The 57,671-nt window shown below is 70.9% G+C and carries 44 protein-coding genes, 1 tRNA gene, 1 rRNA gene and 3 pseudogenes; 19 read left to right on the top strand and 30 right to left on the bottom strand.

Annotated elements, in window-relative coordinates:
- Positions 1–132: 132 nt before the first annotated feature.
- From ACIBTS_RS28635 to miaA, 5 genes are all read right to left on the bottom strand, one after another.
- The gene (locus tag ACIBTS_RS28635; RefSeq protein WP_399323144.1) at positions 133–1,746 is read right to left on the bottom strand and encodes a M1 family metallopeptidase; all 1,614 of its coding nucleotides are present in this window, start codon (positions 1,744–1,746) and stop codon (positions 133–135) included.
- Between the two features lie 136 nt (positions 1,747–1,882).
- Positions 1,883–4,081 (bottom strand): RelA/SpoT family protein, encoded by a 2,199-nt coding sequence (locus ACIBTS_RS28630; RefSeq protein ID WP_399323142.1) that lies wholly within the window; start codon positions 4,079–4,081, stop codon positions 1,883–1,885.
- Positions 4,082–4,381: 300 nt separating this feature from the next.
- Positions 4,382–5,251 (bottom strand): diaminopimelate epimerase, encoded by an 870-nt coding sequence (gene dapF / locus ACIBTS_RS28625; RefSeq protein ID WP_399323140.1) that lies wholly within the window; start codon positions 5,249–5,251, stop codon positions 4,382–4,384.
- A gap of 33 nt (positions 5,252–5,284) precedes the next feature.
- Entirely contained in the window at positions 5,285–5,794 is a 510-nt protein-coding gene (locus ACIBTS_RS28620; RefSeq protein ID WP_399323261.1) for a hypothetical protein, read from the bottom strand.
- Positions 5,795–5,901: 107 nt separating this feature from the next.
- Entirely contained in the window at positions 5,902–6,840 is a 939-nt protein-coding gene (miaA, locus tag ACIBTS_RS28615; RefSeq protein ID WP_399323138.1) for a tRNA (adenosine(37)-N6)-dimethylallyltransferase MiaA, read from the bottom strand.
- Between the two features lie 181 nt (positions 6,841–7,021).
- Between miaA and ACIBTS_RS28610 the strand changes: the two genes are divergently transcribed.
- Together ACIBTS_RS28610 and ACIBTS_RS28605 are read left to right on the top strand one after the other, a co-directional pair.
- On the top strand, positions 7,022–7,312 hold the full coding sequence (locus tag ACIBTS_RS28610; protein ID WP_399323136.1) for a hypothetical protein: 291 nt from the start codon (positions 7,022–7,024) through the stop codon (positions 7,310–7,312).
- 24 nt (positions 7,313–7,336) lie between these two features.
- On the top strand, positions 7,337–7,609 hold the full coding sequence (locus tag ACIBTS_RS28605; RefSeq protein WP_399323135.1) for an antitoxin: 273 nt from the start codon (positions 7,337–7,339) through the stop codon (positions 7,607–7,609).
- A gap of 78 nt (positions 7,610–7,687) precedes the next feature.
- Here ACIBTS_RS28605 and ACIBTS_RS28600 read toward each other — a convergent pair whose 3' ends face one another.
- The 3 genes and pseudogenes from ACIBTS_RS28600 to ACIBTS_RS28590 form a co-directional block, all read right to left on the bottom strand.
- Complete coding sequence (locus tag ACIBTS_RS28600; protein WP_399323133.1) at positions 7,688–8,404, bottom strand: class III extradiol dioxygenase subunit B-like domain-containing protein; 717 nt, start codon at positions 8,402–8,404, stop codon at positions 7,688–7,690.
- A gap of 61 nt (positions 8,405–8,465) precedes the next feature.
- Positions 8,466–9,995, bottom strand: coding sequence for a tRNA (N6-isopentenyl adenosine(37)-C2)-methylthiotransferase MiaB (miaB, locus tag ACIBTS_RS28595; RefSeq protein ID WP_319674092.1), 1,530 nt, complete (start codon positions 9,993–9,995; stop codon positions 8,466–8,468).
- A gap of 102 nt (positions 9,996–10,097) precedes the next feature.
- Positions 10,098–10,556 (bottom strand): annotated as a pseudogene (locus ACIBTS_RS28590) (LuxR C-terminal-related transcriptional regulator); the annotation flags it as partial.
- 64 nt (positions 10,557–10,620) lie between these two features.
- On the opposite strand from ACIBTS_RS28590, the gene ACIBTS_RS28585 reads away from it, so the two are divergent.
- Together ACIBTS_RS28585 and ACIBTS_RS28580 are read left to right on the top strand one after the other, a co-directional pair.
- Positions 10,621–11,106 (top strand): TrkA C-terminal domain-containing protein, encoded by a 486-nt coding sequence (locus tag ACIBTS_RS28585; RefSeq protein ID WP_319674091.1) that lies wholly within the window; start codon positions 10,621–10,623, stop codon positions 11,104–11,106.
- Between the two features lie 4 nt (positions 11,107–11,110).
- Positions 11,111–12,334: a cation:proton antiporter gene (locus ACIBTS_RS28580; RefSeq protein WP_399323132.1), complete on the top strand. Its 1,224-nt coding sequence runs from the start codon at positions 11,111–11,113 to the stop codon at positions 12,332–12,334.
- Between the two features lie 64 nt (positions 12,335–12,398).
- Here ACIBTS_RS28580 and ACIBTS_RS28575 read toward each other — a convergent pair whose 3' ends face one another.
- A complete protein-coding gene (locus ACIBTS_RS28575) occupies positions 12,399–12,809 on the bottom strand; it encodes a MazG nucleotide pyrophosphohydrolase domain-containing protein (protein WP_399323130.1) in 411 nt (136 codons plus the stop codon).
- 108 nt (positions 12,810–12,917) lie between these two features.
- Here ACIBTS_RS28575 and ACIBTS_RS28570 point away from each other — a divergent pair, with 108 nt between their 5' ends.
- Complete coding sequence (locus ACIBTS_RS28570) at positions 12,918–13,913, top strand: TAXI family TRAP transporter solute-binding subunit (RefSeq protein WP_399323129.1); 996 nt, start codon at positions 12,918–12,920, stop codon at positions 13,911–13,913.
- Between the two features lie 44 nt (positions 13,914–13,957).
- Here ACIBTS_RS28570 and ACIBTS_RS28565 read toward each other — a convergent pair whose 3' ends face one another.
- On the bottom strand, positions 13,958–15,367 hold the full coding sequence (locus ACIBTS_RS28565) for an ATP-binding protein (protein ID WP_399323127.1): 1,410 nt from the start codon (positions 15,365–15,367) through the stop codon (positions 13,958–13,960).
- A 12-nt stretch (positions 15,368–15,379) separates the two neighbouring features.
- A complete protein-coding gene (locus ACIBTS_RS28560; protein ID WP_399323125.1) occupies positions 15,380–16,066 on the bottom strand; it encodes a response regulator transcription factor in 687 nt (228 codons plus the stop codon).
- A 314-nt stretch (positions 16,067–16,380) separates the two neighbouring features.
- Between ACIBTS_RS28560 and ACIBTS_RS28555 the strand changes: the two genes are divergently transcribed.
- The 8 genes from ACIBTS_RS28555 (at position 16,381) to ACIBTS_RS28520 (ending at position 22,787) form a co-directional block, all read left to right on the top strand.
- The gene (locus ACIBTS_RS28555) at positions 16,381–17,157 is read left to right on the top strand and encodes an amino acid ABC transporter ATP-binding protein (RefSeq protein ID WP_399323122.1); all 777 of its coding nucleotides are present in this window, start codon (positions 16,381–16,383) and stop codon (positions 17,155–17,157) included.
- Between the two features lie 53 nt (positions 17,158–17,210).
- Complete coding sequence (locus ACIBTS_RS28550) at positions 17,211–18,062, top strand: glutamate ABC transporter substrate-binding protein (protein ID WP_399323120.1); 852 nt, start codon at positions 17,211–17,213, stop codon at positions 18,060–18,062.
- A 117-nt stretch (positions 18,063–18,179) separates the two neighbouring features.
- Positions 18,180–18,845 (top strand): amino acid ABC transporter permease, encoded by a 666-nt coding sequence (locus tag ACIBTS_RS28545; protein ID WP_399323118.1) that lies wholly within the window; start codon positions 18,180–18,182, stop codon positions 18,843–18,845.
- Positions 18,842–19,774 (top strand): amino acid ABC transporter permease, encoded by a 933-nt coding sequence (locus ACIBTS_RS28540; protein WP_399323116.1) that lies wholly within the window; start codon positions 18,842–18,844, stop codon positions 19,772–19,774. Before ACIBTS_RS28545 ends, ACIBTS_RS28540 begins: the two co-directional genes overlap by 4 nt.
- A 177-nt stretch (positions 19,775–19,951) precedes the next feature.
- The gene (locus ACIBTS_RS28535) at positions 19,952–21,574 is read left to right on the top strand and encodes an FAD-dependent monooxygenase (RefSeq protein WP_399323114.1); all 1,623 of its coding nucleotides are present in this window, start codon (positions 19,952–19,954) and stop codon (positions 21,572–21,574) included.
- Between the two features lie 77 nt (positions 21,575–21,651).
- Positions 21,652–21,738: a putative leader peptide gene (locus ACIBTS_RS28530; protein WP_311605579.1), complete on the top strand. Its 87-nt coding sequence runs from the start codon at positions 21,652–21,654 to the stop codon at positions 21,736–21,738.
- Positions 21,739–21,834: 96 nt separating this feature from the next.
- On the top strand, positions 21,835–22,362 hold the full coding sequence (locus ACIBTS_RS28525; protein ID WP_399323113.1) for a cysteine dioxygenase: 528 nt from the start codon (positions 21,835–21,837) through the stop codon (positions 22,360–22,362).
- Positions 22,359–22,787: a rhodanese-like domain-containing protein gene (locus tag ACIBTS_RS28520; RefSeq protein WP_399323111.1), complete on the top strand. Its 429-nt coding sequence runs from the start codon at positions 22,359–22,361 to the stop codon at positions 22,785–22,787. Before ACIBTS_RS28525 ends, ACIBTS_RS28520 begins: the two co-directional genes overlap by 4 nt.
- Before the next feature lie 6 nt (positions 22,788–22,793).
- On the opposite strand, the gene ACIBTS_RS28515 is transcribed toward ACIBTS_RS28520, so the two are convergent.
- From ACIBTS_RS28515 to recA, 4 genes are all read right to left on the bottom strand, one after another.
- The gene (locus tag ACIBTS_RS28515; RefSeq protein WP_399323109.1) at positions 22,794–25,331 is read right to left on the bottom strand and encodes an ABC transporter permease; all 2,538 of its coding nucleotides are present in this window, start codon (positions 25,329–25,331) and stop codon (positions 22,794–22,796) included.
- Positions 25,328–26,017, bottom strand: coding sequence for an ArsR/SmtB family transcription factor (locus ACIBTS_RS28510; protein WP_399323108.1), 690 nt, complete (start codon positions 26,015–26,017; stop codon positions 25,328–25,330). Before ACIBTS_RS28510 ends, ACIBTS_RS28515 begins: the two co-directional genes overlap by 4 nt.
- A 170-nt stretch (positions 26,018–26,187) precedes the next feature.
- Positions 26,188–26,994: a recombination regulator RecX gene (gene recX / locus ACIBTS_RS28505; protein ID WP_399323106.1), complete on the bottom strand. Its 807-nt coding sequence runs from the start codon at positions 26,992–26,994 to the stop codon at positions 26,188–26,190.
- A gap of 3 nt (positions 26,995–26,997) precedes the next feature.
- Positions 26,998–28,128: a recombinase RecA gene (gene recA, locus ACIBTS_RS28500; protein ID WP_399323104.1), complete on the bottom strand. Its 1,131-nt coding sequence runs from the start codon at positions 28,126–28,128 to the stop codon at positions 26,998–27,000.
- A gap of 325 nt (positions 28,129–28,453) precedes the next feature.
- On the opposite strand from recA, the gene ACIBTS_RS28495 reads away from it, so the two are divergent.
- Complete coding sequence (locus ACIBTS_RS28495) at positions 28,454–29,245, top strand: hypothetical protein (protein WP_399323102.1); 792 nt, start codon at positions 28,454–28,456, stop codon at positions 29,243–29,245.
- A gap of 15 nt (positions 29,246–29,260) precedes the next feature.
- Here the strand turns inward: ACIBTS_RS28495 and ACIBTS_RS28490 are convergent, their stop codons facing one another.
- Positions 29,261–30,523: an AI-2E family transporter gene (locus ACIBTS_RS28490; RefSeq protein WP_399323101.1), complete on the bottom strand. Its 1,263-nt coding sequence runs from the start codon at positions 30,521–30,523 to the stop codon at positions 29,261–29,263.
- 60 nt (positions 30,524–30,583) lie between these two features.
- Positions 30,584–30,778, bottom strand: coding sequence for a DUF3046 domain-containing protein (locus tag ACIBTS_RS28485; RefSeq protein ID WP_319677303.1), 195 nt, complete (start codon positions 30,776–30,778; stop codon positions 30,584–30,586).
- A 78-nt stretch (positions 30,779–30,856) separates the two neighbouring features.
- Here ACIBTS_RS28485 and ACIBTS_RS28480 point away from each other — a divergent pair, with 78 nt between their 5' ends.
- Positions 30,857–31,801, top strand: a complete 945-nt coding sequence (locus ACIBTS_RS28480; RefSeq protein WP_079659106.1) for a hypothetical protein — start codon at positions 30,857–30,859, stop codon at positions 31,799–31,801.
- Positions 31,802–31,890: 89 nt separating this feature from the next.
- Here the strand turns inward: ACIBTS_RS28480 and ACIBTS_RS28475 are convergent.
- A pseudogene (locus tag ACIBTS_RS28475) lies at positions 31,891–32,007 on the bottom strand (AraC family transcriptional regulator); the annotation flags it as partial.
- Between the two features lie 129 nt (positions 32,008–32,136).
- Here ACIBTS_RS28475 and ACIBTS_RS28470 point away from each other — a divergent pair.
- From ACIBTS_RS28470 to ACIBTS_RS28460, 3 genes are all read left to right on the top strand, one after another.
- On the top strand, positions 32,137–37,095 hold the full coding sequence (locus tag ACIBTS_RS28470; protein WP_399323099.1) for an ATP-dependent helicase: 4,959 nt from the start codon (positions 32,137–32,139) through the stop codon (positions 37,093–37,095).
- Between the two features lie 62 nt (positions 37,096–37,157).
- Positions 37,158–38,000 (top strand): Fpg/Nei family DNA glycosylase, encoded by an 843-nt coding sequence (locus ACIBTS_RS28465; protein ID WP_399323097.1) that lies wholly within the window; start codon positions 37,158–37,160, stop codon positions 37,998–38,000.
- A 47-nt stretch (positions 38,001–38,047) separates the two neighbouring features.
- Entirely contained in the window at positions 38,048–38,812 is a 765-nt protein-coding gene (locus ACIBTS_RS28460; protein ID WP_399323096.1) for an SDR family NAD(P)-dependent oxidoreductase, read from the top strand.
- Positions 38,813–39,276: 464 nt separating this feature from the next.
- Here ACIBTS_RS28460 and ACIBTS_RS28455 read toward each other — a convergent pair whose 3' ends face one another.
- The 9 genes from ACIBTS_RS28455 to ACIBTS_RS28415 all read right to left on the bottom strand — a co-directional run bounded on the left by ACIBTS_RS28455 (position 39,277) and on the right by ACIBTS_RS28415 (position 53,804).
- On the bottom strand, positions 39,277–39,747 hold the full coding sequence (locus ACIBTS_RS28455) for a DNA starvation/stationary phase protection protein (protein WP_319674962.1): 471 nt from the start codon (positions 39,745–39,747) through the stop codon (positions 39,277–39,279).
- A gap of 271 nt (positions 39,748–40,018) precedes the next feature.
- Positions 40,019–40,399, bottom strand: a complete 381-nt coding sequence (locus ACIBTS_RS28450; protein ID WP_015657463.1) for a helix-turn-helix domain-containing protein — start codon at positions 40,397–40,399, stop codon at positions 40,019–40,021.
- 109 nt (positions 40,400–40,508) lie between these two features.
- Positions 40,509–41,054 (bottom strand): CinA family protein, encoded by a 546-nt coding sequence (locus ACIBTS_RS28445; protein WP_399323095.1) that lies wholly within the window; start codon positions 41,052–41,054, stop codon positions 40,509–40,511.
- Positions 41,051–41,827 (bottom strand): CDP-diacylglycerol--glycerol-3-phosphate 3-phosphatidyltransferase, encoded by a 777-nt coding sequence (pgsA, locus tag ACIBTS_RS28440; RefSeq protein WP_399323094.1) that lies wholly within the window; start codon positions 41,825–41,827, stop codon positions 41,051–41,053. Before pgsA ends, ACIBTS_RS28445 begins: the two co-directional genes overlap by 4 nt.
- Complete coding sequence (gene rimO, locus ACIBTS_RS28435; RefSeq protein ID WP_399323092.1) at positions 41,824–43,293, bottom strand: 30S ribosomal protein S12 methylthiotransferase RimO; 1,470 nt, start codon at positions 43,291–43,293, stop codon at positions 41,824–41,826. The genes pgsA and rimO overlap by 4 nt, the downstream gene beginning before the upstream one ends.
- 89 nt (positions 43,294–43,382) lie before the next feature.
- The gene (locus ACIBTS_RS28430; protein ID WP_399323090.1) at positions 43,383–44,222 is read right to left on the bottom strand and encodes a helix-turn-helix domain-containing protein; all 840 of its coding nucleotides are present in this window, start codon (positions 44,220–44,222) and stop codon (positions 43,383–43,385) included.
- 254 nt (positions 44,223–44,476) lie between these two features.
- A complete protein-coding gene (locus ACIBTS_RS28425) occupies positions 44,477–47,200 on the bottom strand; it encodes a DNA translocase FtsK (RefSeq protein WP_399323088.1) in 2,724 nt (907 codons plus the stop codon).
- Positions 47,201–47,396: 196 nt separating this feature from the next.
- Positions 47,397–48,083: a two-component system response regulator gene (locus tag ACIBTS_RS28420; protein ID WP_079659117.1), complete on the bottom strand. Its 687-nt coding sequence runs from the start codon at positions 48,081–48,083 to the stop codon at positions 47,397–47,399.
- Positions 48,084–48,341: 258 nt separating this feature from the next.
- On the bottom strand, positions 48,342–53,804 hold the full coding sequence (locus ACIBTS_RS28415) for a HAMP domain-containing protein (RefSeq protein ID WP_399323086.1): 5,463 nt from the start codon (positions 53,802–53,804) through the stop codon (positions 48,342–48,344).
- Between the two features lie 376 nt (positions 53,805–54,180).
- Here ACIBTS_RS28415 and ACIBTS_RS28410 point away from each other — a divergent pair, with 376 nt between their 5' ends.
- Entirely contained in the window at positions 54,181–56,922 is a 2,742-nt protein-coding gene (locus ACIBTS_RS28410) for a SpoIIE family protein phosphatase (protein WP_399323084.1), read from the top strand.
- A gap of 59 nt (positions 56,923–56,981) precedes the next feature.
- Here ACIBTS_RS28410 and ACIBTS_RS28405 read toward each other — a convergent pair.
- The 3 genes and pseudogenes from ACIBTS_RS28405 to rrf all read right to left on the bottom strand — a co-directional run.
- Positions 56,982–57,054 (bottom strand) — tRNA-Thr (locus ACIBTS_RS28405).
- Between the two features lie 75 nt (positions 57,055–57,129).
- Positions 57,130–57,477: pseudogene (locus ACIBTS_RS28400) on the bottom strand (DegT/DnrJ/EryC1/StrS family aminotransferase); the annotation flags it as partial.
- 101 nt (positions 57,478–57,578) lie between these two features.
- A 5S ribosomal RNA gene (gene rrf, locus ACIBTS_RS28395) occupies positions 57,579–57,671 on the bottom strand; the annotation flags it as partial.

Below are 57,671 nucleotides of genomic sequence, written 5' to 3'. Positions count from 1 at the left end.
TCCTTACGTCGTTGGGGATGCCGGATCGGCGGCCTTCATGGATCTCAACGCACGAGTGCCCCGGGAGATTCCCGGGCCCGTGCCGCGCCGACCTCACGATGGTCGCACGGTACGGCCCGTCTCGTCACGGCCTTATTCCGCGGTACGCGGGGCTTTCGGGACCGCATGCGGCGCGGCTTCCAGGCCGGCTTTCGATACGGACTTCGGAACGGTCTTCGAGTCCGTCTTCGGGTCCGTCTTCGGGTCGGCCTTCGCGATCGGTGCCGCCGACTTCCAGTCCGGGTGGCCAGGCATCGGCGGGGTCTTCTCGCCGTACAGCCATTGCTTGAAGAAGCCGGCGAGATCGCGTCCGGAGATCTTTTCGGCGAGGCGCTCGAAGTCGGCCGTGGTCGCCGTGGAGTCCCGGTGGTCATGCACCCACGCCCGCTCCAGGTGCTCGAACGCGGGCCGGCCGATCTCCTGGCGCAGGGCATAGAGGACGAGGGCAGCACCGTCGTAGACGTTGGGTCGGAAGATGCTGATCTTCTGACCGGGCTCTGGCGCCTTGGGCAGCGCCGGCGGGCCGCCCGCGGCGCGCCAGCGGTCGGAGGCGCCGTACGCCGCCTTCATGCGCGCCTGGAGCGTGCGGCCCGCCTTCTCCTCCGCGTAGAGCGCCTCGTACCAGGTGGCGTGTCCTTCGTTGAGCCACAGGTCGGACCAGGTGCGCGGGCTGACGCTGTCGCCGAACCACTGGTGGGACAGCTCATGCACCATGATCGACTCGAGGTACCACTGGGGGTAGCCGGGCTGGGTGAAGAGGTCTCTCTCGAAGAGGGAGAGAGTCTGCGTCTCGAGTTCGAACCCGGTGGAGGCCTCGGCCAGGAGCACGCCGTACGCCTCGAAGGGGTAGGGGCCGACCTTGCTCTCCATCCAGGCGATCTGGTCGGGGGTCTTCTTCAGCCACGGTTCGAGGAGCGTGCGGTCCTTGGTGGGCACGACGTCCCGGACGGGCAGGGCGTGCGGCCCCGCGCGGTGCACGACGGTGGACCGGCCGATGGACACCTGGGCGAGCTCGGTGGCCATGGGGTGCTGCGTGCGGTACGTCCAGGTGGTCGCCCTGCCGACCCGGTCCATGCCGGTCGGCAGCCCGTTGGCAACCGCCGTGTAGCCGTTGGGCGCCGTGATCCGGACGGTGAACATCGCCTTGTCGGAGGGGTGGTCGTTGCACGGGAAGACCAGGTGGGCGGCGTCCGCCTGGTTGGCCATCGCGAGACCGTCCGTGGTCCTGATCCAGCCGCCGTCCCGGTCGGCGGGGCTCACGGGGTCGCTGGTGTGCCGCACGGTGATCCGCATCCAGCTGCCCGGGGGCAGCGCGTCCTTGGGGGTGACCACCAGATCGTCGCCTGCGGCGGCGAAGGCGGCGGGCTCGCCGTCGACCTCGACCGAGTCGACCTTGCCGTGGGCGAAGTCGAGGTTGATCCGGTCCAGGGCGGTCGTGGTCCAGGCGTCGATGGTGGTGACCGCCTGGAGTGGCTTGTCGTTGGCGCCGGAATAGGTGAAGGACAGGTCGTAGTACGCGACGTCGTACCCGGGGTTGCCCAGGTCCGGGAAGAGGCGGTCGCCGACGCCGAGCGGGGTCGGCGGAGCGCTCGCGGCGACCAGGCAGACGGAGACGGCCGAGGCGAGCAGCGCGGATTTCAGCCGGCGGGAGGGTCCGGGTCGGGCGGACGGGGCTCGCGGGGTCCGGGCGCGGGGGGTGAGCAGCATGCACCACCGCTACCAGCGCGCACGGGCGCCGCGTCGGCGACGCGCGCCCGCCCCACCCGAACGAGTTGCTCACGTGCGCGTGCGTGACGCCGGCGAGCGGATCCGGCGCGACGCATGCACGCGCGCGTGGGGACGCCTACATCGTCCCCGAGGAGGAGGACGAGGCGTGGTGCTGCGCGCGGTCCACGTCGTACACCCCGGGCACGTTGCGCATGGCGCGGATGAGGGTGGGCAGGTGTGCCGCGTCCGGGAGTTGGACGGTGTAGGTGTGGCGCACCCGCTGCTGGCTCGGGGGCTCGACGGTCGCGGAGACGATCTCGGCGCCTTCCGAGGCCATCGCCTCGGTGAGGTCCGCGAGCAGATGGGGGCGGCCGAAGGATTCGGCGACCAGGGTGACCCGGCATCCGGTGGTGTCGCCCCAGCTCACGTCGACCTCTTCGCGCCCCGCGTTCGCCATGCGCGCCACGGCGGCGCACTCGGCACGGTGGACGGTCACCACTCCCCCGCGCACGGCGAAGCCGGTGATCTCGTCGAGCGGCACGGGCGTACAGCATCCGGCGAGCCGGACGCTCGCGTCGGGCCGGTCCACGACGGTGATCGCGGCGCCGGGCCGCGCGACGGACGCGTCGGCCGCGGGAGCGTCGGCCGGGCCCCGCGGGGTCGGCTCGGCGGCCTTGGGAGGGCTCACCGCCCCGGAGCTCGCTGCGGGCTCGGGGTGCTCGTGTTCGGCCGGGGCCGGGTGCGTCGCCAGCCACCGTTGGATGGCGATCCGGGCGGCGGGGGTGTGGGCGTGCTCCAGCCACTCCCTGGAGGGCTCCGAGGCGGGGTCCTGGCCCATGAGGAGCTGGACGGTGTCGCCGTCCCGCAGGACCGTGCTGAGGGTCGCCAGGCGGCCGTTCACGCGGGCGCCGATGCAGGCGTGGGCGTCCTCGCCGTACTGCGCGTACGCGGCGTCGACACAGGTCGCCCCCTCGGGCAGGCCGAGCGTGCCGCCGTCGGGGCGGAAGACGGTGATCTCGCGGTCCTGGGCGAGGTCCTCGCGCAGGGTGGACCAGAAGGTGTCGGGATCGGGTGCGGCCTCCTGCCAGTCGAGGAGGCGGGAGAGCCAGCCGGGCCGGGTGGGGTCGACGCGTTCCCCGTCGGCGGGGGCTCCCTCCCGGGTCTGCTCCTCGGCGAGAGCCGTGTAGGGGTTGCCGAGCGCGACGACGCCGGCCTCGGCGACCTTGTGCATCTGGTGCGTACGGATGAGGACTTCGGCGACCTGGCCGTCCTCGCGGGCGACGGCGGTGTGCAGCGACTGGTACAGGTTGAACTTCGGGACGGCGATGAAGTCCTTGAACTCCGAGACGACCGGCGTCATACAGGTGTGCAGTTCGCCGAGGACGGCGTAACAGTCGGCGTCCTCGTTCACCAGTACCAGCAGGCGGCCGAAGTCGGCTCCCCTCATTCGGCCGCGCTTGCGGGCCGCGCGGTGCACGGAGACGAAGTGCCGTGGCCGGATGAGGACTTCGGCCTGGATACCGGCGTCGCGCAGGACCGTGCGCATAGCGTCGGCGAACTCGGCGAGGGGGTCGTCCGCGCGGGAGGCGTTGTCGACGATCAGCTCGCGGGTGTGCTCGTACTCCTCGGGGTGGAGGATCGCGAAGACCAGGTCCTCCAGTTCGGTCTTGAGCGCCTGGACGCCGAGGCGTTCGGCGAGCGGGATGAGGACGTCGCGGGTCACCTTGGCGATGCGCGCCTGCTTCTCGGGTCGCATCACCCCCAGGGTGCGCATGTTGTGCAGCCGGTCGGCGAGTTTGATCGACATCACGCGGACGTCGTTGCCGGTGGCGACGAGCATCTTGCGGAAGGTCTCGGGCTCGGCGGCGGCCCCGTAGTCGACCTTCTCCAGCTTCGTGACGCCGTCGACGAGATAGCGCACCTCAGCGCCGAACTGCTCACCGACCTGATCGAGCGTCACATCGGTGTCCTCGACGGTGTCGTGGAGCAGCGAGGCCGTCAGGGTCGTGGTCTCCGCGCCGAGTTCGGCGAGGATCAGGGTCACGGCGAGCGGGTGGGTGATGTAGGGCTCGCCGCTCTTGCGCATCTGGCCGCGGTGCGAGGACTCGGCGAGCACGTAGGCGCGGTGCAGCGGTTCCAGGTCGGCGTGCGGATGGTGGGCGCGGTGGACCTCGACCACGTGACCGATCGCGTCGGGCAGTCGGCCGCGGGAGGTGGGGCCGAGCAGCGCGGCCCCGACCAGGCGGCGCAGGTCGATCCGGGGACGGCTGCGCCTGCGGGGCGTGGCCGGTACCACCGGGCCTGGGGTCGCAGGGTTCGTGGCCTCCGCACTCATGGGCACCTCCGGCTGCGTGGACCGGCGGACGGGGTGTCCCAGGGCGGACACGGCTCAGGGGACTGGCGTACGGTCCCCCGTCCGGGCCGGTGCTTGATGCTACCGAGCCCATCACGCGCGACTGACCGCCTCTCGCCGAGCGTGAAACGGATCACCCATTCGAGCGATGGATAAGAGGTTTACGGTTTTGAGCCACCCGACCGACGAGCGGTCGCGCATTCGAACCCACGACCGGCCCACGGGACCTGCTCCCACCTGCCATCGGCCCCTACCGGCCTCCGATGCCAAGCCATGTCGGGATCAGCGGGCGGCTGTTTCCAGCCACTCGGGATCGATCTCCCCTGTGGCGACGATCACTGCGGGCCCGGTCATCTCGATCTCCCCGTCGGGGCGCTCGGTGATCAGCAGACGGCCGCCGGGGAGGTCGACGGTGTAGGTGACCGGCGTCCCGGTGGCCGCCGGGTCGAGGCCGTCCCTGCGCGCGGCCGCCACGGCGACGGCGCACGCGCCCGTGCCGCACGAGCGGGTCTCGCCGGACCCGCGCTCGTGCACGCGCAGGGCGACATGCCGCGGGCCGCGGTCCACGACGAACTCGACGTTGACGCCGTCCGGGTAGGCGGAGGCGGGGCTGAAGGGCGGCGGGGAGAACAGGTCGCCGGCGTGGGCGAGGTCGTCCACGAAGGCGACGGCGTGCGGGTTGCCCATGTTGACGTTGCGCGCGGGCCAGCTGCGCGCGCCGACGTTCACCGTGACGTCCCCTTCGGGGAGCCGGGCCCTGCCCATGCCGACCGTGACGTCCCCGTCCTTGGCGATGTGCACGCTCTTGACGCCCCCGCGCGTGGCGACCGCGAGGTCGCCCTCGGTGACGAGGCCGGCCCGCTGGAGATAGCGGGCGAAGACGCGGACTCCGTTGCCGCACATCTCGGCGACGGAGCCGTCGCCGTTGCGGTAGTCCATGAACCACTCCGCCTCGGCCGCCATGTCCTTCGCCTCGGGGTGTGCGGCGGAGCGCACGACGTGCAGCACTCCGTCGCCGCCGATGCCCGCGCGACGGTCGCACAGGGCGGCGACGGCGGCCGGGGTGAGGTCGATGGCGTTCTCGGCGTCCGGGACGATCACGAAGTCGTTCTCGGTGCCGTGACCCTTGAGGAAGGCGATCCGCGTGCTCATTCCTCGATCGTACGGGGTGGGCGAGCGCGACGGTCAGCGCAGCCGGGCGACCCGCCAGACGGCCAGGGCCACCACCGCCGCGACCATCACGACGTAGGCGAGGACGACCCGCCAGTCGGGCCGGCGCCCGGAGCCGCGCTGGGGCAGGCCGGGCCACGTGTAACCGACGCGGCGGGCGGCCGTCGTTCCCCAGCCGGCCGCGCAGGAGCAGATCAGCAGGCCGAGCATGGCGATCATGGCCCCGCTGTCGCCGAAGTCGAAGGCGAGCGGGAAGGCGAACATCAGGGAGCCGATCGCGGCCAGGGCCACGATGGGCGCGAGCTGCCAGATCCGCAGCCGTCGCTGAGGGCGCAGCTCGACCTCGACCTCGGGGCCGCTCGCGAACATCTCCTCGGGCTCGGGACCGTCGTCGCTCACGCCGCCCTGGGTGTCGTCCTCGTCCGGCCCGTCGGGGCTCAGACGGCTCTCCTCGGGCTCCGGTTCAGTGCCCTCGACGGTGCGGTGCTCGGTGCCTTCTGCGGTGTCGCGAGGGCCGGCCTCCATCGCCACGCGCCCTCCCAACTCGGACTCCACTTGTCGATCGAAGCTCGATGATGGCACGGCATCGGAGGCCCGGATGACGGCCTGGGCGTCCCGATGCCATGACGTGATCAGGCTGTAACCGGTCGTTCCACCCACGCCAGCGCGAGCTCCGGAAGTTCTGCGAGATCAGCCGCAGCCCCACTCAACCAGTGCACCCGCGGATCGCGCCTGAACCACGAATCCTGACGGCGCGCGAAGCGCTTGGTGGCACGCACGGTCTCCGCGCGCGCCTCGGCCTCGGTGCACTCGTCGGCCAGGGCCGTGAGGACCTGCTGGTAGCCGAGCGCGCGTGAGGCCGTACGCCCCTCGCGCAGGCCCTGCGCCTCCAGCGCCCGGACCTCGTCCACGAGCCCCGCGTCCCACATGCGGTCGACGCGGCGGGCGATGCGCTCATCGAGTTCGGGGCGCGCCACGTCGACCCCGATCTGGACGGTGTCGTAGACGGAGTCATGCCCCGGCAGGTTGGCGGTGAAGGGCTTGCCGGTGATCTCGATCACCTCGAGGGCCCGCACGATCCGGCGGCCGTTGCCGGGCAGGATCGCGTGCGCGGCCTCGGGGTCGGCGGCGGCCAGCCGGGCGTGCAGCGCTCCCGAGCCGCGCAGCGTGAGCTCCTCCTCGAGGCGGGCGCGGACCTCGGGGTCGGTTCCGGGGAACTCCAGGTTGTCGACGGCGCCACGGACGTACAGCCCGGAGCCGCCGACGAGAATCGGCCACCGGCCCTCGGCGAGCAGGGAGTCGATCCGCGCGCGGGCCAGCCTCTGGTACTCGGCGACGGAGGCGGTGACCGTGACGTCCCAGACGTCGAGGAGGTGGTGCGGGACGCCGCCGCGCTCCTCGGGCGTCAGCTTGGCGGTGCCGATGTCCATCCCTCGGTAGAGCTGCATGGAGTCGGCGTTGACGACCTCACCGCCGAGTCGCTGGGCCAGGAAGACGCCCAGATCGGACTTTCCGGCCGCGGTCGGTCCGACGACGGCGATGACGCGGGGGGCGGGGGGTGCGCTGCTCACCGCACCAGTCTCGCAAACCTCGACCCCCGCCCTCGAACGAGTTACGTGACGGCACCTGCCCGGAGTCGTTGCCCGTTGCGAGATTCCCGTCGCCCTTCGCAGGGGCGGCGGCCCCGGTGGCGCAATCGGACGCACCGGCCAACGCGGGATTTCGCCCGCACGAGTACCGTATGGAGTGGATATGGGCGTTTTGGCGCGACTTTTCCGGAGGTCGGACGTCACGGAGGAGGCGGCTGCCGAGGAGACGACGACCGCCGCCGAGGCGCCGGCCGGTACGCCGCAGGACGGCACCGACGGGGAACCGGCTGCAGAGGTCACGCGGGAGGCGACCGAAGCCAAGGACGACGGCACGGCGGCAGAGGCGGAACCGGCAGCGGAGCCGGCCGCCGACGACGACGGCGTCGAGATCCCCCGGCAGCAGTCCGCCGAGGAAGCAGCCGACAGCGAGGCCGGCGAAGGCGCCCGCACGTAAGGAACCCGCGAGGGAAGGTGACCCATGGGTCTTTTGGACAATTTGAAGGCCAAGCTCGCCCCGGCCAAGGGCAAGGTCTCGGACCTCGCGCAACAGCACGGGGACAAGATCCAGCACGGTCTCGACAAGGCCGCGCACGTCGTTGACGAGAAGACCAAGGGCAAGTACAGCGACAAGATCCATACGGGCACCGACAAGGCCAAGGGCGCCATGGACCGGATCGCGCACAAGGACGAGCCCCCAGCGGGCGGCGGGGACACGTTCACTCCGCCGACCCCGCCCCCACCGGCTTCCTGACCGCGCGTGAAACGGCGGACGGCCGCGGAGCGGAGACGCTCGCGGCCGTCCGCCGTTCCACGCCCTCCGGCCCGTCCGCTACGACCAGGCCGCGACCGCGTATCCGACGCCGTACGGCGCGTCCTCGTACAGCAGAGCGCCCGTCAGCCCGGCGTCCTCGGCGGCGCCCGCGAGCACCTGCCAGGGCGCCCGGCCCGACGCCTTGAGTTCGTACGCCAGCTCCGCGTCCAGCGCCTGGAGAGCCGTCACGTCTGCCGTGCCGAGCGCCCGTGCGACCTCCGCGTCGAAGGGGGCCGCGCGCTCGTCGAGGTAGCCCGGCGCCTTCAGCGTCCGGCATGCGCTGGAGTCGCCCATCACCAGCAGCGCGACCCGCCCCGACATCGCGCCGATCTCCCGTCCGACCTCGACGCATCGCTCGGCCACGAGCGGTTCGCCCACGCCCAGTCCCTCCACGGAGGCGGCCGACCAGCCGGCGCGCTCCAGCAGCCAGGCGCCGACGGCTAGGGACGGCGGCAGGTCGCGTCCGGACTGCGCGTCGCCGCCGTCACGGCCCAGCCGTACGGCGAGGTCCACCCCGAAGCCGCGGAACGAGCCCCGCGCACCCTCCGGGTACGGTCCGCGCCCGGCCTGCTCGGCGGGCCCGACGACGACGAGACGGTCCGGCCGGGCGGCCGCCAGCACGGACAGCGCGTCGGAGCAGGCGGTACGCGCCGCGTCCAGCTCGGGAGCGGCGCCCGCAGCGACCTCGGGCACCAGGAGGGGTGGGCAGGGGCAGACTGCGGCGGCGACAAGCATGATCGGCAGGGTAGCCCCGCACGTGATCGGCGGGGCACCCCCACGGGTGTCGCGCCGGTCGTCAGTCGCAGCCGCAGCCGCTGCCCGTGGCCACCGGGAGCGGGGCGGGCACCCCGATCTTGGGCAGCCCCAGCAGGACGCCGGCCGGCTTCGCCGCCTTCTCCGCGGTGCGCTTCTCCCACGCGTCCCCCGCGCGCGTGCGGCGCACGTCCAGGACGGCGCCCTCGGCGAGGAGGTGGTGCGGGGCGGCGTAGGTGATCTCGACCGTCACCACGTCACCCGGGCGCACCTCCTGCTCCGGCTTGGTGAAGTGGACCAGGCGGTTGTCGGGGGCGCGGCCGGACAGGCGGTGGGTGGCGCCGTCCTTGCGGCCCTCGCCCTCGGCCACCATCAGCTCCAGAGTGCGGCCGACCTGCTTCTTGTTCTCCGCCCAGGAGATCTCCTCCTGGAGGGCGACGAGGCGCTCGTAGCGCGCCTGCACGACCTCCTTGGGGATCTGGTTCTCCATGGTCGCGGCCGGGGTGCCGGGGCGCTTGGAGTACTGGAACGTGAACGCCTGCGCGAACCGCGCCTCACGGACAGCGTGCAGGGTCTGTTCGAAGTCCTCCTCCGTCTCGCCCGGGAAGCCCACGATGATGTCGGTGGTGATCGCGGCGTGCGGGATGGCAGACCGCACCTTCTCGATGATCCCGAGGTAGCGCTCCTGCCGGTACGAGCGGCGCATCGCCTTCAGGACGGTGTCCGAGCCGGACTGCATCGGCATGTGCAGCTGCGGCATCACGTTCGGGGTCTCCGCCATCGCCGCGATCACGTCGTCCGTGAAGTCGCGCGGGTGCGGGGAGGTGAAGCGGACGCGCTCCAGGCCCTCGATCTTTCCGCAGGCGCGCAGCAGCTTGCTGAAGGCCTCACGGTCGCCGATGTCGGAGCCGTAGGCGTTGACGTTCTGGCCGAGCAGCGTGATCTCCGAGACGCCCTCGCCGACCAGCGCCTCGATCTCGGCGAGGATGTCGCCGGTGCGACGGTCCTTCTCCTTGCCGCGCAGGGCCGGGACGATGCAGAAGGTGCAGGTGTTGTTGCAGCCGACGGAGATCGACACCCAGGCCGCGTAGGCGCTCTCGCGCCGCGTCGGCAGCGTGGAGGGGAACGCCTCCAGGGACTCGGCGATCTCGACCTGCGCCTCTTCCTGCACGCGCGCGCGTTCCAGCAGGACCGGGAGCTTGCCGATGTTGTGCGTGCCGAAGACGACGTCCACCCAGGGCGCCTTCTTGACGATGGTGTCGCGGTCCTTCTGCGCGAGGCAGCCGCCGACCGCGATCTGCATCCCGGGACGCTTCGACTTCATCGGCGCGAGCCGGCCGAGGTTGCCGTAGAGCCGGTTGTCGGCGTTCTCTCGGACCGCGCAGGTGTTGAACACGACGACGTCGGCGTCGCCGTCCGACCCCTCGGGGGCGCGCACATAGCCGGCCTCTTCGAGCAGCCCGGACAATCGCTCGGAGTCATGGACGTTCATCTGGCACCCGTAAGTGCGGATTTCATAGCTCTTGGGTGCGTGCACGTCCACTGCGAGGCTCCGGTCGCTGCTGCTGGTCATGGCTCAAGGGTAGGCGCTCCCCGGAGACCGCCTGCCTCCCCTTCGCCGCGGGGGAGGGCGACAGCCGGAACTCTGCGCACGCGCGGCTTCGCGGGCTCGTTCTCAGGGGTCGATGAGGCCGGCGCGGATCGCGTAGCGGGTGAGCTCCAGGCGGTCGCGCATGCCGAGCTTGTGCGGGAGGTCGGCGCGGTGCCGTTCGACGGTCTTGGCGCTGATGAACAGCAGCGCGCCGATCTCCCTGGAGGTGTGGCCCTCCGCCACGAGCTTGAGGATCTCCTCCTCGCGTTCGGTGATGGGCCGCTCGGGCAGGCCCTCCACGCCGTCGTCTCGGTGCAGTCGGTCGAGGTAGGAGCGGACGAGGGACCGCTCGGCGCCCGGGTAGATGAACGGCTCGTCGCGCACCACGGCCCGGCAGGCCCCGACCAGGTCCCGGTCGGCGACCGACTTCAGGACGTACCCGCCGGCTCCGGCCTTGAGGGCCTCGAAGAAGTACTGCTCGTTGTCGTACATCGTGAGGATGAGGATGGGCAGCTCCGGGAGGCCGCGGGAGAGTTCACGGCCCGTCACCGTACGGGTGGATGGCAGCATGGCGACTCCCGGCACCCGACCAGCAAGGGGAAGAAACGTGTCTGCGCCACGCCTCCGGACGACACCGCTGCCAGGAATCGGGGTCCAGTACGACCTCGTGACGCGGGAGCAGCGCCACCTGTCGGTGGTGGCGCACCGCGACGGCACCCGAACGGTCAGCGTGTACCGGGCCGACGATCCCGACTCCTGCGCGCAGTCGCTGCGCCTGACCGTCGCCGAGGCGGGCTCGCTGATCGACGCGCTGATGCCCTCCCATCACAGCGCGAGCCTGCTCTACACCACGGACCTGGGGCTGGTCGCCGAGCGCGTCGAGGTGGCGGCGACCTCGCGCTGGAACGGGCGGCTGCTGGGCGACACGAGGATGCGCACGGAGACCGGCGCCTCGATCGTGGCGGTGCTGCGGCGGGCCGAGGCGATTCCGTCGCCGGCGCCGGACTTCCGTCTCGCGGGCGGAGACACCCTCATCGTCATCGGCACCCGCGAAGGCGTGGACGCGGCCGCGGCGATACTCGGGCGGGAGTGATCGAGTGCATTCCGCCGTCCTGTTGATCGAGTTCGGTTCCATCATCCTCGGCCTCGGCCTGCTCGGCCGGTTCGCCGCCCGCTTCAGCTTCTCGCCGATCCCGCTGTACCTGCTGGCCGGCCTTGCCTTCGGCGAGGGCGGGCTGCTGCCGCTCGGCGCGAGCGAGGAGTTCGTCGCCACCGGCGCCGAGATCGGCGTGATCCTGTTGCTGCTGATGCTCGGCCTGGAGTACACGGCGAGCGATCTGGTCTCCAACCTCAAGGCCCACTATCCGGCCGGGCTCGTGGACTGCGCCCTGAACGCCGTGCCGGGTGCGGCCGCCGCGCTGCTGCTCGGCTGGGGGCCGGTGGCGGCCGTGGTGCTCGCGGGCGTCACCTGGATCTCGTCGTCCGGGGTGATCGCCAAGGTGCTGGGCGACCTGGGCCGGGTCGGCAACCGGGAGACGCCGGTGATCCTCAGCGTGCTGGTCCTGGAGGATCTGGCCATGGCGGTCTACCTGCCCATCGTCACCGCCCTGGTGGCCGGGGTCGGGCTGGCGGCCGGCAGTGTGACCCTGGCGATCGCGCTGGGCGTCGCGGGACTGGTGCTGTTCGCGGCGGTGCGGTACGGCCGGGTCATCTCCCGTTTCGTGTCGAGCGACGACCCGGAGAAGCTGCTCCTCGTCGTGCTGGGGCTGACGATCCTGGTCGCCGGTGTGGCGCAGCAGCTGCAGGTGTCGGCGGCCGTGGGGGCGTTCCTGGTGGGCATCGCGCTGTCCGGGGAAGCCGCGGAGGGCGCGCACACCCTGCTGAGCCCGCTGCGGGATCTGTTCGCGGCCATCTTCTTCGTCTTCTTCGGACTGCACACCGACCCGGCGAGCATCCCTCCCGTCCTCCTGCCCGCCCTCGCGCTGGCGGCCGTCACCGCCGCGACGAAGATCGCCACCGGTTACTGGGCGGCGCAGCGGGCCGGGATCTCGGTCAAGGGGCGCTGGCGGGCGGGCGGTGCGCTGGTGGCGCGCGGGGAGTTCTCGATCGTCATCGCCGGACTCGCTGTCACCGCCGGAATCGAGCCGTCCCTGGGGCCGCTGGCGACGGCTTACGTCCTGATCCTGGTCGTCCTCGGCCCGCTCACCGCCCGCTACACGGAGCCGCTGGCGGCTCGGTGGGCGCGCCGCCGCGGGCCCCTCGACGGCGGCACGGCGGAGCCGCTGCCCGAGGCCCGGCACCAGGCCCCGGTGGGCGACTGACGTCCCCTCGAAGGCAGGGCGCGGGCCATGACGCGCGCCACCGGACGGCGCCAGCCGCCCCGCTTCAGGCCGCGCCGCCGGGTATCCAGCCCTGGCGGCGCAGCACCGCGGACACGTCCGGCGCCTCGTAGTGCTCCCCCTTGAGGACCTTGCCGTCGGCGCGGCGGGCGACCTGGCCGTCGGGGCCCAGCTTGGTCATGTTGGAACGGTGGATCTCGGCGAGCACCGCGTCGAGATCGATGCCGTGCACCAGGGCCGTGCCGTACGCGACGTAGACGACGTCGGCCAGCTCGTGCGCGAGCCGGTCCAGCGGGCCGCTCACCGATACCTCGGCGACCTCCGCGGCCTCTTCGGCGAGCAGCTCCCCGCGGTGCGCGGCGAGGTCGGGCGCCACCTCCGTGGGCGTACTGCGGGCGTCGAGGCCGAAGGCGCGGTGGAACTCACGGACCAGGTCGGCGGGCGAGGAAGAGCTCATGCACCGACTGTATCGACGCCCACTGACAATCCCGTCCGGCCCGTCCGCAACCGGCAAAGCGGGCCATGCGCTGGTCAGCACGGTGTGCCGGCTGGCAGGATCGCGCCCATGTCCAAGGTGTTCTCCCGTGTCGGCAGGCGCCGTGCCCTGCAGGGCACGGCCGTCGGTGCCGTCCTCCTCGGGCTGTTGTTGTGGTGGCTGCAGCCGCTGGGCGAGGAGCCGCCGCACGGGTCGATCACCTTCAGCACGGGCACGACCAGCGGCGTCTACTACGAGTACGGCGCCCGGCTGCGCGCCGAGCTCGCCAGAGACATGCCCGACCTGGACGTGAAGCTGACGACGAGCAACGGGTCGCAGGAGAACGTCGCGCGCGTGGCGGCCGGCCAGGCCGACTTCACCATCGCCGCGGCCGACGCGGTGGAGACGTACGAACGGCAGCACCCCGGCTCGGCCGCCCGACTGCGCGGGGTGGCCCGCCTGTACGACGACTACGTCCAGCTGGTGGTGCCGCGCGACTCGGCCATCCGGTCCGTCGCGGATCTGCGGGGCAGGACCGTGGCGACGGGGCTGCCCCGCTCGGGTGTGCGGCTGATCGCCGAGCGGGTGCTTCAGGCGGCGGGTCTGGACCCGTCGAAGGACATCAAGGCCGAGTCGGAGGGCATCGACACCGGCCCGGAGAAGCTGAAGCAGGGCAAGATCGACGCGTTCTTCTGGTCCGGCGGGGTGCCGACGGCCGGCCTGAAGACGCTGGCCGACAGCACCTTCCGGTTCGTGCCGATCGGCCCCGAGCTCGTCGCCCTGATGCACCGCAAGGACGACTCCACCGGCTACTACCGGGCCACGAACATGCCCGAGTCGGCCTACCCCGCCATCCAGAACGGCTCCACCGTGGCGACGATCGCGGTGTCCAACCTGCTGATGACGCGCACGAACATGGCTCCGCGACTCACGGAATGGCTGACCCGGACCGTGATCAAGAGCCGGGACGGCATCGGCGCGCATGTGCACTCCGCCCAGCTGGTCGATCTACGCACGGCCATCTACACCGACCCGCTCAAGCTGCACGAGGGCGCCCGCCGGTATTACCGCTCGGTCAAGCCGTAGCCGCCTCCGAGCCGTAGGCCGCCTCCGAGCCGCAGCCCCCGTCGCTACGACGTCGGCGACCTGGGCACCGACACCGTCGCCGTCAGGCCACTGGGCTCGTGGTGTGCGTAGGACAGGCCGCCGCCACCCGCCGCGAGCAGGGCCTTGGAGATGGACAGGCCCAGGCCCGAACCCTTGATGTTCTGGTGGCGGCCACTGCGCCAGAAACGGTCGCCCACGCGCGCGAGTTCCTCGTCGGTCAGCCCCGGCCCGTTGTCGGTGACGACGACGGTCGAGGTCTCGCCGTCGGCCGCGACCGTGACCTCGACGCTCTTCCCCTCAGGGGTGAACTTCACCGCGTTGTCGATCACGGCGTCCAGTGCGCTGGACAGGGTCACCGGGTCGGCCCACGCGGTGGTGGGCGGGCAGTCGCCCACCAGGCGGACGCCCTTGGCCTCGGCGGTGGGTGCCCAGGCGGCGACCCGTTCGGCGGCCAGCGCGCCGATGTCGGTGACCCGCAGATCGGCCTCGGCATGCTCGGCCAGCGCCAGGTCGAGCAGGTCGTCCAGGACCTGGGCCAGGCGCTTGCCCTCGCTCTGGACGGAGGCGATCTCCTCGTTGCCCTCGGGAAGTTCGTAGGCCAGCAGTTCGATGCGCAGCAGCAGGGCGGCGAGCGGGTTGCGCAGTTGGTGCGAGGCGTCGGCGACGAAGGCGCGCTGTTGCTCCAGTACGTCCTCGACGTTGTCCGCCATCTCGTTGAACGATCCGGCCAGCCGCCGGAGTTCGGGCGGCCCGCCGGCCACGGCCACCCGGGATTTCAGGCGGCCGCTCGCGATCGAGTGGGTGGTGGCGTCCAGCACGCGCACGGGCTTGAGCACCCAGCCAGTCAGCCGCAGGGCGGCGCCGATGGCCAGCAGCATCGCGGCGACCTCGCCCGCGCCGATGACCAGCCAGCCGTGCAGGATCCGCGACCGCATGGCCCCGGTGGGCGAGTCGGTGACGACGACCGCGACGACGTCGCCGTCCCGGATGACCGGCGACGCCACGACGAGCCGATTGCGCTGCCATGGCCACACCTGCTGCGGGTCATGGCTGCGACGGCTGAGCAGCGCCTCCTCGAAGGCTTCCCGCACCTCACCCGTTTCGGGGAGGTACCAGTCCCTCGGGGCATGAGCCATGGGGGTGTCGGTGCCGTAGAAGACGCCGGCCCGAATGCCGTAGACGTCGTAGTAGCTGTCGAGCTCCCGGCCGAGCGTCTCGCGTCGCTCGTTCGTGGGCGTCACCGCGGAGTCGCTCGTACCCGAGGAGGCGGTGACGAACTGGGCGAGCGCCGCGAAGCGCGCGGTGTCGTCGATGCGGTCGACGACCACCTTCTGCTGCTGGGCGCCCGCCACGCTGACGGCCAGGGGCACGCCCAGGGCCAGCAGCACGGCCGCCATCAGGACGATGAGCAGCGGCAGGAGACGTGTACGCAACCGCGGTCCCCGCTACGCGGCCGGGGCGACGAGCCGGTAGCCGACGCCGCGCACGGTCTCGATCAGCGCGGGCATGCGCAGCTTGGCGCGCAGGGAGGCCACATGCACCTCCAGGGTGCGCCCGGTTCCCTCCCAGCTGGTGCGCCACACCTCGCTGATGATCTGCTCCCGGCGGAAGACCACACCGGGGCGCTGGGCGAGCAGCGCCAGGAGGTCGAACTCCTTGCGGGTCAGTTGGATCACCGAACCGTCCACCGTGACGCGTCGCGTGGGCAGCTCGATCTGCACGGGGCCCAGGCGCAGCGCGTCCTCGCCGCCCACGGCCGGGTCCTCGTGGACCGTGCGCCGGCTGACGGCGTGGATCCGGGCGAGCAGTTCCCCGGTGTCGTAGGGCTTCACCACGTAGTCGTCGGCGCCCAGGTTGAGGCCGTGGATACGGGAGCGCACGTCGGAGCGGGCAGTCACCATGATCACCGGGGTGGCGGTGCGCTTGCGGATCTTGCCGCAGACCTCGTACCCGTCCTGGTCGGGCAGTCCCAGGTCGAGCAGCACGACCCCGAAGCCGGGCCCCTCCGGCACGAGCGCCTGCAGGGCCTCCTCGCCACTGCGCGCGTGTATGACCTCGAAACCGTGCCGCTTCAGGACCGCGGAAAGAGCGGCGGCGACATGGTTGTCGTCCTCGACGAGCAGCAGTCTCATCCCGTCCTCCTCCGGTTCATCGGGCATACGGTCTGACTCACTACAACGGGCGTACGGTTCTCGTGAGTGAAAAAACGGGGCACACGCGTGCGTGCATCATGGCAGTCACGCTGATGGACGAGGACGCCGTCAAGTGAGTTCCGGTTGCATGCCGCTTCCGTTATCCGGCCGATACGGGCGCAGGTCACAAGTGCTACGACACGTGTCCGATTGCTATCGGATCGTGATGCTCAGATTCCCCTCAGATGTAATGACGCTGATCGCAGCAGGTCACTACTGTCCTCCGAAACCGAGGAGGACGGAGCCCCAGAGCGATGACCGAAGTATCGGTGACCAAGGAAGATGCGGTCGCGAGCGGTGAACTGGTCGTCCTGAAGAGCGTCAACAAGCACTTCGGCGCGTTGCACGTTCTCCAGGACATCGATCTGACGATCGCGCGCGGCGAGGTCGTCGTGGTCATCGGACCCTCCGGGTCCGGTAAGTCGACCCTGTGCCGCACCATCAACCGCCTGGAGACGATCGACGAGGGCACGATCACTGTCGACGGCAAGCCGCTGCCCCAGGAGGGCAAGGAGCTGGCCCGACTGCGCGCCGACGTCGGCATGGTCTTCCAGTCGTTCAACCTGTTCGCGCACAAGACGGTGCTCGAGAACGTGATGCTCGGCCAGATCAAGGTCCGCAAGGCCGACAAGAAGAAGGCCGAGGACAAGGCGCGCGCCCTCCTGGACCGGGTCGGCGTGGGCACCCAGGCCGACAAGTATCCGGCGCAGCTGTCGGGCGGCCAGCAGCAGCGCGTCGCCATCGCGCGGGCGCTGGCGATGGACCCGAAGGTCATGCTGTTCGACGAGCCGACGTCGGCCCTGGACCCCGAGATGATCAACGAGGTCCTCGAGGTCATGCAGCAGCTGGCCCGGGACGGCATGACCATGATCGTCGTCACCCATGAGATGGGTTTCGCACGATCGGCTGCAAATCGCGTGGTGTTCATGGCGGACGGACGCATCGTCGAAGAGGCTGCGCCCGACCAGTTCTTCAGCAATCCGCGCAGCGACCGCGCCAAGGACTTCCTGTCGAAGATCCTTCACCACTGACGGAACTCAGCCCCCGCTCGCAGTACTTCACCACTCTTCTCAAGGAAGTCACCATGAAGCTTCGCAAGGTCACCGCCGCCTCGACCGTAGCGCTCGTGCTCGCCCTGACCGCCACCGCGTGCGGCGGTGACAACAAGGACGACAACTCCAGCAGCTCCAGCGGCAGCAGCGGCGGCGGAAAGATCAAGATCGGCATCAAGTACGACCAGCCCGGTCTCGGCCTGAAGAAGCCCGACGGTTCCTTCGCCGGCTTCGACGTGGACGTCGCGACGTACGTGGCCAAGCAGCTCGGCTACGACAAGGACAAGATCGAGTTCGTCGAGACCAAGAGCGCCGACCGCGAGAACGCCCTCGAGCGCGGTGACGTGAAGTTCATCGCGGCCACCTACTCGATCAACGACAAGCGCAAGGCGAAGGTCGACTTCGCCGGCCCGTACCTGCTGGCCCACCAGGACCTGCTGGTCAAGACCGACTCGACGATCAGCAAGGCCGCGGACCTCAACGGAAAGAGGCTGTGTTCAGTGGTCGGCTCGACCTCGGCGCAGAACATCCACGACACGATCGCGCCGAAGGCGAACCTGAAGGAGCTGAGCTCCTACTCGGAGTGCATCGCCGGCCTGCAGAGCGGTGCCGTGGACGCGGTCACCACCGACGACTCGATCCTCGCCGGCTTCGCCTCGCAGGACCAGTACAAGGGCAAGTTCAAGCTTACGGGCCTGAAGCTCAGCAACGAGAACTACGGCATCGGCGTCAAGAAGGGCGACACCGCGACCGTGGACAAGATCAACAAGGCGCTGGAGAAGATGGTCAGCGACGGCTCCTGGGAGAAGGCCGTCGAGGCCAACTTCGGCCCGGCGAACTACAAGAACGAGCCGGCCCCGAAGATCGGCGTCATCGTCAAGTAACCGCCTCCCGCGGCCCAGCCATGCGGGGTTCCTGCGGTGCGCCGCCGTCCGTCGCGATCACGGCGGCGGCGCGCCCCGCCCTCCTCATACGCCACCCACCCGGAAGCGCGGGAGATCGTGTTCGACTTTCTTGAAGGTTACGACGTCCTAGGGGCGTTCTGGATGACGGTGAAGCTCACCGCCCTCTCCGCCGTGGGCTCCTTGATCTGGGGCACCCTGCTGGCCGCTATGCGGGTCAGCCCGGTCCCGCTGATGCGCGGGTTCGCCGCCGCCTACGTCAACATCGTCCGGAACATCCCCCTGACGGTCATCATCCTGTTCAGCTCGCTCGGCCTCGCCGACGTCTTCGGTATGACCCTGGGGGCCGAGGACTTCAAGGTGCAGGGCTTCCGGCTCGCCGTGCTCGGTCTGATCGCCTACACCGCGGCCTTCGTGTGCGAGGCGATCCGCTCCGGCATCAACACGGTGCCCTTGGGGCAGGCGGAGGCGGCCCGGGCCATCGGGCTGAGCTTCAGCCAGACCCTCACGCTCATCGTGCTGCCGCAGGCCTTCCGTTCGGTCATCGGACCGCTGGCCAACGTCCTGATCGCCCTGACCAAGAACACCACGGTGGCGGCCGCCATCGGCGTCGCCGAGGCCGCCTACCTGATGAAGACGATGATCGAGAACGAGGCGCAGACGCTGCTCATCGGCGCGGTCTTCGCGTTCGGGTTCGTGGTACTGACCCTGCCGACCGGCCTCATCCTGGGCTGGCTCAGCAAGCGACTGGCGGTGAAGCGATGAGCTCGGTCCTCTACGACACCCCCGGCCCCCGCGCCAAGCGGCGCAACGTCATCTTCTCGGTGGTCTTCTTCGCCCTTCTCGCCCTGTTCGTGTGGTGGGTGTGGCAGGAGATGGACGAGAAGGAACAGCTCACCTCCGCCCTGTGGAAGCCGTTCATCGAATCCGAGGCCTGGACGACGTACCTGCTGCCCGGTCTCGCCAACACGCTGAAGGCCGCGGCCCTCGCCATGGTGATCGCCCTTCCCCTGGGCGCCGTCTTCGGTATCGCACGTCTGTCCGACCACCGGTGGGTGCGCGTCGTGGCCGGAACGGTGGTCGAGTTCTTCCGCTCGATCCCGGTGCTGCTGCTGATGCTGTTCGCCAACGAGTTCTACTCCCGCTCCACGAACGTCACCAGCGAGGACCGGCCGCTCTACGCGGTCGTCACGGGCCTGGTGCTCTACAACGCCTCGGTCCTCGCCGAGGTCGTCCGGGCCGGCATCCTCTCCCTGCCCAAGGGACAGACGGAGGCCGCGTACGCGATCGGCCTGCGCAAGGGCCAGACGATGAGCAGCATTCTGCTCCCGCAGGCGGTCACGGCGATGCTCCCGGCGATCGTCAGCCAGCTCGTGGTCATCGTGAAGGACACCGCGCTGGGCGGTGTGATGATCGGTTTCACCGAGCTGCTCAACTCGCGCGGCACCCTCGCCGCCAACTACGCCAACGTCGTCCCGAGCTTCATCGTGGTCGCGGCGATGTTCATCGTGCTGAACTTCATCCTGACCAGCTTCGCGAGCTGGCTGGAGAAGAGGCTGCGGCGCAGCAAGAAGAGCACTGGGGCGGTGCTCAGCGCGGAGGACATGGAGGAACTCAATCCGGCGGCAGTCGGCGGCTCCTTCGGGACCGGGGGCGAAGGCGGCGGCCTCCCCGGCACCAGGACCTACACCTGACGAACAATCAAATAGCATGAACGACGCGGAGGGCAGTGGCATGATCGCCACTGCCCTCCGTCACTTGACGCAAACAACGACAATGGGTTGCATACGTTCTGTGATCGTGCACCCTGCTCCAGCCTTTTGTTCACTCACATCCCTGAGGACACCGTCGCGGGCAGGGGGCGGCACGCCGTGGACCCGGTGATCATCGTCGGAGCGGGGCCGGTGGGGCTCACGCTCGCCCTGGCGCTGGCGCGCCAGCAGGTGCCGTCCGTGGTCCTCGACGAGGGCCCCGGAAAGGACGAACCGCGGCTCGCGCGCACCGTCGTGCTGCGCGAGGACACTGCCGCGCTGATGGAGCGGCTGACCGGGGCGTCCCTCGGGGAGGCCGGGGTCCACTGGGCCGGATGGCGGTCGATGCGGCGCAAGCAGGTGACCCGCCGGATCGCCTTCGACGACACGACCGACCCCGCCCCCCTGCACATCGCCCAGCACGTGCTCACGAGCGCCCTGCGCGCCGCCCTCGCGGGCGAGCGACTGGTGAAGATCGCCGTGGACAGTCGTCTGGACACCATCGAGCAGGAACCGTCCGGTGTCACGGCGCACACCCGCGGCCCCAACGGCACCTGGTGGCGCGGCAGCCACCTGGTCGGCTGCGACGGCCCGCGCTCCACGGTCCGCAAACTCCTGGACATCCGCTTCCCCGGCCGTACGGCGGTGGAGCGACACGCCGTGGCCGCGCTGCGCACGGAACTTCCATGGGCGGATGAGGCGTTGCTCCATAGGACGCCCCCGTGGCGGACGACCGGTCCCTCCGCCGGGGAGATCACCGGACGCCCGCTGCCGGACGGCGTATGGCGTCTGGACTGGCTGCTGCCGCCAGGCAAGGACCTCGTCACGCCCGAACTGCTCGTGGCCCGCATCCGCGAGACCCTCGCCGGCTGGAGCGAGGGCCCCACACCCGCGTACGAACTGCTCGACACCGGCGTCCACACCGTGCACCACCGGCTCGCCCGCCGCTGGCGTGTGGGGCGCGTCTTCCTTGCCGGGGACGCCGCCCACCTGCTCGGCGCGCTCGGCACCCAGGGCCTCGACGAGGGCCTGCGCGATGCCGACAACCTCGCCTGGAAACTGGCCCTGGCCTGGCACCACGGGACGCACGAGGCACTGCTCGACAGCTACCAGGCGGAGCGGCGCGCGGCCGTCGCCGCCCGGCTGCGCGCCGCCGACCAGGCGCTGCCGCTGCTGCGCGGCAGCGGAGGCATCAGGGCGTACGTCCCCGGCGCGGCCCGCGGCCACGACGTGCTGCTCACCGACGGCCACCTGGGACGCGGCCCGCTGGGTGCGCCGGGCAGGTACGACGACTCCCCGCTCGCCCCCCGCCACCTGGAAGCCGAGGTACCGGTGACGACGCCGCCCGGCGCACCGGCCGAGGACGTGCGCGTGACGGCGGAGGACGGCTCGTTCGTACGCCTGCGGGAGCGGCTCGGCCGGGGCACGCTGCTCGTCCTGCTGATCGCGCCGGGCACGGGCGTGTGGGAGCGCAGGCACTGGGTGAGCGCCGGCATCATGCCCAGGCTCGCGGCCGCGGTGACGGCCCTGCCGAGCCCGGCCGAGCTGCTGGTCGCCGAGACCTACCCGGGCGCGGCAGCCCACACCGTCCTGCTGATCCGGCCCGACGGCCATCTGGTCACCGCTCTCAACGGGGTACGCGCGGCAGACCTGTACGCGGCGGCGGAGGCGGTGGTGGGCGGGCCGCAGGGGGCGCAGGAGGCGCCCGCGGCGGGAGCCACGGCGGGCTCAGCGGCAAAGTGACGTACTGACTGTCACCGTGTGGTCCACATGGTGACAGTCAGTTGACCGGGTTGAACCGGCGTGGTGTACTCCCGATCGTGACCGACACCGATGTGCGCCTGTGGCGGAGGGTCCATATGGACCTCGTCCGCTATGCGGGCTGCGTGTGTCGTCCGTCCTGCTGACTTCGCATCCCCCTTCCCCCACCGGCGCGCGCCGCCACTGCGCACCCGCGCTCTCATGGCCGCGCGCTCCCCGCGAACCTTCTCAGGACGGTGTCCGTGTCTGTCTCCCCCTCCCTGCCCACCGCCGTCGCCGCGCCCACGCGGGCCGACCTCCTCGACTTCGTCCGGCGGACGGCCGCCGACACCGAGCTGATCTCCTCGCTGCCCCTCGACCCGGAGGGCCGCACCTGGGTGCGCCTGGAGGGACCCGGCGGCAGCGAGGCCTGGCTGATCGGCTGGCCGCCCGGCACCGGCACCGGCTGGCACGACCACGCCGACTCGGTGGGCGCCTTCCTCACCGCGCGGGGCGAGCTGAAGGAGTACTCGCTCACCGCGCGGCTGCCCACCGACGGCTGGACGACCCTGGAGCTGACGGACGGCATCGACCGCGAGCGCACCCTGTCGGCCGGCCGGGGCCGCTCCTTCGGACGTCACCACGTCCACGAGGTCCTCAACGAGTCCACCGAGGAACACGCCGTCTCCGTCCACGCCTACTACCCGCCGCTGCCGCGCATCCGCCGCTACAGCCGTACCGGGCAGGTGCTGCGGCTTGAGCAGGTCGAGCGGCCGGAGGACTGGCAGTGAGCGGCGTGAACACCCCTCAGGAGGGGAGGCCGGACGGCGAACGGCCACCCGGCATAGACGAGCTGCTCGATCGGGTGCGCGCGGGGTACGCGCGCGTCGAGGCACGGGAGGCGTACGAGGCCGCGCGCGCGGGTGACGCGCTGCTCGTCGACATCCGGTACGCGGCCCTGCGCGAGCGGGACGGGCTGATACCCGGGGCGCTGGTCGTGGAGCGCAACGAACTGGAGTGGCGGCTCGACCCCCAGGGCAGCCATCGCCTCCCCGAGGCCACGAGCCACGACGTGCGTGCCGTCGTGATCTGCAACGAGGGCTACGCGTCGAGCCTGGCCGTCGCGTCCCTGCACCAGCTGGGGCTGCACCGGACGACCGACCTCGTCGGCGGTTTCCAGGCCTGGAAGGCGGCGGGGCTCCCGGTGACCTCGTAGCCGGGGTCACTCCTTGGCCGTCGCCACCGTCACCGCGCGGACCCTGAGCGCCACCCGTGCCGGCAGAGCGGTGGCGACGAGCGCGAGGAGCCCGGCTCCCGCGACCACCGTGGCGTACACGAGCGGTACGACCGCCGGGGCCGCCCGTCCGGTCATGCCCACGCTGAACGCGGTCAGGACGGCCAGCGCGACCGCAGTGCCGAGGGTCGCGGCTAGCAGGAGCACCGACAGGGCCTCGGTGCGCAGCATGCGCAGCACCTGACGCCGGGTCGCCCCCGCGAGACGCAGCAGCGCGAACTCCCGGACGCGTTCGGAGACCGACATGGCGAGCGTGTTGACCACGGCGATGGCGGTGAACGCCAGGACCAGCCCCATGGCCAGGAAGTTGACCTCGGCGTTCGCCTGCTGCCGCTCGGTCTGCAGCGAGTCGGCCGTGGCCGGAGAAATCACCGCGAGTCCCGGGAACTCACGCAGCGTAGTCGAAAGTTGTGTCTGTGTACGGGCCGTGCTGACGAGGAGGGAGGAGGAGAGCGGGTTGTCGACGTGGCGGGCGACCAGGTCGTGCGCGAAGGTGAGGTCTCCGAAGCCGAGGCCCCTGGCGTAGACGGCGGCGACGGTGAGTGTGGCGGGCGTGCCGTCGCCGAGCGTGAGCTTCAGGGTGCTGCCGGGCGTCAAGTGGAGCTGGTCCGCGGCCAGTTCGCTGACGGCGACGGTGTCCTCGGCGAGTTCGCCGAGGGAGCCGGCGGTGACGTCCGGGTCCCAGGTGCGGGCGAGCCCGGCCGGGGTGACGCCCTGGGCCGCGTACTTGTCGAGGCCGACCCGGACGGTCGTACGGACCACTTCGGTGACGACGTCGTCCTGTGCCCGGAGCCGTCGTGCCGCGTCGCCCGGGACGCCGGGCCCCCGGGAGGCGACGACCCAGTCGGCGCGGACGCCGTCGCGGGCCTGGGCGCGGGCCGCGTCGCCGAGGGTGGGCTGCACGAACAGCACCGTGCAGGTCATACCGATGAGCAGGGTGAGAGGGGTGACGACGGAGGCCATACGGACGGCGTTGCCACGGAGGTTGGCGGTGGCGAGCCGGCCACCGGGACCGGTCAGCCGCAGCGGTCCGGCCAGGAGAACAGCGGCCGCCTTGACCAGGAGCGGCCCGAGCAGAGCGACGGAGGTGGACAGCACGACGACGGCGAGGAACGTCACGGGCGTGGAAGCGGGCTCGGTGCGCAGGACAGTGAGCAGGGCCACGAGGACGCCGCCACCGGCGAGCAGCAGCACACCTGCGAGAAGCCGACCCCAGGCGGGCCGAATCCGTTCGGTGCGGGCCTCGGCGAGCGCCTCGGCCGGGCGGATCCGGGCCACCCGGCGGGAGGCGATGCGTGCGGAGGCCCAGGCGCCGAACAGGGTCGCGGCGATGGCGGCGAGCGGCGGAAAGACACTCACGGTGTGCCGGAGCGTGGCGGGCACGGCGCCCAGGGCTACGAACCTGCCGTGCAGCCAGGCCCCCAGGGGAAGCCCCAGGAGAGCTCCGGCCGTGCCCGCGGCCAGCGCGACGATCAGGGCCTCCCGCCCGAGCAGCCGGCGGATCTGTCCGGAGGTCGCGGCGACGGCACGCAACAGGGCCAGTTCGCGTTCGCGCTGCTGCACGGAGAGAGCGAAGGTCCCGACGACCACGAGGACCGCCACGAGCAGCGAGGTGCCGCCCATCGCTCCGCCCATGCTGATCAGCCTGGTGCGGGCCGCGGCGGCGTCCAGGAACTCGACGGGCCCCCGGTCGTCGCCGGCGCTGGCCTGGGCGCCGGTGCCGTGCAGCGCCGTGGCCACGGCCTGCCGGAGCGGGCCCGGCCCGACGCCCGTCTTCGGCAGCACGCCGAACGCGGTGACCTGCCCGGGGTGTGCGGCGAGCCGGCGGGCCTCGGCGGCCGAGAAGAAGAGGGCCCTCTGGTGGCGTACGGCGGTGGCGGGCGCGGCGATACCGGAGACGCGGTAGGTGCGCGGGGCCTGTGTCGACTGGACGGTGAGCCGGTCGCCGGGTACGAGGCGGGCGCGTGCGGCGAGGCCGCCGTCGACGACCACATCGGTGGCGGCTGCGGGAGCGGTGCCCGCCGTGAGCCGATACGGCGTCAGCACCGCGGACTCCCAGGCGTACCCGTAGGCGGGCACGCCGTCGGCGACCGGGCTGCCGTCGCGTGTCAACGGCTCGGCGAGGAAGGTGAGTTCGGGGATCACACGGGCGACACCGGGCGCGGAGACGAGCCTGCGCTCCAGGTCGGCCGGGAGCCACGCACGCTCGGCGATGGGTTTGGCCTTGTGCTTGACTTTTGTCTTGCCCTTCTTGTGCTTGACGGTCGTCCGGTGGACGTTCTGGTCGGCTGAGACCACGACCGGGGCGGCCGCGTAACGCTCGGTACGGATGGCGCCACGCAGCCCCGTCTCCAGGAGGGTGCCACACGCAGTGATCAGGGCGGCCGCGCACAACAGCGCGAGGAAGGCGCCCAAGAAACCCGCTTTGCGGGCGCGGACGGTCTTCAGGGCGTAGCGCAGCATCATGAGGGATCCGTCTCTCTCGCGGGGGCGGGGAAGGCCAGAAAGCGGGTGAGCAGGGTGCGTGCGCCCGGCGAGGTCTCGGCGTCGGATCGCTTGTAGCGGTTGAGGAGGGCGATGTACTCCTCGAAGAACTCCCGGAGTTCGGGCAGGGTGAGCCGGATGGTGCCGCGCGAGTAGGGGAACGCGTCCGCCCACGGGTCGCCGTCGCCCGCGTCCCGCTGAAGCCGCTCGAAGAGGTCCAGGTCGGCTGCGTAGGCATGGTGGTTCAGCTCGTCCATGACGTGCCGCAGTTCGGGACTCTGACGGCTGCGCGGCGGGAATCTGAGGTCGCCCGGGACCGCCCGCCACCAGCGCTCCCGGTGCGCGGACGGCTCCGCGCGCCCGGCCTCGGCCATTTCCTCGACGAAGCCGTACCGGGCCAGCTCACGCAGGTGGTAGCTGGTGGCTCCGGTGTTCAGGCCGAGGGCTCGGGCAAGAGTCGCCGAGGTGGCCGGGCCGTGCAGGGTGAGATGTTCGAGCATGCGCTGACGGCGTGGCTGGGCCAGCGCCTTGAGCGCGGCGAGATCGCCGAGTTCGACGGGAGCCGCGGGAGCCGCGGGAGCCGCGGGGGCAACGGGCGGGTTCTTCGGCTCTGGCGGCCTCTCGGGTTCCGCTTCTGAGAGCTCGTCAACGCCTGGTTCCTGGGACATGCGTACACAGTCGCCTGTGCACAGATGCTTGTGCACTGCGGCGATCCGGCGTCTTCAGTGGGGGGTTATCCCTACCGCCTCTCGGCGGGGAGGTCGGCACTGCCACCGGTTTCCCTCTCCCCCCTCCCCTCCCCCCTTCCCGCCCCTCCCCCCGCTTGCCCTTCAATGGCTCAGTCCCCGTCCACCTCCAGGAACTCCGTGTCCTCGCCCTCCTCCTCCAGTGCCTGCCGGACCACCCGTAGGGCCATGCCCTCGGGGTAGCCCTTGCGTGCGAGCATGCCGGCGAGGCGGCGCAGTCGTCTGTCGCGGTCGAGGCCGCGGGTCGAGCGCAGCTTGCGGGCGACGAGTTCGCGCGCCGTCTCCTCTTCCTGCTCGGAGTCGAGCTGGGCGACGGCGTCCTCGATCAGCGCCGCGTCGACCCCCTTGGTCCGCAGTTCCTGTGCGAGCGCGCGCCGAGCCAGTCCCCTGCCGTGATGTCGTGACTCCACCCAGGCGTCCGCGAAGGCACTGTCGTTGATCAGCCCGACCTCCTCGAACCGCGAGAGCACCTCCTCCGCCACGTCGTCCGGGATCTCTCGTTTGCGCAGGGCGTCGGCGAGTTGCTTGCGTGTGCGCGGGGTCCCGGTGAGCAGGCGCAGGCAGATCGCCCGTGCCCGCTCAGCCGGGTCCCCTGAAGGCTCCCTCTGCTCGGCCCTCGACGAGGAGGGGGAGCCTCCGTCCTCGGCGGAGGGCTCTCCGAAGCCGCTCCGACGGCGCCCACGCCCGCCACGTGGGCCGTCCTCGCCACCGCGTCGCGCCCGGCCGCCACGGGGCCGAACCTCGCGGGCTTCGCCCTCCGCCCCCTCAGGCGAGTACGAGCCACCGTCCGACCAGCCGTCGCCGCCTTGGGCAAAGCCGCCGTCGGCCCCGCCCCCGCCCCCCGCCCCCCGGGGGGTCTCGTGGTGGACGTACTCGGCCCAGTCCGTTCGTCGCGTCACGGATCAGCTCTTGGCAGCCGCGGCCTTGGTCTTGGCTGCCTTGGCGGCCGGAGCCGGAACCGCCTTGGCGGGGTCCTCCACAGGCGTGCCCGCGGCCCCCGCTGCGTCCGCGCCCGGCTCTGCGGCGGGCTCCTCCGGACGTACGCCGACGCCCAGCTTCTCCTTGATCTTCTTCTCGATCTCGTTGGCGAGGTCGGGGTTGTCCTTCAGGAAGTTGCGGGCGTTCTCCTTGCCCTGGCCGAGCTGGTCGCCCTCGTACGTGTACCAGGCACCCGCCTTGCGGACGAAGCCGTTCTCCACGCCCATGTCGATCAGGCCGCCCTCGCGGCTGATGCCCTGGCCGTAGAGGATGTCGAACTCGGCCTGCTTGAAGGGCGGCGCGACCTTGTTCTTGACGACCTTGACGCGGGTGCGGTTGCCGACGGCGTCGGTGCCGTCCTTCAGCGTCTCGATGCGGCGGATGTCGAGCCGCACCGACGCGTAGAACTTCAGCGCGCGGCCACCGGTCGTGGTCTCGGGGGAGCCGAACATCACGCCGATCTTCTCGCGGAGCTGGTTGATGAAGATCGCGGTGGTCTTGGACTGGTTGAGCGCGCTGGTGATCTTCCGCAGTGCCTGGCTCATCAGACGGGCCTGCAGACCGACGTGACTGTCGCCCATCTCGCCCTCGATCTCCGCGCGCGGGACGAGCGCGGCGACCGAGTCGATGACGATCAGGTCGAGGGCGCCGGAGCGGACCAGCATGTCCACGATCTCCAGGGCCTGCTCGCCGTTGTCGGGCTGGGAGAGGATCAGGTTGTCGATGTCGACACCGAGCTTCTTCGCGTACTCGGGGTCGAGGGCGTGCTCCGCGTCCACGAAGGCGACCTGGCCGCCCGCCTTCTGCGCGTTCGCCACGGCGTGCAGCGTCAGCGTCGTCTTGCCGGAGGACTCCGGGCCGTACACCTCCACCACGCGGCCGCGCGGCAGCCCGCCGACACCGAGGGCGACGTCGAGTGCGGTCGACCCGGTGGGGATGACCTCGATGGGCTCGTTCGGCCGCTCGCCGAGGCGCATCACGGCGCCCTTGCCGAACTGCCGTTCAATCTGTGCGAGTGCGGCATCAAGAGCCTTCTCGCGGTCGGTTCCTGCCATGGGTTCCACCCGATTTGCTTGAGTCGATCGCTTCACGTCAAAGACGCTAACGCCTGCCACTGACAATGCGCCCCGACGCCGGTCCGGCCTGTGGATAACTCAGGCACTTATCCATCCCAATCGGGACGAAATCCCTGCGAGGAGCCCCACCGGAGCCTCACCGGAGCCCCCATGAGAACGGATGTTCGATTTTTGTGTCAAGCGCACCACGCGGCACTTCCGAGGCTACGTTCACGGTCCGCGCTCACGGCTGCTTCGCCGGGCGTACGGCGGATGTCTTCGCCCGGACGACGACGTCGTACGACGCAGCCGAGACGCTCGGTGCATGCACGAGCAGACGACCACGACGCCCCTCCGCGCAGCCGAACCCGCCCGTCCGAGCCCTCGACTGCTGTACCGCCTCTACGGGGCGACAGCGCTCCTGCTGATCCTCTCCGGCCTCGTCCACCTGGTGGTGTTCGCCGTCGACGGCGGCCCCTGGGACGGACCCGTCTCCTGGCGCAAGCCCGTCACGTTCGGGCTGTCCTTCGGGGCGACGCTGATCGCGATCACCTGGGTCACGTCGTACGTGCGGGTCGGACCGCGGTTGCGGACCGCGCTGCTCGGGGTGTTCGCCGCCGACTGCGTCGTGGAGGTCGGGGGCATCACCCTCCAGGCGTGGCGGAGAGTGCCCTCCCACCTGAACATGGAGACGCCCTTCGACACGGCGGTGTCCATGATGCTCGCGGTGGGCGGCGGCGTCCTCGTGGTGCTGCTCACCGTGTTCGCCGTGGCGTCCTTCCGACGCCGGCCGACGGGCCCGGCCGGGATGGCTCTCGCGGTGCGCGCCGGTTTCGCGATCCTGCTGGTCGCGCTCGCCTCGGGGGCGGCGATGATCGCGCGCGGTGTGGTGCTCACCCGCACGGGGCACCAGGAGGCGGCGTACCACTCGACGGCGCCGCTCAAGCCCCTGCACGGGGTCGGCCTGCATGCCGTTCTGGTGCTGCCGGCGCTGGCCCGGCTGCTGTCCCGCACGCCCTGGAGCAAGGCCGTGCGGTGGCGGATCGTGGCCGGGGCGGTGGGGTGTTACGTGGCCGCGGTCGCCGCGGCCGGGGTGTGGGCCGTCCTCACGTACTGACGCCCGCTTCGGCCGTCAGACGGACCCTTCCCGCGACCCGCTGCCCGCCCGGTCCCGTATGCGCGCCCACAGCGACCGCGCGGGGGTGAGCGGTCCCGGCCCCTCGCCGCGGCCCCGGTGACCGTGGACGCGGGGATCGTCGGTGACGTCGTAGCGCTTCACGTAGGCGCCCAGGAACGCCTGGAGCGTGGCGACCGCCGGGATGGCGATCAGCGCGCCGACGGCGCCCAGGAGCGCGGTGCCGGCGATGACCGAGCCGAAGGCGACGGCGGGGTGGATGTCGACGGTCTTCGCGGTCAGCTTGGGCTGCAGCATGTAGTTCTCGAACTGCTGGTAGACCACGACGAAGATCAGTACCCACAGGGCGTACAGGGGCGAGACTGTGAAGGCGATCAGCATGGGCAGGGCACCGGCGAGATACGTGCCGATGGTCGGGATGAACTGCGAGACCACACCCACCCAGACGGCGAGCACGGGCGCGTACGGAATGCCGAGGGCCTCCAGCAGTACGTAGTGCGCCACACCGGAGATCAACGCCATCAGCCCGCGCGAGTACAGGTATCCGCCGGTCTTGTCGACGGCGATCTCCCACGCGCGCAGCACCTCCGCCTGCTTGGCGGGCGGCAGGACGGAGCACAGTCCGCGACGCAGGCGAGGGCCGTCGGCGGCGAAGTAGAACGAGAACAGGGCGATCGTCAACAGCCTGAAGAGGCCGCCGAGGACCTGCGTGGAGACGTCCAGCACACCGGCGGCGCTGTTCTGGGCGTACTTCCTCAGCCAGTTGGAGTGAAGCAGCCCCTCCTGGATGTCCACACGCCTGAGGTCGGTGTGGAACGTGGTGTTGACCCAGTTGATCACTGAGTCGAGGTACTCGGGGAAGCCCTCGATCATCTTGATGATCTGTCCCGCGAGCATCGAGCCGAGGAGCGTGAAGAAGCCGGCGACCACGATCAGCAGGCCGAAGAAGACCAGGAAGGTGGCGAGCCCCCTGCGCATCCCGCGGGCAGCCATCCGGCTGACCGCGGGTTCTATGGCGAGGGCCAGGAAGAACGCGATCAGGATGTTGAGCAGCAGGCCGATGAGCTGGTGGAAGGCCCAGGTGCCCAGTTGGAACGCCGCGACGAGAGCGAGCGCTAGCACCATGGCGCGCGGAAGCCAGCCGGGCATGCCGGCACCCCGAGCGGCGCCGCCGTCGGCCGGGGGCGGCCCGGTGGGCGGCGTCGTGCCGTGGAGGGATGCGTGCCGGGCGACCTGCCCGGTCTCGTCAGTGGGTGCCACGGACCAAGTCTCGCCTACGCCACTGACAACCGGACAGCCGCCTGCGATCTCCGTGACGGATCAGCGCATCTCCTGCGGAACGTTCATCACCACGCACACCACGCGCCACACGTCCTTGGCTTCCCAGCCGTGCGCCAGCGCCTCGTGCACCGTACGTCCGCCGAGTTCCGCCATCACATGATCTCGCGCGAAGGTGTCGGCGTATCCCGCGCCGAAATGCTCGTCCATCCGCTGCCAGAAGACCGTCAACCGCATGACACCAGTATCCCGCGCCCGGGGGTGGCCCCTGCCGGGACCGCCTACCGAGACCGCTTTCCGCCCTACGGTCTGACCATGGCCGAAACTGGAGCATCCCCACTCCCCCCGACGCCCCCGGCGCACTCCCCGCTCTTCCGCGCCGAGCACTTCGTATGGCTCACCGCGCGCGTGCTGGAGCAGCGGCTCTTCGCGCACGACTTCCTCCACGGCTCCGCCGACCCCGTCGAGACCGCTCTCGACGCCTACCGCAACGAGGACGGCGGATACGGCCACGCGCTGGAGCCCGATCTGCGCGGTCCCGTCAGCCAGCCCCTGCACACCGTGCGCGCGTTGCGCGTCCTGGACGCCATCGGGCGCCTCGGCGGGCGGCGCGTGGAGCGGGTGTGCCGCTATCTCACGTCCGTCTCCGCGTCCGACGGCGCCCTGCCGGCGATCCATCCCAGCCAGCGCGGCTATCCGGCGGCCCCCTTCATCCCGATCGTGGACGATCCGCCCAGCGAACTGCTGTCCACGGGGCCGGTGGTGGGGCTGCTGCACCGCAACGAGGTGTGGCACGCCTGGCTGTTCAGGGCCACCGACTTCTGCTGGCAGGCGGTGGACTCCCTGGAGCGGTCCCATCCGTACGAGGTCGAGGCCGCGGTGGCCTTCCTGGACTCCGCTCCCGACCGCCCGCGCGCGGAGGCGGCCGCCGACCGTCTGGGCCGTCTGGTGCGCACTCAGCGGCTCGCCGCGCTCGACCCGGACCAGTTGGACGCGTACCCGGTCGCGCCCGGCTACGCGCCGGGCGAGCACCACTTCCCGTACGACTTCGCGCGGACGCCGCACTCGCTCGCGCGCGCGTGGTTCACCGACGATGAGATGACACGCTGCCTGGACCATCTCGCCGACGAGCAGCAGAAGGACGGCGGCTGGCCGATCCGATGGCGCCGCTGGGCGCCGGGCACCGCCCTGGAGGCACGTCCCATGGTGACGATCGAGGCGCTGCGCACCCTGAGGGCCTACGGCCGCACCATCGGCTGACCCGGACGGCCTCACGCTGTGGCAGCGCCCCGCCGTTGAGTCGCAGCAACCGCCTCACAGCCCCCGCAGCAGGGGGTCGGCGGCCGGCGGAAGTATTCGTGGGTGTGCCGCACGGAGGTCTTGCGGACGTACCGGGCGCGTTGCAGATCGACACCGGGCAGCTCCGCATACCGCCGGTGGCGCACCAGCTCGCCCCAACCCGCCATGCCCCCGCTCTCGGCGACGACCGGTCCACCCCGTCCCGTCCCCGTCCCGTCTCCGCGTCCCGCACCCCATCACCGGCCCAAGACCCGCAGGTCAGGGCCATTGTCAGTGGCGGGGTGCAGGATGGACGCATGGTCAGCTCCGCGCACCGAGCGCTCGACGGCTTCTCCCCCGCGACCCGCGGCTGGTTCACGGGGGCGTTCTCCGCGCCCACCGCGGCCCAGGCGGGCGCGTGGCAGGCCATCGGCGAGGGTGCGGACGTGCTGGTGGTCGCCCCGACCGGCTCCGGCAAGACCCTGGCCGCCTTCCTCGCCGCCTTGGACCAGCTCGCCTCGACGCCCCCGCCCGCGGACCCGAAGAAGCGCTGCCGCGTCCTGTACGTCTCTCCTCTCAAGGCCCTCGCGGTCGACGTGGAGCGCAACCTGCGCAGCCCCCTGACCGGCATTCGCCAGGAGTCCGTGCGCCTCGGCCTGCCCGAGCCGGAGGTCAAGGTCGGCATCCGCTCGGGCGACACTCCGCCCGCCGAGCGCCGCGCGCTGTCCACGCGCCCGCCGGACATTCTGATCACGACCCCCGAGTCCCTGTTCCTGATGCTGACGTCGGCCACGCGCGACGCCCTGACCGGCATCGAGACGGTGATCCTGGACGAGGTGCACGCGGTCGCCGGCACCAAGCGCGGCGCGCATCTCGCGCTCACCCTGGAGCGGCTCGACGAGCTGCTGCCGAAGCCGACCCGCCGCATCGGCCTCTCGGCGACGGTCCGCCCGGTCGACGAGGTCGCCCGCTATCTGTCCCCGCACCGCAAGGTGGAGATCGTCCAGCCGAAGTCCGGCAAGGAGTTCGACCTCTCGGTCGTCGTTCCCGTGGAGGACCTGGGCGAGCTGGGCGGTTCCCCGGTCGCCGACGGCTCCGAGGGTGCGGAGCGGCCGTCGATCTGGCCGCACGTGGAAGAGCGCATCGCGGATCTGGTCCAGGCCCACCGCTCCACGATCGTCTTCGCCAACTCCCGCCGCCTGGCCGAGCGCCTCTGCAACCGCCTGAACGAGATCGCCTACGAGCGGGCCACCGGCGAGCCACTGGACGAGCATCACGCCCCCGCCGAGCTGATGGGCGGCTCGGGCGCGGCCCAGGGCGCCCCGCCCGTCATCGCGCGCGCCCACCACGGCTCGGTCTCCAAGGAACAGCGTGCCCTGGTGGAGGAGGACCTCAAGGCGGGCCGTCTCCCCGCGGTGGTCGCCACCTCGAGCCTCGAACTGGGCATCGACATGGGCGCCGTCGACCTGGTGGTCCAGGTCGAGTCCCCGCCCTCGGTGGCTTCCGGCCTCCAGCGCGTCGGCCGCGCGGGACACCAGGTGGGCGCGGTGTCCACGGGCGTCGTGTTCCCCAAGTACCGTGGCGACCTCGTGCAGGCGGCGGTGGTCACCGAGCGGATGCGCACCGGCTCGATCGAGTCCCTCAGGGTGCCCGCCAACCCGCTGGACGTCCTCGCCCAGCAGCTCGTCGCCATGACGGCGCTGGACACATGGCAGGTGGACGACCTGCTGGCCACGGTCCGCCGGGCCGCCCCCTTCGCCTCCCTCCCCGAGTCCGCGTTCACGGCCGTCCTGGACATGCTCGCGGGCCGCTATCCGTCCGACGCGTTCGCCGAGCTGCGCCCGCGCGTGGTGTGGGACCGGGTCGCCGGCACGGTCACCGGCCGCCCGGGCGCCCAGCGCCTGGCCGTCACCTCCGGCGGCACGATCCCGGACCGCGGTCTCTTCGGCGTCTTCCTCGCCGGCGCGGACCCCAAGAAGGGCGGCGGCCGGGTCGGCGAACTCGACGAGGAGATGGTCTACGAATCGCGCGTCGGCGACGTCTTCACGCTCGGCACCAGCTCCTGGCGCATCGAGGACATCACCCGCGACCGCGTCCTGGTCTCCCCCGCCCCGGGCGTCCCGGGTCGGCTGCCCTTCTGGAAGGGCGACCAGCTGGGCCGCCCGCTCGAACTCGGCCGTGCGGTGGGCGCGTTCCTGCGCGAGGTCGGCTCCCTGCCCAAGGAGGACGCCCGGATCCGTCTGCTCACCGCGGGTCTGGACGCGTGGGCGGCCGACAACGTGCTCTCCTACCTGGACGAACAGCGCCAGGCCTGCGGCCATGTCCCGGACGACCGCACGATCGTCGTCGAGCGCTTCCGCGACGAGCTGGGTGACTGGCGGGTCGTCGTCCACTCGCCCTTCGGCGCCCAGGTGCACGCCCCCTGGGCTCTGGCCCTGGGGGCCAAGCTCTCCGAGCGCTACGGCATGGACGCCCAGGTGATGCACGCCGACGACGGCATCGTCCTGCGGCTGCCCGACGCCGACCTCATGGGCCTGGACCTCCTCGACCAGGAGCCGATGAAGGCCGGCACGGAGTACGACGCCGAACAGGCGCCCGTCGGCGCGGCGGACGTCGTCTTCGACAAGGGCGAGGTCGACCAGATCGTCACCGACCAGGTCGGCGGCTCGGCCCTGTTCGCAGCGCGCTTCCGCGAGTGCGCCGCCCGCGCGCTGCTGCTGCCGCGCCGCAACCCCGGCAAGCGGACCCCGCTGTGGCAGCAGCGCCAGCGCGCCGCCCAACTGCTCCAGGTGGCGAGCGAGTTCGGTTCGTTCCCGATCGTCCTGGAAGCGGTCCGCGAGTGCCTCCAGGACGTCTTCGACGTCCCCGGGCTCGTGGAGCTGATGGGCGACCTGGAGTCCCGCAAGGTGCGCCTGGTCGAGGTCACCACCCCGGAGCCGTCCCCGTTCGCGCGCTCCCTCCTCTTCGGCTACGTCGCGCAGTTCCTCTACGAGGGGGACTCCCCGCTCGCCGAGCGCCGCGCCGCCGCCCTCTCCCTCGACTCCCGCCTGCTGGCCGAGCTGCTCGGCCAGGCGGAACTGCGCGAACTGCTGGACGCCGAGGTCCTCACCGAACTGGAACGGGAACTCCAGTGGCTGACCGAGGACCGCCGGGCCAAGGACATCGAAGGTGTCGCGGACCTCCTGCGCCTCCTCGGCCCGCTCACCGACGCCGAGCTGGCCGAGCGTGGCGCCGAACCGCACTGGGCGCGGGAGCTGACCGCCGCCCGCCGCGCGATCCGGGTACGCATCGCGGGCGCCGACCACTGGGCCGCGATCGAGGACGCGGGCCGGCTGCGTGACGCACTCGGCACGGCACTGCCGGTAGGCGTGCCGGAAGCGTTCACAGAGCCGGTCAAGGATCCCCTCGGCGACCTCCTCGCGCGCCATGCCCGCACCCACGGCCCATTCACCTCCACCACCGCGGCCGCCCGCTTCGGCCTCGGCGTGGCGGTGACCGAGGGCGCCCTGCAGCGGCTCGCGGCGAGCGGGCGCGTCGTCCAGGGCGAGTTCCATCCGGCCGGCATGGGCCAGGAGTGGTGCGACGCGACGGTCCTGCGCAGGTTGCGCCGCCGCTCCCTGGCCGCCCTTCGGCACGAGCTGGAGCCGGTCCCGCCACCCGCCCTCGCCCAGTTCCTGCCGCAGTGGCAGCACATCGGCACGGGCCACTCCCTGCGCGGCGTCGACGGACTGGTGCGCGCCGTCGAGCAGCTCCAGGGCGCCTCCGTTCCCGCCTCGGCCCTGGAGAAGCTCGTCCTGCCGTCCCGCGTGCGGGACTACACCCCGGCGATGCTCGACGAGCTCACCGCGGCCGGAGAGGTGGTCTGGGCCGGAGCGGGCGCCCTCCCCGGCAAGGACGGCTGGGTCTCCCTGTACGTGGCGGACGCCGCGCCCCTGCTGCTGCCCCCACCCCACCCCCTGGAGCTGACGACACTGCACCAGTCCGTCCTGGACGCCCTCTCAGGGGGCTACGGCCTGTTCTTCCGCCAGATCGCCGACCAGGTCCGCGCCACCACCCACCCCGACGCCACCGACCCCCAGCTCGCCGACGCCGTCTGGGACCTGGCCTGGTCCGGTCGGCTCACCAACGACACCCTCGCCCCCATGCGCTCCCTGCTGGGCTCGGGCCGCACAGCAGGCTCCACGGCCCACCGCGCCAAACGCACCATCCCGCGCGGCCGCTACGGTTCGCTGGCGGCCGCGGCCCGCCCCGCCTCCCGCAGCGGCCCGCCGACCGTCGCCGGCCGCTGGTCGCTGCTCCCCGCCCACGAGGCCGACCCCACCGTCCGCGCGCATGCTCTCGCCCGCACGCTCCTCGACCGGCACGGTGTGGTGACCCGGGGCGCGGTCGCCGCCGAGGGCGTCGAGGGCGGCTTCTCGGCGACGTACCGCATCCTGTCGGTCTTCGAGGAGAGCGGTCAGGCGCGGCGCGGCTACGTCGTGGAAGGCCTCGGCGCCGCACAGTTCGCCATGGACGGCGCCGTGGACCGTCTGCGCGCGGTAGCAACCGCCCGGGACCGCGGCGAGCCCCTGCCCGGCCCGAACACGGCCACGAACACCGGCACAGGCACAGGCACGCCCGACGGCTTCGCCTTCCCCGACGGCCTCCCGTCCGACGACGCATGGGACCTTCCCGACCTCGACACCGCGTTCTCGTCCCCCTTCGACGCCCCGGACGCCCCCACCGCGCCGCATGGGTATGTCTCCCCCCGGGACTTCGCCTCCCCGGCCGCCGGCGGCCCCCGGGGTGGCGGCCTCCCGAACGGCTCGGGCCTCCCCGGCCGTCCCGACCGCGGCGGGGCCCCCCACGGCCGCGGCCCCCACCGCACCACGTCCCGGGCCTCCCGCGCCGTCGTCCTCGCCGCCGCCGACCCGGCGAACGCGTACGGCGCGGCCTTGGGCTGGCCCGAGCCGCCGAGCGGCGCCGGGCACAAACCGGGCCGCAAGGCCGGTTCCCTGGTGGTGCTCGTCGACGGCGAGCTGACGCTCTACATGGAGCGCGGCGGCAAGACCCTACTGGCCTGGCCCGCCACCCCGGACGGCGAGGACACGCCCGCCCACGACCCTCGCCTGCACGCCGCCGCCGAGGCCCTCGCCGAGGCGGCGCGCGCGGGCTCCCTCGGCACGGTCACGGTGGAGCGGGTCAACGGCGCCTCGGCTCTCACCTCCCCCATCGGCGCCCTCCTGGAAGGAGCGGGTTTCATCGCGACCCCACGGGGCCTACGGCTGCGCGCATGACAACAAACCGCCTGTCCCCTCACCCGCCCCACCGCCTCCACCCCGCATGTCACCCTTGACCCATGCCCGAAGGTGACACGGTCTGGCAGGCCGCGAGGCGACTGCACGACGGCCTCGCCGGCAAGGTGCTGACCCGCTTTGACCTCCGCGTGCCCAAATACGCGACCGCCGACCTCACCGGCCGCACCATCCTGGACGTCACCCCGCGCGGCAAGCACCTCCTCACCCGCATCGAAGGCGGTCTGACACTCCACTCGCATCTGCGGATGGACGGCTCCTGGAAGGTGTACGCGAACGACCAGCGCTGGACCGGCGGACCCGCGCACCAGATCCGGGCGATCCTCGGCACCCACGACCGCACCGCTGTCGGCTACCGCCTGCCCGTCCTCGACCTCCTGCGCACCACCGACGAAGAGCGAGCCGTCGGCCACCTCGGCCCCGACCTGCTGGGCCCCGACTGGGACCCCGAGCGCGCCCTCGCCAACCTCCTCACGGACCCCGCCCGTCCCCTCGGCGAGGCCCTCCTCGATCAGCGCAACCTCGCCGGCATCGGCAATGTCTACAAGAGCGAACTCTGCTTCCTCCTCGGCGCCACCCCCTGGCTCCCCGTCGGCGCGCTCCCCGCCGACCGCGCCGCGAAACTGCCCGGCCTCGCGAAGAGGCTGCTGGAGACCAACCGCGACCGCCCGGTCCGCAGCACGACGGGCCGCCGCGGCCAGGACCTGTTCGTGTACGGCCGCGCGCCCCGCCCGTGTCTGCGCTGCGGCACACCGGTGCGCGCGGCCGACCAGGGCGACGGTTCCCGCGAGCGCCCGACCTACTGGTGTCCCACCTGTCAGACAGGCCCCGCCCCCGCTCCGGGCTCCCCACCGACCCACCGCTTCCGTCCGCGCACCACCCGCTGACCGCCAACCAATTGACGGGTCGTCAGAAACGCTCGTACCGTCCTTTCATGGCCGTGAAGGCGTACGACCTCACCGGACGCACCGCATTCGTCACCGGCGCCGCAAGCGGAATCGGCCGCGCCTGCGCCGTACTGCTCGCGCAGGCGGGCGCCACCGTGCACGGCGCGGACCGCGACGCGCAGGGCCTGCACGCGACGGCGACCCTGATCAAGGACCAGGGCGGAATCGCACACACCCACTACCTCGACGTCACCGACCGCGTCCAGATCCGGCAGGCCGTCGAGTCCTGCGAGCGGCTGGACGTCATGGCGGCTGTCGCGGGGATCATGCACAGCAGCCCGGTCCTGGAGACCCGCGACGAGGACCTGGACCGGGTCCTGGCCGTCAACTTCAAGGGCGTGCTGTACGCCTGCCAGGAGGCTGCCCGCCTGATGCTGGCGCGGGACACCGGCGGCAGCATCGTCACCATGGCCTCGGGCGCCGTGGACACGGGCGGCCCCGGGCTGCTCTGCTACGGCGTCGCCAAGGCCGCCGTGGTCCAGTTGACGAAGACGCTCGCCACCGAGGTCGGCCGGTACGGCATCCGCGTCAACGCCGTCGCCCCGGGCTGGATCCGCACCCCCATGACCGACCGCCACGACGCCGGCGCACAGGCGCACACCGAGGCGCTCATGGCGCGCATGTCACCCCTGGGCCGGGTCGGCGAACCGGAGGACATCGCCCACGCCGTCCTCCATCTGGCCTCGGACGCCTCGTCGTTCACCACGGGCCAGATCCTCCGTCCGAACGGCGGAGTGGCCATGCCGTGGTAGCCGCCTCTCCCACAGCCCTCTCGGGCCCCGTTCACAACCCACCCAGGCCCCTTTCCCGGCGGACAGTCCCTCAGCGGCCTTGACCACCTCGGCCTCTCTCCGGCCCTGATGCACTACCGCCCGCCGCCTCTCCCCCGCCTCCGGGCCTTCGCCTCCCCTCCTGCCGCACCGCCCGCCAAGCACTCCTCCACCGACCTTCCGCGAGGGCCCCCGCCGCCCGCACCTTGGCCACGCAGTGCACCGGCAGCAGGCTCAGCCCCCACCCCCCGGCGGCCACCGCCCCCTCCAGCACCCCGGCGTCGGACGTCACGACGAGCCTCACCACGGCCCACCACCACATCGCACCCAGTCCCAGTGCGAGCCCCAGAACGGCACCCCGTCCCACTGTTCGCCCCGCCGTGGCCGTCACGCCAACCACACCACCAGAAGTGCCCGGGTCCGCCGTCCCACACCTCTCAGGCGTCTCACACGTTCTCCGCCTGGAACATCCAGTGATGCTTCTCCAGGTCCGCGGTGATCCCGATGAAGATGTCCTGGCTCACAGGATCCGGTTCAGCCGTGGCCGTCACCCGTTCCCGCATCCGGGTGATGACCGCACCCAGCGCCGCGACCAGCGTCCCGATCGCGTCGGTGTCCTTGACCCAGCCGTCCGACACCGCACCGATCCCGCTGCCTGCCGCCACCGTCGCGGCCCGCCCGTCCGGCGAGACACCCAGCGCGGAGGCCCGCTCGGCCACCGTGTCGGAGTGGGCACGGGCGACGTCCACGACCTCGTCGAGCTGAAGGTGCACGGACCGGAAGCGAGGCCCCACGACGTTCCAGTGGACCTGCTTGGCGACGAGTGACAGATCGACCAGGTCGACGAGCGCACCCTGCAGGGCCTCGGAGACCGTCTTCAGGTCGGCGTCGGACAGGGGACTCTTCACGACGTACATCCGTACCTCCGGTGGTCGGCCCCCATGGCATCCGTGGCCCCCACGGCTCCCACGCGTCCGCGGCTCCCCCGCGTCCGCGGCTCCCCCGCGTCCGCGGCTCCCCCGCGCCCCTCCACCATGACCTCAGCGCCCGACACCGGCAAACGGACGCGAAAAACCCCGACCGCACTCCTCCGGGTCTCCCCGGAGAAGCCCCGGCCGGGGCCTCACACATTCCTGCCTGCGTGCCTACAGGTGCCTGCGTGGCTTCACACGCCCCCGCGGGTGAATCTCACGCGGCGACCACGTCCACCGCCTCGGCGGGCGCCTTGATGGTCACCCGCTCCGGTGGCACACCGGTCACCGACACGGAACCCAGCATCGGACGAACCGACGTGGGCACAGGCTCGCTGGGGGTTGCCGCTGCAGACTGGGCCAGCTCGGCGAGAGCGAGCTCGTCGCTCACTTCCCGCATGAGCTCGGACATCCGTACGTCCAGCGCGTCGCAGATGGCGGAGAGCAGCTCGGAGGAAGCCTCCTTCTGCCCCCGCTCCACCTCGGAGAGATAGCCGAGTGAGACTCGGGCGGACGAGGAGACTTCGCGCAGAGTACGGCCCTGGCGCTGGCGCTGCCGACGCAGCACGTCACCCAGCAGGCGACGGAGCAGAATCATCGGTGGCTCCCTCCTCGGACCGCGTAGCCGCATCCTTCACGCCCCACCGTACCGCCTTGCGCTGCGGCCGTGCGGGGAGCGATGTCGTGTTCACTCAGGGCTGCAAACATCAAAACCCCCCGTTCTGTTCCGTATCCTGTGCCCGCTCGTTCCCGGTGTGTTCGCCCGCCAGCTCTGTCAGGAGCAGTGCGAGTACGCTCCGTACACTCTCTCTACGAATTTCCGCCCGGTCGCCGTTCAACCGCAGGGCCTCCACTTTTCCGCCAGCGGCGGAACCGGAATCCGCCCCGAACGGACCGTCCACGGCCACGAAGACCGTTCCGACCGGCTGCCCGTCCTGAGGATCGGGACCGGCCACCCCGGTCGTAGCGACGCCCCAGTCGGCACCCAACGCCTTGCGCACGCCGGCCGCCATCTCTGCCGCCACCTGCGCGTCCACCGCTCCGCGAGCGGCCAGCAGACCGGCGTCGACGCCGAGCAGCTCGTGCTTGAGTCCGGTGGCGTAGGCGGTGACCGAACCGCGGAAGACCTTGGACGCTCCCGGAACCGATGTGATCTCCGCCGCCACCAGACCACCGGTCAGCGACTCGGCCACGGCGAGCGTCTCTCCGCTCACCGTGAGTAGTCGCACCACGTCGGTGGCCGTGGAATTCACGCTTCCGTCTCCTCCGACGCGGCCCGACGCTCGGCGATCCCCTGCCTGCGCAGCACAATGGCCTGTCTTACGTAGTCGAGTCCGGTCACCACGGTGAGCACGACCGCCGCGGCCATCACCCACCATCTCAGGGTGGCCAGCCACCCCGTCAGCGCCAGGACGTACATCCCGACGGCCACGCCCTGGGTGAGCGTCTTGAGCTTGCCGCCCCGGCTCGCCGGGATGACGCCGTACCGGATGACCAGGAAACGCAGCAGCGTGATCCCGAGTTCCCGGCCGAGGATCACGATCGTCACCCACCACGGCAGGTCGCCGAGCGAGGAGAGACAGATCAGCGCCGCTCCCATGATCGCCTTGTCGGCGATGGGGTCGGCGATCTTCCCGAAGTCGGTGACGAGGTCGTACGTCCGCGCCAGGTGCCCGTCGAACAGGTCGGTGATCATGGCGACGGCGAAGGCGGCCCAGGCGAGCGAACGCCACGCAGGGTCGTAGCCGCCGTCGGCCAACATCAGCGCGACGAAGCCGGGCACCAGGACCAGCCGAAGCATGGTCAGCAGATTGGCGATGTTCCAGACGCTCGCCTGGTTGACGGCGGCGGCCGCCAGCTTCGCACCCCGCGGGGGCCTGCCGGCCTCCTGGCCGTCGACGGCGACAACGGGGACGTCGCAGGCATCGGACGCGTCGGAGGCCGGGCCGGAGACCGGGCTTGCGGGCACGGCGCTGCTCTTGGCCTGCGAGGAGCCGCCCGCAGCCGATGCCGGAACACCCGTCATCTGCCCGCCTCCTCACTACATCCGAGCGAACCCTGCAGGGGCTCGGCCACCAGGTCGACACCCTCCGTACCGACCACCTTCGCCTCGACCATACGGCCGACGCTCAGACTTTCGCTCGATGTGAGCAGCACCTGGCCGTCCGTCTCCGGCGCCTGGTGCGCGCCCCGGCCGTACACGCCCTCCTCGTCCACCGACTCCACGAGGACGTGCACGGTCTCGCCGAGGCGCTCCTCGGCGCGCTGCGAGACGAGTTCCTCGGCGAGCCGGGAGACCCGGGCAAGCCGCTCGGCGACGACGTCCACGTCGAGCTTGCCGTCGTACGTCGCGGCCTCGGTGCCTTCCTCGTCGGAATAGCCGAAGACGCCGATCGCGTCCAGCCGCGCACCGTTCAGGAAGCGCTCCAACTCGGCCAGGTCGGCCTCGGACTCGCCGGGGAAGCCCACGATGAAGTTGGAGCGCACGCCCGCCTGGGGCGCCTTGCCGCGGATGGTGTCGAGCAGCTCCAGGAAGCGGTCAGTGTCGCCGAAGCGGCGCATCGCGCGCAGCACGCCGGGCGCGGAGTGCTGGAAGGACAGATCGAAGTAGGGCGCGATCTTGGGCGTGGAGGTCAGCACGTCGATCAGGCCGGGCCGCATCTCGGCCGGCTGGAGGTAGCTGACGCGCACCCGCTCCAGGCCGTCGACCTCGGCGAGCTCGGGCAGCAGCGACTCCAGCAGCCGGATGTCACCGAGGTCCTTGCCGTAGGAGGTGTTGTTCTCGGAGACCAGCATGATCTCCTTGACGCCCTGCTCGGCCAGCCACCGCGTCTCGTTCAGCACGTCGCTCGGCCGGCGGGAGATGAAGGAGCCGCGGAAGGACGGGATGGCGCAGAAGGAGCAGCGCCGGTCGCAGCCGGAGGCGAGCTTGACCGAGGCGACGGGCGCGCCGTCCAGCCGGCGGCGCAGGGGTGCGCGCGGGCCGGAGGCCGGAGCGAGCCCCTCCGGGAGGTCGGTCGGGCCGTGCCCCGGGAGCGCGACCGCAGCGGCCGATTCCTGCCGCTCGGCCGGGCTGATGGGCAGCAGCTTCCGCCGGTCGCGCGGGGTGTGGGAGGCGTGGATGCCGCCGTTCAGGATGGTCTGGAGGCGGTCGGAGATGTCGGCGTAGTCGTCGAAGCCGAGCACGCCGTCGGCCTCGGGCAGAGCGTCGGCGAGTTCCTTGCCGTACCGCTCGGCCATGCAGCCCACCGCCACGACGGCCTGGGTTCTGCCGTGCCCCTTGAGGTCGTTGGCCTCCAGCAGGGCGTCGACGGAGTCCTTCTTGGCGGCGTCGACGAAGCCGCAGGTGTTGACGACGGCCACGTCGGCGTCCTCGGCGTCCTCCACGAGCTGCCAGCCGTCCGCCTCCAAACGGCCTGCGAGCTCCTCCGAGTCCACCTCGTTACGGGCGCAGCCAAGGGTGACGAGTGCGACGGTACGGCGTTCAGGCATGGGCTCAAGACTACTTTGTCGCACCGACAGTCAACGTCGACGGGGTTGGTGAAGATCACCAACCCCGTATGCGCCAGGCCCCGCCCGGTTCATCCGACCTGCGGGTCGCCCTTCGTGTAGGTCAGACGCTCCACCGCACCGGGCCGGAAGTCGTCGTTGAGCTTCTTGCCGTTGACGAACAGATCGATCGCTCCGGCGTCGCCGAGGATCAGGCTGATCTTCTCGTTGTCCTGGAAGGTCTTCGAGTCGCCCTGCTTGAGGAAGCCGTCGAAGATCAACCGGCCGTTGTGGTCCTTGGCGGAGATCCAGCTGCGCCCGTCGGCGGCGCTGACCTGGACGGTCACCTTGTCCTGGGGAGCCGCGGCGATGGCGCTGTCGGAGGGCGCCGGCGTGGTGCCGGCGGGCTTGTCGGTCTTCGGCGTGGGCGAGGCGGTCTTCACGGTCGCCGGGGTGGCGCCATCGGCGACCTGCTCCTTCGACCCACCGTCGTCGCCGCCCCTGAACGCGGTGAAGCCGACGAAGCCGACGACGGCGACGATCGCGGCGACCATGGCCGCGGTCCAGTTCGGCCCGCGCCGCTCGGGGCGGATACGTTCCGCCTCGAACAGCGGCGCGGCCGGGGTCGGCGCGGGCCGGCCGCCGTGGGTGGCGTCGTACCGGTCGATCAGCGGGGCGGGGTCGAGGTGGACGGCCCTGGCCAGGGTCCTGATGTGCCCGCGCGCGTAGACGTCTCCGCCACAGGGAGCGAAGTCGTCCGACTCGATGGCGTGCACGATGGCGATGCGGACCCGGGTGGCGCTGCTGACGTCGTTGACGGTCAGCCCGGCCGCGATGCGCGCCTGCTGCAGGGCACGGCCGATGGAGAAGGGGGCTTCCTCGGACGGGTCTTCGAACGGACGCTCATCTTCAGGGGAGTTGCCGATGGACACGGGGGCGCCTTTCGAGCGTGTAGCCACCTGTGCTGGAAGTTCAGTCTAGGGGGGGTGCCAAAGGGAGGGGCAACCGGGCGGTACGACTTTGTACGCCATCGGTATGGCCGGACACGCCGATGACGGGCCGGTTACGACCCCGGCGGGAGCCGCACCTGTCCTCTCGCTCAACTTGACGTACGTCAAAGGGAAACGGTTGCTCACCGCTCTCTAACGGGTGAGTCACGACCGGCCCCCGCTTCCCGCGTTGACTTCTACCCCTGAGACTCCCCCCGGATCACCGCGAGCACGCCGTCCAGCTCGTCCGGCTTCACGAGAACGTCACGCGCCTTGGAGCCCTCGCTGGGCCCGACGATGTTCCGCGACTCCATGAGGTCCATCAGCCGGCCGGCCTTGGCGAAGCCCACGCGCAGCTTGCGCTGGAGCATGGACGTCGACCCGAACTGGGTGGAGACCACCAGCTCGGCCGCCTGGCACAGCAGGTCGAGGTCGTCGCCGATGTCCTCGTCGATCTCCTTCTTCTGCTTGGTGCCGACGGTGACGTCGTCGCGGAAGACCGGTGCCATCTGGTCCTTGCAGTGCTGGACGACGGCCGCGACCTCGGCCTCGGTCACGAAGGCGCCCTGCATACGGGTCGGCTTGTTCGCGCCCATCGGCAGGAACAGCCCGTCGCCCTTGCCGATCAGCTTCTCGGCGCCCGGCTGGTCGAGGATGACCCGCGAGTCGGCGAGCGAGGAGGTGGCGAAGGCGAGCCGCGACGGCACGTTCGCCTTGATCAAGCCGGTGACGACGTCGACCGAGGGCCGCTGCGTGGCGAGCACGAGATGGATGCCGGCCGCGCGCGCGAGTTGCGTGATGCGCACGATCGAGTCCTCGACGTCACGCGGCGCGACCATCATCAGGTCGGCGAGCTCGTCCACGATCACCAGCAGATACGGGTACGGCTGAAGCTCGCGCTCACTGCCCTCGGGCAGCTTGACCTTGCCGTTCCTTATGGCCTCGTTGAAGTCGTCGATGTGCCGGAAGCCGAACGCCGCCAGGTCGTCGTAACGCAGATCCATCTCCCGTACGACCCACTGAAGTGCCTCGGCGGCCCGCTTCGGATTCGTGATGATCGGCGTGATCAGGTGAGGGATGCCCTCGTAGGCGGTCAGTTCGACGCGCTTGGGGTCGATCAGGACCAGCCGCACATCCTCGGGGGTCGCGCGGACCATGATCGACGTGATCAGGCAGTTGATGCAGGACGACTTGCCGGAACCAGTGGCTCCGGCCACCAGGACGTGCGGCATCTTCGCCATATTGGCCATCACGTAGCCGCCCTCGACGTCCTTGCCGAGCGCCACCAGCATCGGGTGGTCGTCCTCGGCCGCGTCCGCGAGCCGCAGCACGTCCCCCAGGTTGACCATCTCCCGGTCGGTGTTCGGGATCTCGATGCCGACCGCGGACTTGCCCGGGATCGGGCTGATGATCCGCACATCGGGACTGGCGACGGCGTACGCGATGTTCTTCGCCAGTGCGGTGATCCGCTCGACCTTCACGGCGGGCCCGAGCTCGACCTCGTACCGCGTGACCGTCGGCCCGCGGGTGAAGCCGGTCACGGCGGCGTCGACCTTGAACTCGGTGAAGACGTTCGTCAGCGAGGCGACGACGGCGTCGTTCGCGGCGCTGCGCGCCTTGCCGGGGCCGCCGCGCTCCAGGAGGTCGAGCGAGGGCAGGGAGTAGGTGATGTCGCCGGACAGCTGGAGCTGCTCGGCGCGCGGCGGCAGCTCGCGCATCTCCTCCGGCGCCGACTTGGTCAGGTCGGGGACCGCGCCGCCGACCTTGAGCCTCTCCTGCCGGGGACGGGAGGCCGGCGCCGGGACGGGCGTCGGCGTCGTCGGCTCCCGGTCGCCGATGCTCACGCCCTGAGTGAGGTCGGCGACGATCGGCGAAGGCGGCATGCCGTGCAGAACGGCGCCGTCGAGGTCGGCCGCGGCCGCCGCGGCGATGTCCACGGCGTCCAGCTGCCGGTCCATGGCCGGCTGCGGCACAGCGGAGCGACGGGGACGGCCGCGCCGCCGGGAGAGCGCCTCCTGCTCGGCGTCGTCGGGGTCGTGGGGCTGGGGAGCGCTCGAGCGCCGCCGGGGGCGCCCGGGCAGCGCCTCGCGCCACTGCTCGTCGTAGCGCGCGTCGTCGTCGCCGAACTCGTCGTACTCGTCGGCCGCCGGGTCGTGCAGTACGCCGAGCCGCACCCCGAGCTGCCGCAGCCGCTGCGGGATGGCGTTGACCGGGGTCGCCGTGACGACCAGCAGCCCGAAGATCGTGAGCAGTACCAGCAGCGGTACGGCGAGGACTTCGCCCATGGTGTACGTCAGCGGGGTCGCCGCGCTCCAGCCGATGAGGCCGCCGGCGTCCCTTATCGCCTGCATGCCGTCGCTGCGGGCGGGCGCGCCGCAGGCGATGTGGACCTGGCCGAGCACGCCGATGACGAGCGCGGACAGGCCGATCACGATGCGGCCGTTGGCCTCGGGCTTCTCGGGGTGCCGGATGAATCGCACGGCGATGACCGCCAGCAGGATCGGCACGAGCAGGTCGAGCCGGCCGAAGGCGCCGGTCACCAGGATCTCGACGAGGTCGCCGACGGGTCCGCGCAGGTCGGCCCAGGTGCCCGCGGCGACGATCAGCGCGACGCCGAACAGCAGCAGCGCGACGCCGTCCTTACGGTGGGCCGGGTCGAGGTTCTTCGCGCCGTTCCCTATGCCGCGGAACACGGCGCCGACGGCGTGCGCCAGCCCGAGCCAGACGGCGCGTACAAGTCTGTAGATGCCCCCGGTGGGATTGGGAGCCGGTGCGGGCGCGGGCTTCTTGGCCGCGGCTTTCTTGGCGGGCGCCTTCTTCGCCGGGGCCTTTTTCGCAGCGGCCTTCTTCGCCGGAGCCTTCGCCGGAGCAGCCGCCTTCTTGGCGGGCTGCTTCTTGGCTGCGGAGGGACGTGAGGCCATGGGTGTGAGGTTACCGGTGGAGACCACAGCGGACACGTGTGCCTACTGCTTCACCCGTTCGTGTCGCCCCCGCGTGGGCACGAAGCTGACGCGTCCGCTGTGCCGGGAACGGGAACTGACGCGTCCTCATGCACAACTCCATGTGCCGCACGTGCCAGTTCCGTTCCTTGGTGTCGGTCGATTGCGTCGGTTCCGCTCAGTTCTGCGACGGCACCGAGGCCGCGCCACTGCCGGCGCCCGGCTCCAGGGCGTCCAGCGCCCGGCGCAGACCGGTGAGTTTGCGCTCCAGGTGCGCCGCCGTGGCCACCGCCGCCGCGTCCGCCGACTCGTCGTCGAGCTGCTTGGACAGCGCCTCCGCCTGCTCCTCGACGGCCGCGAGCCGCGCGGAGAGCTCGGCGAGCAGCCCCGCCGGCTCCTTGGCACCGCCCGCAGCGCTCTTGCCGCCACCGCCCTCCAACTGCAGCCGCAGCAGCGCCGCCTGCTCACGCAGCTGGCAGTTCTTCATGTACAGCTCGACGAACACCGAAACCTTCGCGCGCAACACCCACGGGTCGAACGGCTTGGAGATGTAGTCCACCGCGCCCGCCGCGTAACCGCGGAAGGTGTGGTGCGGCCCGTGGTTGATCGCGGTGAGGAAGATGATCGGGATGTCCCTGGTCCGCTCTCGCCGCTTGATGTGCGCGGCCGTCTCGAAGCCGTCCATTCCCGGCATCTGGACGTCCAGCAGAATGACCGCGAAGTCGTCCGTCAGCAGTGCTTTGAGCGCCTCTTCCCCGGACGATGCCCGCACCAGCGTCTGATCGAGCGCAGAGAGGATCGCCTCCAGCGCCAGCAGATTCTCCGGCCGGTCATCGACCAGGAGGATCTTGGCCTTCTGCACCATGGCCCGCCCTCCTCGCCCCGGCAGTGCACCGGGCGCCGCCCCTGGGGACGACTCCTTTGCGCCGCCCTTCCTTGTGCCGGTCATGGTAGCCGCACCCCGACCGTCGCCACACCCTGTCACCGTGATGTCACTGTGCACGTAGCAGGAACGCAGCAGGAGACCAGAAGGTTCCCCGAATTCCGCCTCGCTACACGGCGGCCACCCTGAGTCAGCAACTCGGGGCGCACGCCGAAGGTTCCCGTCACGCCGTGGTTCCCCTCACGCGTCCCGCATCCACTGCTGCATCACCGACAGCAGGTGATCGGGGTCGACCGGCTTGGTCACGTAGTCGGAGGCACCCGACTCGATCGCCTTCTCCCGGTCGCCCTTCATCGCCTTCGCGGTCAGCGCGATGATCGGCAGCCCGGAGAACTGCGGCATCCGCCGGATCGCCGTCGTCGTCGCGTAGCCGTCCATCTCGGGCATCATGATGTCCATCAGGACGACCGCCACGTCGTCGTGCTGCTCCAGGACCTCGATGCCCTCCCGGCCGTTCTCCGCGTACAGCACCGAAAGGCCGTGCTGTTCCAGAACGCTGGTCAGCGCGAACACGTTGCGGATGTCGTCGTCGACGATCAGCACCTTCTCGCCGCCGAACCGGATGCCCACACGCGCGGGGGCCCCCGCCTCCTGCCCGCGGGCCGGCCACTGCTCAGGACGCCCCACCTGCTCGCCGCCGCTCACCAGACGGCGCCGACGCCTGAAGAGGGCCGCCGGACCGTTCTGCGCGTCCTGGTACGACCTCACCTCGGCCGGCGTCTCGATCTCCACGCCGGACAGCTCCGACAGCTCCAGCGCCCCGTTCTCCGAGGCCACCAGATCACCGGCCTCCAGCGCCGGCACGACCTGCTGGTAGCCCTGCGGCGGCAACTCGCTCGGGTGCAGCGGCAGATACAGCGTGAACGTCGAACCACGGCCCGTCTCGCTCTGTGCGTAGATCTCACCGCCGAGCAACTGTGCGATCTCCCGCGAGATGGACAGCCCCAGGCCCGTACCGCCGTACTTACGGCTGGTGGTGCCGTCTGCCTGCTTGAACGCCTCGAAGATCACCCGCATCTTGCTGGCCGCGATCCCGATGCCGGTGTCCGTCACCGAGAACGCGATCAGAGCGGCGTCCGGATCGGTGAGCGAACCGGCCTCCAGCAACTGCTCCTTGATCGCCACCGGCACATCCGCCCCGGCCGGCCGGATGACCAGCTCCACCGACCCGGAGTCGGTGAACTTCACCGCGTTGGACAGCAGGTTGCGCAGCACCTGCAGCAGCCGCTGCTCGTCGGTGTGCAGCGTGGCCGGCAGCTCCGGCGACACCCGCACCGACAGATCCAGGCCCTTCTCCGCGGTCAGCGGCCGGAACGTGGCCTCCACGTAGTCGACGAGCTGGACCAGTGCGATCCGCGTCGGCGACACGTCCATCTTCCCCGCCTCGACCTTCGACAGGTCCAGGATGTCGTTGATCAGCTGGAGCAGATCGGAACCCGCCCCGTGAATCGTCTCGGCGAACTCGACCTGCTTCGGCGACAGGTTGCCCTCCGCGTTGTCGGCGAGCAGCTTGGCCAGGATCAGCAGCGAGTTGAGCGGCGTACGCAGCTCGTGCGACATGTTGGCGAGGAACTCACTCTTGTAGCGCATCGACACCGCGAGCTGCTCGGCACGCTCCTCCAGGACCTGCCGCGCCTCCTCGATCTCGGTGTTCTTCACCTCGATGTCCCGGTTCTGCTGCGCCAGCAGCTCGGCCTTCTCCTCCAGTTCGGCGTTGGACGCCTGCAGGGCCTTCTGCCGCTGCTCCAACTCGGCCGACCGCTCCCGCAGTTGCTCGGTCAGCTCCTGCGACTGCTTCAGCAGCAACTCGGTCTTGGTATTGACGGAGATGGTGTTGACGCTCGTCGCGATCATCTCGGCGAGCTGGTTGAGGAAGTCCTTCTGGATCTGTGTGAACTTCGTGAACGACGCCAGCTCGATCACGCCGAGCACCTTGCCCTCGAACAGCACCGGCAGCACGATCACCTGCGCGGGCGGCGCCTCACCGAGCCCAGAGGAGATCTTCAGATAGCCGCTCGGGGCGTTCGCGACGAGGATCGTGCGCTTCTCCTCCGCGGCCGTCCCGACCAGCGCCTCACCCGGCCGGAACGACGTCGGCATGGAGCCCATCGAGTACCCGTACGAGCCCAGCATCCGCAGCTCGTACTGGTCGGCGTCGCCGTCGGTCGGCGGCATGGCCAGGAAGAAGGCGCCGTGCTGCGCGGCCACCAGAGGCGGCAGCTCGCTCATGATCAGCGAGGCCACGTCCGCCAGGTCGCGCCGTCCCTGCATCAGAGCGGACACGCGCGCGAGGTTGCCCTTGAGCCAGTCCTGCTCCTTGTTGGCGATCGTGGTGTCGCGCAGATTGGTGATCATCTTGTTGATGTAGTCCTGGAGTTCCTGGATCTCCCCGGACGCGTCCACGTCGATCTTCAGGTTCAGGTCGCCACGGGTCACCGCGGTCGCCACGCGCGCGATGGCACGCACCTGACGGGTGAGGTTCCCGGCCATCTCGTTGACGGACTCGGTCAGGTCACGCCAGGTGCCGTCGACGTCACGCACGCGTGCCTGACCGCCCAGCTGCCCCTCCGTACCCACCTCACGGGCAACGCGCGTGACCTCCTCGGCGAACGACGACAGCTGGTCGACCATCGTGTTGATGGTCGTCTTCAGCTCGAGGATCTCCCCGCGCGCGTCGATGTCGATCTTCTTCGTCAGGTCACCCTTGGCGATGGCCGTCGTGACCATGGCGATGTTGCGCACCTGGCCGGTCAGGTTGGACGCCATCTGGTTCACCGACTCGGTGAGGTCCTTCCACGTGCCCGCCACACCCGGCACGTGCGCCTGCCCGCCGAGGATGCCGTCCGTGCCCACCTCACGGGCCACCTTGGTGACCTGCTCGGCGAACGAACTCAGCGTCTTCACCATGGTGTTGATGGTGTCGGCGAGCTGCGCGACCTCGCCGCGCGCCTCGATCGTCACCTGCCGCGTCAGATCGCCGTTGGCAACCGCCGCCGCGACCTGCGAGATGTTGCGCACCTGCGTGGTCAGGTTCTTGGCCATCAGGTTGACGTTGCCGCTGAGGTCCTTCCAGATGCCCGTGATACCCGGAACGTGCGCCTGGCCGCCCAGGATGCCCTCGGTGCCCACCTCACGGGCCACCCGGGTCACCTGCTCGGCGAACGACGACAGCTGGTCCACCATCGTGTTCACGGTGGTGACGAGCTCCAGGATCTCGCCCTTGGCGTCGACCGTGATCTTCTTCGACAGGTCGCCCTTGGCGACGGCGGTCGTGACCTCCGCGATCTGGCGCACCTGGATGGTCAGGTTGTTCGCCATGAAGTTCACCGACTGCGTGAGGTCCTTCCAGGTGCCGGAGACACCCTGCACCTCGGCCTGCCCGCCGAGCTGCCCCTCCGTACCCACCTCACGGGCCACTCGCGTGACCTCCTGGGCGAACGACGACAGCTGGTCCACCATCGTGTTCAGCGTGTTCTTCAGCTCCAGGATCTCCCCGCGCGCGTCCACGGTGATCTTCTGGGACAGGTCACCGCGGGCCACGGCGGTGGCGACCTGCGCGATGTTGCGCACCTGGGCGGTGAGGTTGCCGGCCATGCCGTTCACCGAGTCGGTCAGGTCGCGCCACACACCGGCCACACCGGGCACCTGCGCCTGCCCGCCGAGCCGCCCGTCCGTGCCCACCTCACGCGCGACCCGGGTCACCTGATCGGCGAAGGCGGACAGCTGATCCACCATCGTGTTGATGGTGTTCTTCAGCTCCAGGATCTCCCCGCGCGCGTCGACGTCGATCTTCTGCGAGAGGTCACCCCGGGCCACCGCGGTCGTCACCTGGGCGATCTGCCTCACCTGAGAGGTGAGGTTGCCGGCCATGAAGTTGACGGAGTCGGTGAGTTCCTTCCACGTACCCGACACACCGTCCACCCGGGCCTGACCGCCCAGCCTGCCTTCGGTGCCCACGTCCCGGGCCATCCGCGTCACCTGGTCGGCGAACGACGACAGCTGGTCCACCATCGTGTTCACGGTGTTCTTCAGCTGCGCCATCTCGCCGGACACGTCGACGGTGACCTTCTGCGAGAGGTCGCCGTTGGCCACGGCCGTGGTGACCTGCGCGATGTTCCTCACCTGTCCGGTGAGATTCCTGAACGCCGTGTTGACGGAATCCGTCAGGTCCTTCCACGTCCCGGCCACACCCGACACCTGAGCCTGACCGCCCAGCTCACCCTCGACCCCGATCTCCCGCGCCACGCGCGTGACCTCGGCACCGAAGGCCGACAGCTGGTCGACCATCCCGTTGACGGTGTTCTTCATCTCCAGCATCTCGCCGGCCACGTCCACGGTGACCTTCTGCGACAGATCGCCGCTGGCCACGGCCGTCGTCACCGCGGCGATGTCCCGCACCTGAGTGGTGAGGTTGCGGAACACCGTGTTGACGGAGTCCGTCAGGTCCTTCCACGTCCCCGCCGCACCCGGCACGTTCGCCTGACCACCGAGCTGCCCCGCCGCGCCGACCTCGTTGGCCACGCGAGTGACCTCGTCCGCGAGGGTCCGCAGCGTCTCGGTCATCTGGTTGATCGTGTCGGCGAGCTGCGCGATCTCGCCGCGCGCCGACACCGTCACCTTCTGCGACAGATCGCCGTTGGCGACCGCCGTCGTCACCTCCGCGATCCCGCGCACCTGGGCCGTCAGGTTGCCGGCCATGGTGTTCACCGAATCGGTGAGCTCTTTCCACACCCCGTCCACGCCGGACACCTGCGCCTGACCGCCCAGGATGCCCTCGGTCCCCACCTCGCGCGCGACCCGGGTCACCTCGACGGAGAACGCGGAGAGCTGGTCCACCATCGTGTTGACGGTGTTCTTCAGCTCGAGCATCTCGCCCTCGACGTGAACCGTCACCTTCCGTGACAGATCACCCTTGGCCACGGCCGTCGTCACCAGCGCGATGTCCCGCACCTGCGCCGTCAGCCGCTCCGCCATCGTGTTGACGGACTCCGTAAGGTCCTTCCACGAACCCGACATACCGCGCACCTGGGCCTGACCGCCCAGCTTGCCCTCGGTACCGACCTCGCTGGCCACGCGGGTGACCTCGTCGGTGAACGTCGACAACTGGTCGACCAGGTTGTTCACCGTCCGCCCGACCTTCAGGAACTCCCCGCGCAGCGGATGCCCGGTCCCCTCCGGCGTGTGCGTCCGAAGCTCCATCCGCGGCGACAGATCACCCTCCGCCACCGCCGACAGCACCCGCCCGACCTCGGAAACAGGCCGTACGAGGTCGTCGACCAGCGCGTTCGAGTTGTCGATGGCGGTCGCCCAGGACCCCTCGCAGGCGCCGGTCTCCAGCCGCTCGGTGAGCTTTCCCTCACGTCCCACCATGCGTCGCACCCGCGACAGCTCACCCGTGAGGTGGAGATTTCGGTCCGCGACCTCGTTGAACACGGCCGCGATCTCCGACATCACGCCGTCGCCGGACACCGTGAGCCGCTTGCGGAAATTGCCGTCCCGCATGGACCCGAGAGCGACCAGCAGCCGGTCCAGGGCCGCCGTGTCCACGACGGTGGTCCCGCCGCGTGGTGTGCGCTGCCTGCTCAGGGACTGTCCGCCTTTCGCGCGCGTCTTAGTGCCCCGCGTCGCTGCGCCAGACTCCACTTGTCCCTCCCGCAGGGGTCGACCGTTACCTCTGTACCTGGGTGCTGCTGCTCGCCATACGTGCTGCCGCTGGGGTTTTCCGCCTGATGAAACCAGGCGGGCCCCGGGGGCTGCTGCCCCCTGTGCGCAGAAGACACCCAGTCTGCCCGGACCTTCACAAGAAGCTTGCCCAGTGTTTCACCCTTGCCGAACCCGGCCATAACAGTTCGGCAGCTTCGCACATCGTCCGCACACGCTCGGGCGGAAACACTGGTGACCGGCATCCGCGGGGACCGGGAAGGTAAGTAACCTTGCATGCGGCTGTCCAGCCGCGCCGGTCCGTCCGGCCTGGGCGGTGGCACGAGCACGAGCGGGCATCGGAGGGGCGGCCGCACACATGACCACCGGACTGATCCCGGGGGGACAGCCCCCGGACCCCCGGCCTTCAGGCATGCGTCCACCGCAGCAGCGGTGCGACCAGGGCAGCCAGGGATCCCCGCACGTCGACAACCGGTCGAGGAGTTCTGTGATCACCGCGCGCGCGGCCGCCAGCTTCGAGCCCGTCGGGCGATCGGTAGCGACCGCCCGCTCCTTCGTCCGCGACACCCTCCAGGGGTGGGGCTTCGCCGACATCGTCGATGACGCCGTGGTCCTCACCAGTGAGCTGGTGACGAACGCCGTCGTCCACGCGGGCACCCACGCCGACGTCCTGTGCCTGCGCAGCGACGACGGCGTACGCATCGAGGTGGCCGACCGGTATCCCGAACGTGAGATCCCCCTCCAGGGCTCCCTCGCCACCATGGGCAGCCCCGACCGCGAAGGCGGCCGCGGCCTTCAGCTCTGCGCGGCCATCGCCGGCCGCTGGGGCGTCGAGTACACCCCCACCCACAAGCAGGTCTGGTTCCAACTCGACCTCCCCGACCGCCCGGTGGGCACCCGCGCGGCCGGCCCGTCCCTCCCGGCCGACCTCCTCCCGCTCGCCGACAGCCGGGTGCGGGTGGCGGTCGTCCAGATCGACCGCGCGGGCGCCATCTCCGCCTGGAACGAGGACGCGGAGGAACTCTTCGGCTATCCGGCCGACCAGGTCATCGGCAAACCCCTCACCGACCTCGCCGCCTGGCCGCACACCCCCGGCACCAGCACCGGCATCGTGGAAGCCCTCCAACTCTCCCGCTGGGAGGGCAGCTACGGCATCCGCGGCGCCAACGGCCGCGTCACGCCCGTCTACGCCTCCCACCTCCGTGTCCGCGACACCGACGGCGAGCCCTCCACGGTCTGCCTCCTCGTCCGCGACCACGAACGCGCGGTCCTGCAGACCCCGTTGCGCGCCCCGGCCTCCGACACGAGCACCGGCTCCGACGGCCAGAGCACCGACCCCTTCGAGGTGTTCATCGGCTCCCCGGCCCCGGACGACCTCGACGGCCTCCTCCAGCGCACGGTGGAACGCGCCCGCGACATGCTCGACGCCGACTCCGCCTTCCTCCTCCTGGCCACCGACGACGAGACGGAGTTGGAGGTCCGCGCCTCCACCGGCCTGCCCTCCGCCCGCCAGCGCTTCGCGCGCGTGCCCGTGGAGGCGGGCCCCGGCCGCTACGGCTCGGCCCGCATGCCGGCCGTCCACGAGGACCTCCTGGCCGTCCCCGGCGCCCTCCCCCTGCTGAGCGGCACGGGCATGCGCTCGGTCGTCACGGTCCCGCTGAAGGTCGAGGGCCGTCTGACGGGCTCGCTGGGCGTAGCGGCCGAGGCTCCCGGCCGCTACTCCAACGAGGAAGCTCTGCGCCTGCAGTTCGCGGCCGACCGCATCGCGCTGGCCGTGGAGTCGGCCCGTCTGGGCGAGCTGGAGCGCCTGCGCCGGGGCTCCCTGAGCTTCCTCGTCGAGGCCTCCGACCTCCTCGCGGGCACCCTCGATCGCGACCAGACCCTGGCCCTGATGGCCCAGATGACGGTCCCGACCCTGGCGACCTGGTGCGCGGTCTACACGATCGCCGACCAGGCCTCCGACCCGTACCTGTCGTACGTCCTGCACGAGGACGAGGAACTCATCGACGGCATCAAGTCGTTGCTGTCGAAGATCGCCCCGCCGGACCCGGTCCCCACCCCCGGTGCCCGGGTCTGGGCGGCCCCCGCGGAGGCCGCGCACAACGCGGCTCTGCGCAGTTCCATGCGCAGCCTGGGCCTGACCGGCGGCCCGACCCACCAGGTCTCCTCGGGCATCGGCCCCACCCTGGCGACGGCGTCGGCGGTGGGCGGCGAGACCGTCGTCCTCCCCCTGGTCGCCCGCAACCGCGTCATCGGCATGCTGACCCTCGGCAAGCCCACCGACGAACACTTCCGCCAGGAGATCCTGGAACTGGCCGAGGACCTGTCCCGACGCGCCGCGCTCGCCCTCGACAACGCCCGCCTCTACTCCGAGCGCACCGCCATCAGCCAGTCTCTCCAGCGCAGCCTGCTGCCCCCGGAGACCCCCAAGATCGACGGCGTCGAGGTCGAGGTCATCTACCGCGCGGCCGGCGAGGGCAACGAGGTCGGCGGTGACTTCTACGACGTCTTCCCCATCAGCGACGGCGCATACGGCTTCGCCATCGGCGACGTCTGCGGCACGGGACCGAACGCGGCGGCGGTGACGGGCCTGGCCCGCCACGCGCTGCGGCTGCTGGCCCGCGAGGGCCTCAGCGGCCCCGCCGTCCTGGAACGGCTGAACTCGGCGATCCTCGACGAGGGCGCCCGCAGCCGCTTCCTGACCCTCCTCTACGGCGAGATGCGCCCACAGGAGGACGGCAGCGCCGAGCTGAAGGTGGTCTGCGCCGGCCACCCGCTCCCCCTGCGCCTACGTCAGGACGGCACGGTCGAGGCGGCGGCCGAACCCCAGCCGCTGCTGGGCGTCATGGAGGACCTGGAGCTCTACGAGCAGACGGTCACCCTCGACCGGGGCGACGTCCTGCTCTGCGTCACGGACGGCGTCACGGAGCGCCGTGAGGGCACCCGCATGCTGGGCGACGACGGTCTCGCCGACGTCCTCTCCACCTGCACCGGCCTCACCGCCGGCGCGGTCGCGGCTCGCATCATGCGCGCGGTCGAACGCTTCGCGTCGGACGCCCCCTCGGACGACATGGCGATCCTGGCGATGCGGATGGCGTGAGGGGTAGCGGGACACGAGAAAAGCCCCCGCCCGAATGGGCGGAGGCCTTCTTTTCGCGGAGCCCCCTAACGGAATCGAACCGTTGACCTTCTCCTTACCATGGAGACGCTCTGCCGACTGAGCTAAGGGGGCCAGTTACTTTTCGAGGTTTCCCTCGCGGCAACGGAATAGATCATACCCCGAACAAGCCGGTGTTCCCAAACTCGTTCAGAAGGCGGGCTGAAGCGGTACGCCAAGCGTGTTGCATGCCGACACGATCCGCTGCATGTCCCGCTTCGTCAATGAGGCGTCCACGGGCAACGCGAGGGTCTCGTCCGCCGCCAGTTCGGTCTCCGGCAGCGACACACACCGCCTGAATGCGGGCAACCGGTGCAGCTGAGCGATCTCGTCGTACGGGGCCTCGGACTCCCCCTGCTCCAACACCAACAGCCCGTGCCGCTCCCCGACGGCATGCAACCGCCCGACATCTGCCGGCCGACCGAAACGGTGTACGACAACGACGGCCGCGGTCCGCGGAGTTACCACTGCTTCGACGGCATCCGGGTCCAGGCAGTATGCCGTGGATGCTGAGGGCCCAACGTGAACTTCAAGTGACCACAAACAAAAAAGGGTTGGGCACCGAACCGGAGTTCAGAGCCCAACCCTTTTGAATGATTGTTCGGCGGTGTCCTACTCTCCCACAGGGTCCCCCCTGCAGTACCATCGGCGCTGTAAGGCTTAGCTTCCGGGTTCGGAATGTAACCGGGCGT

Source organism: Streptomyces sp. NPDC050121 (genome assembly GCF_044460385.1).
GTDB lineage: Bacteria > Actinomycetota > Actinomycetes > Streptomycetales > Streptomycetaceae > Streptomyces > Streptomyces soliscabiei.
The sequence above is the reverse complement of the archived record's forward strand: the minus strand, read 5'-3'. Positions and strand labels throughout refer to the sequence as shown.

Coding starts and splice junctions, on each gene's coding strand:
- ACIBTS_RS28635 (WP_399323144.1), bottom strand. CDS start 1,746: ATGCTGCTCACCCCCCGCGCCCGGACCCCGCGAGCCCCGTCCGCCCGA.
- ACIBTS_RS28630 (WP_399323142.1), bottom strand. CDS start 4,081: ATGAGTGCGGAGGCCACGAACCCTGCGACCCCAGGCCCGGTGGTACCG.
- dapF (WP_399323140.1), bottom strand. CDS start 5,251: ATGAGCACGCGGATCGCCTTCCTCAAGGGTCACGGCACCGAGAACGAC.
- ACIBTS_RS28620 (WP_399323261.1), bottom strand. CDS start 5,794: ATGGAGGCCGGCCCTCGCGACACCGCAGAAGGCACCGAGCACCGCACC.
- ACIBTS_RS28610 (WP_399323136.1), top strand. CDS start 7,022: ATGGGCGTTTTGGCGCGACTTTTCCGGAGGTCGGACGTCACGGAGGAG.
- ACIBTS_RS28605 (WP_399323135.1), top strand. CDS start 7,337: ATGGGTCTTTTGGACAATTTGAAGGCCAAGCTCGCCCCGGCCAAGGGC.
- ACIBTS_RS28600 (WP_399323133.1), bottom strand. CDS start 8,404: ATGCTTGTCGCCGCCGCAGTCTGCCCCTGCCCACCCCTCCTGGTGCCC.
- miaB (WP_319674092.1), bottom strand. CDS start 9,995: ATGACCAGCAGCAGCGACCGGAGCCTCGCAGTGGACGTGCACGCACCC.
- ACIBTS_RS28575 (WP_399323130.1), bottom strand. CDS start 12,809: ATGAGCTCTTCCTCGCCCGCCGACCTGGTCCGTGAGTTCCACCGCGCC.
- ACIBTS_RS28570 (WP_399323129.1), top strand. CDS start 12,918: ATGTCCAAGGTGTTCTCCCGTGTCGGCAGGCGCCGTGCCCTGCAGGGC.
- ACIBTS_RS28560 (WP_399323125.1), bottom strand. CDS start 16,066: ATGAGACTGCTGCTCGTCGAGGACGACAACCATGTCGCCGCCGCTCTT.
- ACIBTS_RS28555 (WP_399323122.1), top strand. CDS start 16,381: ATGACCGAAGTATCGGTGACCAAGGAAGATGCGGTCGCGAGCGGTGAA.
- ACIBTS_RS28550 (WP_399323120.1), top strand. CDS start 17,211: ATGAAGCTTCGCAAGGTCACCGCCGCCTCGACCGTAGCGCTCGTGCTC.
- ACIBTS_RS28540 (WP_399323116.1), top strand. CDS start 18,842: ATGAGCTCGGTCCTCTACGACACCCCCGGCCCCCGCGCCAAGCGGCGC.
- ACIBTS_RS28515 (WP_399323109.1), bottom strand. CDS start 25,331: ATGATGCTGCGCTACGCCCTGAAGACCGTCCGCGCCCGCAAAGCGGGT.
- ACIBTS_RS28510 (WP_399323108.1), bottom strand. CDS start 26,017: ATGTCCCAGGAACCAGGCGTTGACGAGCTCTCAGAAGCGGAACCCGAG.
- recA (WP_399323104.1), bottom strand. CDS start 28,128: ATGGCAGGAACCGACCGCGAGAAGGCTCTTGATGCCGCACTCGCACAG.
- ACIBTS_RS28495 (WP_399323102.1), top strand. CDS start 28,454: ATGCACGAGCAGACGACCACGACGCCCCTCCGCGCAGCCGAACCCGCC.
- ACIBTS_RS28485 (WP_319677303.1), bottom strand. CDS start 30,778: ATGCGGTTGACGGTCTTCTGGCAGCGGATGGACGAGCATTTCGGCGCG.
- ACIBTS_RS28480 (WP_079659106.1), top strand. CDS start 30,857: ATGGCCGAAACTGGAGCATCCCCACTCCCCCCGACGCCCCCGGCGCAC.
- ACIBTS_RS28470 (WP_399323099.1), top strand. CDS start 32,137: ATGGTCAGCTCCGCGCACCGAGCGCTCGACGGCTTCTCCCCCGCGACC.
- ACIBTS_RS28465 (WP_399323097.1), top strand. CDS start 37,158: ATGCCCGAAGGTGACACGGTCTGGCAGGCCGCGAGGCGACTGCACGAC.
- ACIBTS_RS28460 (WP_399323096.1), top strand. CDS start 38,048: ATGGCCGTGAAGGCGTACGACCTCACCGGACGCACCGCATTCGTCACC.
- ACIBTS_RS28455 (WP_319674962.1), bottom strand. CDS start 39,747: ATGTACGTCGTGAAGAGTCCCCTGTCCGACGCCGACCTGAAGACGGTC.
- ACIBTS_RS28450 (WP_015657463.1), bottom strand. CDS start 40,399: ATGATTCTGCTCCGTCGCCTGCTGGGTGACGTGCTGCGTCGGCAGCGC.
- pgsA (WP_399323094.1), bottom strand. CDS start 41,827: ATGACGGGTGTTCCGGCATCGGCTGCGGGCGGCTCCTCGCAGGCCAAG.
- rimO (WP_399323092.1), bottom strand. CDS start 43,293: ATGCCTGAACGCCGTACCGTCGCACTCGTCACCCTTGGCTGCGCCCGT.
- ACIBTS_RS28425 (WP_399323088.1), bottom strand. CDS start 47,200: ATGGCCTCACGTCCCTCCGCAGCCAAGAAGCAGCCCGCCAAGAAGGCG.
- ACIBTS_RS28420 (WP_079659117.1), bottom strand. CDS start 48,083: ATGGTGCAGAAGGCCAAGATCCTCCTGGTCGATGACCGGCCGGAGAAT.
- ACIBTS_RS28410 (WP_399323084.1), top strand. CDS start 54,181: ATGACCACCGGACTGATCCCGGGGGGACAGCCCCCGGACCCCCGGCCT.